The 57671-nt window shown below is 46.6% G+C and carries 49 protein-coding genes and 2 pseudogenes (2 of these 51 cut by a window edge); 21 read left to right on the top strand and 30 right to left on the bottom strand.

Annotated elements, in window-relative coordinates; all coding sequences use genetic code 11:
• Window positions 1-1390, bottom strand: the 5' portion of a protein-coding gene (locus NF543_RS07795) for a ferredoxin-like domain-containing protein (protein ID WP_257667557.1). Its footprint begins 719 nt before the window's first position; 1390 of the gene's 2109 nt are visible here — the first part of the coding sequence; its start codon is at window positions 1388-1390; its stop codon lies off the left edge, out of view.
• Window positions 1391-1818: 428 nt separating this feature from the next.
• Between NF543_RS07795 and NF543_RS07790 the strand changes: the two genes are divergently transcribed.
• From NF543_RS07790 to NF543_RS07775, 4 genes are read left to right on the top strand one after another with little or no spacing between them, the layout of a single operon-like run.
• Entirely contained in the window at window positions 1819-2793 is a 975-nt protein-coding gene (locus NF543_RS07790) for a PstS family phosphate ABC transporter substrate-binding protein (protein WP_257667556.1), read from the top strand.
• Window positions 2794-2837: 44 nt separating this feature from the next.
• A complete protein-coding gene (gene pstC / locus NF543_RS07785; RefSeq protein WP_373274997.1) occupies window positions 2838-3689 on the top strand; it encodes a phosphate ABC transporter permease subunit PstC in 852 nt (283 codons plus the stop codon).
• Window positions 3689-4540: a PstA family ABC transporter permease gene (locus NF543_RS07780; RefSeq protein ID WP_257667554.1), complete on the top strand. Its 852-nt coding sequence runs from the start codon at window positions 3689-3691 to the stop codon at window positions 4538-4540. The genes pstC and NF543_RS07780 overlap by 1 nt, the downstream gene beginning before the upstream one ends.
• Window position 4541: 1 nt before the next feature.
• Window positions 4542-5303 (top strand): phosphate ABC transporter ATP-binding protein, encoded by a 762-nt coding sequence (locus NF543_RS07775; RefSeq protein ID WP_257667553.1) that lies wholly within the window; start codon window positions 4542-4544, stop codon window positions 5301-5303.
• 68 nt (window positions 5304-5371) lie between these two features.
• Here the strand turns inward: NF543_RS07775 and NF543_RS07770 are convergent, their stop codons facing one another.
• The 3 genes from NF543_RS07770 to recQ all read right to left on the bottom strand — a co-directional run bounded on the left by NF543_RS07770 (window position 5372) and on the right by recQ (window position 9939).
• Window positions 5372-6760, bottom strand: coding sequence for an alpha-L-fucosidase (locus NF543_RS07770; RefSeq protein ID WP_257667552.1), 1389 nt, complete (start codon window positions 6758-6760; stop codon window positions 5372-5374).
• Between the two features lie 123 nt (window positions 6761-6883).
• Window positions 6884-7705, bottom strand: coding sequence for a 3-deoxy-8-phosphooctulonate synthase (gene kdsA, locus NF543_RS07765; RefSeq protein ID WP_257667551.1), 822 nt, complete (start codon window positions 7703-7705; stop codon window positions 6884-6886).
• 41 nt (window positions 7706-7746) lie between these two features.
• The gene (recQ, locus tag NF543_RS07760; RefSeq protein ID WP_257667550.1) at window positions 7747-9939 is read right to left on the bottom strand and encodes a DNA helicase RecQ; all 2193 of its coding nucleotides are present in this window, start codon (window positions 9937-9939) and stop codon (window positions 7747-7749) included.
• Between the two features lie 97 nt (window positions 9940-10036).
• On the opposite strand from recQ, the gene NF543_RS07755 reads away from it, so the two are divergent.
• From NF543_RS07755 to NF543_RS07725, 7 genes are all read left to right on the top strand, one after another.
• Window positions 10037-11002 (top strand): KpsF/GutQ family sugar-phosphate isomerase, encoded by a 966-nt coding sequence (locus NF543_RS07755; protein WP_257667549.1) that lies wholly within the window; start codon window positions 10037-10039, stop codon window positions 11000-11002.
• A gap of 93 nt (window positions 11003-11095) precedes the next feature.
• Window positions 11096-12181: a mannose-1-phosphate guanylyltransferase gene (locus NF543_RS07750; RefSeq protein ID WP_257667548.1), complete on the top strand. Its 1086-nt coding sequence runs from the start codon at window positions 11096-11098 to the stop codon at window positions 12179-12181.
• Window positions 12182-12304: 123 nt separating this feature from the next.
• A complete protein-coding gene (locus NF543_RS07745; RefSeq protein ID WP_257667547.1) occupies window positions 12305-13066 on the top strand; it encodes an enoyl-CoA hydratase/isomerase family protein in 762 nt (253 codons plus the stop codon).
• 192 nt (window positions 13067-13258) lie between these two features.
• Complete coding sequence (locus NF543_RS07740) at window positions 13259-15160, top strand: OmpA family protein (protein ID WP_257667546.1); 1902 nt, start codon at window positions 13259-13261, stop codon at window positions 15158-15160.
• Window positions 15161-15256: 96 nt separating this feature from the next.
• A complete protein-coding gene (locus tag NF543_RS07735; RefSeq protein ID WP_257667545.1) occupies window positions 15257-16120 on the top strand; it encodes an SMP-30/gluconolactonase/LRE family protein in 864 nt (287 codons plus the stop codon).
• Between the two features lie 156 nt (window positions 16121-16276).
• Complete coding sequence (locus tag NF543_RS07730) at window positions 16277-16717, top strand: acyl-CoA thioesterase (protein WP_257667544.1); 441 nt, start codon at window positions 16277-16279, stop codon at window positions 16715-16717.
• Between the two features lie 23 nt (window positions 16718-16740).
• Window positions 16741-17268: a YceI family protein gene (locus tag NF543_RS07725; protein WP_257667543.1), complete on the top strand. Its 528-nt coding sequence runs from the start codon at window positions 16741-16743 to the stop codon at window positions 17266-17268.
• Between the two features lie 83 nt (window positions 17269-17351).
• On the opposite strand, the gene NF543_RS07720 is transcribed toward NF543_RS07725, so the two are convergent.
• Together NF543_RS07720 and folB are read right to left on the bottom strand one after the other, a co-directional pair.
• Window positions 17352-17789, bottom strand: a complete 438-nt coding sequence (locus tag NF543_RS07720) for an Hsp20/alpha crystallin family protein (protein ID WP_257667542.1) — start codon at window positions 17787-17789, stop codon at window positions 17352-17354.
• A gap of 138 nt (window positions 17790-17927) precedes the next feature.
• Window positions 17928-18293: a dihydroneopterin aldolase gene (folB, locus tag NF543_RS07715; RefSeq protein ID WP_257667541.1), complete on the bottom strand. Its 366-nt coding sequence runs from the start codon at window positions 18291-18293 to the stop codon at window positions 17928-17930.
• Between the two features lie 173 nt (window positions 18294-18466).
• Between folB and NF543_RS07710 the strand changes: the two genes are divergently transcribed.
• Window positions 18467-19639 carry an acyl-CoA dehydrogenase family protein gene (locus tag NF543_RS07710; RefSeq protein WP_257667540.1) on the top strand — a complete coding sequence of 391 codons (1173 nt, stop codon included), beginning with the start codon at window positions 18467-18469 and terminating at the stop codon, window positions 19637-19639.
• 19 nt (window positions 19640-19658) lie between these two features.
• Window positions 19659-20396 carry a 3-keto-disaccharide hydrolase gene (locus tag NF543_RS07705; RefSeq protein WP_257667539.1) on the top strand — a complete coding sequence of 246 codons (738 nt, stop codon included), beginning with the start codon at window positions 19659-19661 and terminating at the stop codon, window positions 20394-20396.
• Between the two features lie 75 nt (window positions 20397-20471).
• On the opposite strand, the gene asnB is transcribed toward NF543_RS07705, so the two are convergent.
• Window positions 20472-22163, bottom strand: a complete 1692-nt coding sequence (gene asnB / locus NF543_RS07700; RefSeq protein ID WP_257667538.1) for an asparagine synthase B — start codon at window positions 22161-22163, stop codon at window positions 20472-20474.
• 423 nt (window positions 22164-22586) lie between these two features.
• Between asnB and purN the strand changes: the two genes are divergently transcribed.
• The 3 genes from purN to NF543_RS07685 all read left to right on the top strand — a co-directional run bounded on the left by purN (window position 22587) and on the right by NF543_RS07685 (window position 25755).
• Window positions 22587-23159 carry a phosphoribosylglycinamide formyltransferase gene (gene purN, locus NF543_RS07695; RefSeq protein ID WP_257667537.1) on the top strand — a complete coding sequence of 191 codons (573 nt, stop codon included), beginning with the start codon at window positions 22587-22589 and terminating at the stop codon, window positions 23157-23159.
• 70 nt (window positions 23160-23229) lie between these two features.
• Entirely contained in the window at window positions 23230-24756 is a 1527-nt protein-coding gene (gene purH / locus NF543_RS07690) for a bifunctional phosphoribosylaminoimidazolecarboxamide formyltransferase/IMP cyclohydrolase (protein ID WP_257667536.1), read from the top strand.
• A 108-nt stretch (window positions 24757-24864) separates the two neighbouring features.
• Window positions 24865-25755, top strand: coding sequence for a DUF72 domain-containing protein (locus tag NF543_RS07685; RefSeq protein WP_257667535.1), 891 nt, complete (start codon window positions 24865-24867; stop codon window positions 25753-25755).
• Here NF543_RS07685 and NF543_RS07680 read toward each other — a convergent pair.
• The 3 genes from NF543_RS07680 to NF543_RS07670 all read right to left on the bottom strand — a co-directional run bounded on the left by NF543_RS07680 (window position 25752) and on the right by NF543_RS07670 (window position 32673).
• Window positions 25752-27047 carry an efflux RND transporter periplasmic adaptor subunit gene (locus NF543_RS07680; RefSeq protein ID WP_257667534.1) on the bottom strand — a complete coding sequence of 432 codons (1296 nt, stop codon included), beginning with the start codon at window positions 27045-27047 and terminating at the stop codon, window positions 25752-25754. The two genes, NF543_RS07685 and NF543_RS07680, sit on opposite strands and share 4 nt — an antisense overlap.
• A gap of 8 nt (window positions 27048-27055) precedes the next feature.
• Entirely contained in the window at window positions 27056-31438 is a 4383-nt protein-coding gene (locus tag NF543_RS07675; protein WP_257667533.1) for a CusA/CzcA family heavy metal efflux RND transporter, read from the bottom strand.
• A gap of 497 nt (window positions 31439-31935) precedes the next feature.
• Window positions 31936-32673 (bottom strand): RluA family pseudouridine synthase, encoded by a 738-nt coding sequence (locus NF543_RS07670; RefSeq protein ID WP_257667532.1) that lies wholly within the window; start codon window positions 32671-32673, stop codon window positions 31936-31938.
• A 161-nt stretch (window positions 32674-32834) separates the two neighbouring features.
• Between NF543_RS07670 and NF543_RS07665 the strand changes: the two genes are divergently transcribed.
• The gene (locus NF543_RS07665) at window positions 32835-33008 is read left to right on the top strand and encodes a hypothetical protein (protein WP_257667531.1); all 174 of its coding nucleotides are present in this window, start codon (window positions 32835-32837) and stop codon (window positions 33006-33008) included.
• A gap of 620 nt (window positions 33009-33628) precedes the next feature.
• Here NF543_RS07665 and NF543_RS07660 read toward each other — a convergent pair.
• The 17 genes and pseudogenes from NF543_RS07660 to NF543_RS07580 form a co-directional block, all read right to left on the bottom strand.
• Window positions 33629-34489 (bottom strand): HEPN domain-containing protein, encoded by an 861-nt coding sequence (locus tag NF543_RS07660; RefSeq protein ID WP_257667530.1) that lies wholly within the window; start codon window positions 34487-34489, stop codon window positions 33629-33631.
• Window positions 34490-34600: 111 nt separating this feature from the next.
• Window positions 34601-35227, bottom strand: a complete 627-nt coding sequence (locus NF543_RS07655) for a hypothetical protein (protein WP_257667529.1) — start codon at window positions 35225-35227, stop codon at window positions 34601-34603.
• 173 nt (window positions 35228-35400) lie between these two features.
• Window positions 35401-35823: a PM0498 family protein gene (locus NF543_RS07650; RefSeq protein ID WP_505560197.1), complete on the bottom strand. Its 423-nt coding sequence runs from the start codon at window positions 35821-35823 to the stop codon at window positions 35401-35403.
• Window positions 35824-35867: 44 nt separating this feature from the next.
• Window positions 35868-36305 carry a hypothetical protein gene (locus tag NF543_RS07645; protein ID WP_257667527.1) on the bottom strand — a complete coding sequence of 146 codons (438 nt, stop codon included), beginning with the start codon at window positions 36303-36305 and terminating at the stop codon, window positions 35868-35870.
• Window positions 36280-36579, bottom strand: a pseudogene (locus NF543_RS07640) (RHS repeat domain-containing protein); the annotation flags it as partial. The gene NF543_RS07645 and the pseudogene NF543_RS07640, both read right to left, overlap by 26 nt.
• A 26-nt stretch (window positions 36580-36605) precedes the next feature.
• A complete protein-coding gene (locus NF543_RS07635) occupies window positions 36606-37070 on the bottom strand; it encodes a hypothetical protein (RefSeq protein ID WP_257667526.1) in 465 nt (154 codons plus the stop codon).
• 32 nt (window positions 37071-37102) lie between these two features.
• Complete coding sequence (locus tag NF543_RS07630) at window positions 37103-37285, bottom strand: hypothetical protein (RefSeq protein ID WP_257957453.1); 183 nt, start codon at window positions 37283-37285, stop codon at window positions 37103-37105.
• Complete coding sequence (locus NF543_RS07625) at window positions 37285-37899, bottom strand: hypothetical protein (protein WP_257667524.1); 615 nt, start codon at window positions 37897-37899, stop codon at window positions 37285-37287. The genes NF543_RS07630 and NF543_RS07625 overlap by 1 nt, the downstream gene beginning before the upstream one ends.
• A gap of 27 nt (window positions 37900-37926) precedes the next feature.
• Window positions 37927-38346, bottom strand: coding sequence for a DUF6896 domain-containing protein (locus tag NF543_RS07620; protein WP_257667523.1), 420 nt, complete (start codon window positions 38344-38346; stop codon window positions 37927-37929).
• 153 nt (window positions 38347-38499) lie between these two features.
• Window positions 38500-38841: a hypothetical protein gene (locus NF543_RS07615; protein ID WP_257667522.1), complete on the bottom strand. Its 342-nt coding sequence runs from the start codon at window positions 38839-38841 to the stop codon at window positions 38500-38502.
• 678 nt (window positions 38842-39519) lie between these two features.
• Window positions 39520-39664 (bottom strand): annotated as a pseudogene (locus tag NF543_RS25495) (RHS repeat-associated core domain-containing protein); the annotation flags it as partial.
• Between the two features lie 15 nt (window positions 39665-39679).
• Complete coding sequence (locus NF543_RS07605; protein WP_257667521.1) at window positions 39680-40276, bottom strand: hypothetical protein; 597 nt, start codon at window positions 40274-40276, stop codon at window positions 39680-39682.
• Window positions 40266-43682, bottom strand: a complete 3417-nt coding sequence (locus NF543_RS07600; RefSeq protein ID WP_257667520.1) for a DUF6443 domain-containing protein — start codon at window positions 43680-43682, stop codon at window positions 40266-40268. Before NF543_RS07600 ends, NF543_RS07605 begins: the two co-directional genes overlap by 11 nt.
• 9 nt (window positions 43683-43691) lie before the next feature.
• Window positions 43692-47126, bottom strand: a complete 3435-nt coding sequence (locus tag NF543_RS07595; protein WP_257667519.1) for an RHS repeat domain-containing protein — start codon at window positions 47124-47126, stop codon at window positions 43692-43694.
• A gap of 47 nt (window positions 47127-47173) precedes the next feature.
• Window positions 47174-47554 (bottom strand): hypothetical protein, encoded by a 381-nt coding sequence (locus NF543_RS07590; protein ID WP_257667518.1) that lies wholly within the window; start codon window positions 47552-47554, stop codon window positions 47174-47176.
• 149 nt (window positions 47555-47703) lie between these two features.
• Window positions 47704-48228 carry a helix-turn-helix domain-containing protein gene (locus NF543_RS07585; RefSeq protein ID WP_257667517.1) on the bottom strand — a complete coding sequence of 175 codons (525 nt, stop codon included), beginning with the start codon at window positions 48226-48228 and terminating at the stop codon, window positions 47704-47706.
• A 249-nt stretch (window positions 48229-48477) separates the two neighbouring features.
• Window positions 48478-48660 carry a 3-hydroxyacyl-CoA dehydrogenase family protein gene (locus tag NF543_RS07580; RefSeq protein WP_257667516.1) on the bottom strand — a complete coding sequence of 61 codons (183 nt, stop codon included), beginning with the start codon at window positions 48658-48660 and terminating at the stop codon, window positions 48478-48480.
• Window positions 48661-48812: 152 nt separating this feature from the next.
• Between NF543_RS07580 and NF543_RS07575 the strand changes: the two genes are divergently transcribed.
• A complete protein-coding gene (locus NF543_RS07575; protein WP_257667515.1) occupies window positions 48813-49049 on the top strand; it encodes a hypothetical protein in 237 nt (78 codons plus the stop codon).
• Window positions 49050-49511: 462 nt separating this feature from the next.
• Here the strand turns inward: NF543_RS07575 and NF543_RS07570 are convergent, their stop codons facing one another.
• Both NF543_RS07570 and NF543_RS07565 read right to left on the bottom strand, forming a co-directional pair.
• Window positions 49512-50357 (bottom strand): 3-hydroxybutyryl-CoA dehydrogenase, encoded by an 846-nt coding sequence (locus NF543_RS07570; protein ID WP_257667514.1) that lies wholly within the window; start codon window positions 50355-50357, stop codon window positions 49512-49514.
• 191 nt (window positions 50358-50548) lie between these two features.
• Entirely contained in the window at window positions 50549-51049 is a 501-nt protein-coding gene (locus NF543_RS07565; protein ID WP_257667513.1) for a DUF4890 domain-containing protein, read from the bottom strand.
• Window positions 51050-51589: 540 nt separating this feature from the next.
• On the opposite strand from NF543_RS07565, the gene NF543_RS07560 reads away from it, so the two are divergent.
• The 3 genes from NF543_RS07560 (at window position 51590) to NF543_RS07550 (ending at window position 56987) form a co-directional block, all read left to right on the top strand.
• On the top strand, window positions 51590-54598 hold the full coding sequence (locus tag NF543_RS07560) for a TonB-dependent receptor (protein ID WP_257667512.1): 3009 nt from the start codon (window positions 51590-51592) through the stop codon (window positions 54596-54598).
• 128 nt (window positions 54599-54726) lie between these two features.
• Window positions 54727-55662, top strand: a complete 936-nt coding sequence (locus NF543_RS07555; RefSeq protein ID WP_257667511.1) for an ABC transporter ATP-binding protein — start codon at window positions 54727-54729, stop codon at window positions 55660-55662.
• Window positions 55659-56987 (top strand): ABC transporter permease, encoded by a 1329-nt coding sequence (locus tag NF543_RS07550; RefSeq protein WP_257667510.1) that lies wholly within the window; start codon window positions 55659-55661, stop codon window positions 56985-56987. Before NF543_RS07555 ends, NF543_RS07550 begins: the two co-directional genes overlap by 4 nt.
• A 15-nt stretch (window positions 56988-57002) precedes the next feature.
• Here NF543_RS07550 and NF543_RS07545 read toward each other — a convergent pair whose 3' ends face one another.
• Window positions 57003-57671 carry the 3' portion of a UbiD family decarboxylase gene (locus NF543_RS07545; RefSeq protein ID WP_257667509.1) on the bottom strand. It continues 1170 nt past the right edge of the window, so the window shows 669 of its 1839 coding nt (coding positions 1171-1839); the start codon falls outside the window, past its right edge — the gene reads right to left on this strand; the stop codon is at window positions 57003-57005.

Genomic DNA, 57671 nt, shown 5'->3' with positions numbered 1-57671 from the left:
ATCCGATGTGTGCCAATCCATGTTGGCCACAGGAATTCATGCAACCGCTGATTTTTATTTTAAGTTCACGGTTATAGATAAGGTCTGCATATTCTTCATAGATCAACGTCTCGAGCACACGGGCCATTTCCGTACTGTTGGAGATACCCAGATTACAGGTGTCTGTACCTGGACAGGTGGTCACGTCTGCCACACTGTCAAAACCCGGTTGAGCTAAATCCAATCCATCGAGGACATTAAATATATGCGGCAAGGCACTTTTGCGTACAAACTTGAATAATAACCCTTGGTTTTGTGTGATGCGTATCTCATCTGCAATGTGTCCGCGTACTCCTTCCACAAGTTTCCTCGCTTTGGCGGTGGATAGGTCGCCCGTTGGTACCTTTATGTATATCGAATAGAAGTCTTCCTGTTTCTGTGGATAAACATTTGTTTTTTCCCATATTTCATAAGCCATCGGCTTACTGGCGGATAAGGTCTCAACATCGGTTCCTGCTGATGGTGCTGGTTGCGGTACAGCATCCCGGTCTACCACAAAAGATTTGACCTTATTGGCCGTGCGTTCTTCATCGATGAGCCGCAGGACTTCCTCCAACCCCATTTTTTGGATGAGGAATTTGAAACGTGCCTTATTCCGGTTGTTGCGTTCGCCATAGCGGTCGAACACCCGGAGAACGCTCTCGGAATAAGGAATGAGCTGGTCTTCGGGTAGAAATTCGTGTACGACATGTGCAATCATGGGTTGAGCACCCAACCCGCCACCCAACATGACTTTGAAGCCACGTTCCTCCACACCGTTTATTACACGGATTTTGGGGATAAAACCCAAATCATGCGCATAACTAAACGCAGTGTCGCGCACACTGGATGAAAAAGCAAATTTGAACTTGCGTCCCATTTCCTGGCAAATCGGGTTGCGAAGGAAATAGGAGAATAATGCATGTGCATAAGGCGACACATCGAAAGGTTCCTCAGGGTCGATGCCTGCATTGGGAGATGCCGTTATATTACGTACGGTATTACCACAAGCTTCGCGCAAGGTAATATCGTCCTGCGCCAGCTTGGCCCACAATTCAGGGGTTCGATCAAGACTCACATAGTGGATTTGGATATCCTGCCGTGTGGTGAGATGCAAGTTACTACTCGCGTACTCATCGGATATGTCGGCTATGGTGAGCAATTGTTTGAACGTGACCTTGCCAAATGGTAGTTTGATTCGAACCATTTGCACCCCAGGTTGCCGTTGGCCATATACCCCCCTAGCTAATCGTAGGCTACGGAATTTTTCTTCAGCAATCTTGCCTTCCTGATATTGCCTGATTTTGCGCTCAAGGTCTATGATTTCCTTTTCTACGACCGGGTTTTCCAGTTCAGTCCTAAAACTTTGCATAGCTGTTTCTAGCTTTATTGGGTAATAAAAAAACCTCCCTAAATCATTAGTGGAGGCCGTTATGTTTCGTTATGCATAAGACATTATATAACAGCCTACCTTCACTTCAGGACCGCCATACAACAAAGCATTGTAATTTTGTTTGTCTGTTTCATGGTACAAATATATGTAAAGTATATAGAAATGGTAGTATAAAATTAATAATTTATAATAAAATATACATAAATATTTGTTTTACAGCTAATTAATTCAAAACGGAAACATGTTTACAAATGCTATTTTCTTCCCAAATTAACTATTAAATGGGACAAATTGCATAGCTTATGGGCTTTTTATCAGCAGCAAATTAAATATAACACATAAAGTCTACCTATTTTATATATATTTGCGACATCAAAGAATGAAAAGGATTTATGGGGATAGGGAAAATGAACCACATCAGCTCGAAATCACTCGTATTCATATCAACGCTATGCGCTATATTATCGGGGTGCGCACCAAAGAACTCATCCGGCTGGGATGAAGAAGGGAAATTGCAGGGTATGATTAGTGTGTCAGGGGCATTCGCCCTCTATCCGCTCGTGGTATTATGGAGTGAGGAATTCAAAACCATCCATCCCAATGTCCGTTTCAATATTTCCGCAGGTGGTGCTGGCAAAGGTATTGCCGATGCGTTGAGCGGGATGGTCGATGTTGGATTAGTCTCTCGTGATATACATGAGCAGGAGTATGAACGTGGAGCCTATGTCATCAACGTGGCCAAAGACGCGGTGGTGGGTACGGTCAACAGCCAAAATCCGAATATGGATTATATACTGAAACGTGGAATAAAACAAGAAGAGCTCAAGCGGATTTTTGTGGGAGGCAACTTATCGAAATGGAACCAAATCGACTTATCATTTTCATCCGACGATTTGCATGTATATGTCCGGTCGGATGCAGCTGGAGCAGCAGAGACGTGGGCCTCTTTCTTAGGGCAATCACAAGAAGGTCTCAAAGGTATCGGGATTTTCGGTGACCCCGGTATCGCGCAGGCCATACAGAAAAATCCAATGGCCATTGGGTTCAACAACATCAACTATGTATATGATCTCAAAACGCGGAAACAGGCTGCCGGTATCCGCGTGATTCCCCTAGATTTGAACAATGATGGAGTCATTGGGCCCGATGAGGACTTTTATGATGATATTGACAGCTTAACCCATGCGGTAGCTACAGGGAGGTATCCTTCACCACCTGCAAGGAACCTTTCATTTCTGTTCAAGGGCAAACCGCAAGATGTGGTGCTTGTTGAATTTATCAAATTCGTATTGACTAAAGAAGCGCAGTCTATCCTCCTGAAAAATGGATACACGCCACTTAATGAAGACTGGCTGAGAGAAGAACTCGCTAAACTAAATTGATTTTGAGTCTCCGGATAATAAAAGACAAATTTATAGCCAACGCGATGCTTATCCTTTCGATCGCATCGGTTTCGTTCGTATTTCTGATTGGTATTGGATTATATTGGCGTGCTGCTCCCTTATTTAATGAAAACACGTTGTACTCCTTGTTCCGTTCGAGCGAATGGGCGCCCTCTAGCGGCAAATTTGGGTTTTATCCCTTCATCATGGGCACATTGTGGGTTACCCTAATCGCCATCGTGGTGGCGCTTCCGTTGTGCTTGCTTACGGGGGTCTACCTTACTGAATACGCCAAATCAAGCGTCCGCAGGGTTATGTTGCCATTGGTGAATATCTTGGCCGGTATTCCCCCTGTGATTTATGGCGTATGGGGTATTTTCTTTGTGGTACCTATTGTACGGGAGTACGTGGCACCGCGCTTCACAGAATATTCTAGTGGGTATACCGTGCTTACAGGAGGTGTAGTACTCGCAGTGATGATATTCCCCATCCTCGTCAGCATTGTATCAGAGGTACTAAAGACCATTCCCAAAGAGCTGAAAGATGCTTCCCTGTCTTTGGGGGCAACCAAATGGGAAACCATCAAAAAGGTGGTCCTCAAACGGGCATTGCCTGGTATCATCGCCGCTACGGTACTGGCGGTATCTAGGGCATTTGGAGAAACCATTGCGGTATTGATGGTTTGTGGCAATGTGCCGGTGGCACCCACATCTGTTTTTGATGGGGGATATCCCCTACCCGCGCTTATTGCCAATAATTTTGGAGAAATGATGTCCATCCCTTTATATGATTCAGCATTGATGTTTGCCGCTTTGCTGTTGTTTGTCATCATTTTCCTATTTAACCTGGTTTCGCGTATTATCCTCAATCGCATTGAACATAAATACAGTTCCTGATGGGTATTAAAAAGAGAAAAACCGAAGAAACAATTTTCAAGGCACTGATGGTATTGGCCTGCATCATGGTTGGTTCAAGCCTTTTCCTAATTGTGGGCACCATTGTGGTTAAGGGGCTGCCATACCTTACTTGGGATATGGTTTCCAAAATACCTCAAGGTGGTTTTTATATCGGTGAAGAGGGCGGTGTACTCAACGCCATTATCGGATCGCTATACCTTGCTGGCGGGGCTACGGTGCTGGGGTTGTGCATCAGTATCCCGATCTCGATATACCTCAATATTTACCTGAAACGTGGAAGCTTCCTCAGCAAATCGGCCAAACTGGCTTTTGATGTACTGTTCGGTATACCGTCCATTGTATATGGTGCCTTCGCATTCAGCATCATGATTTGGATGGGGGTACGTGCGTCCCTGTTGGGAGGAGTCATTGCTGTCACGCTATTGATTATCCCGATATTGGTGCGTACGTTGGATGAAGTAATAGCCACGGTTCCCAAAGAGCTAAAACATGCGGCACTATCGTTGGGAGCCACCCGTTGGGAGGCAGCAAAAGTAATCCTTAGGCAAATAAGGCCGGGAATTTACACCGCAGTTCTATTGGCATTTGGGCGCGGTATTGGCGACGTAGCTTCAGTCCTATTCACTGCTGGATTTAGCGACAATATTCCGATATATATCGATGAGCCCGCGGCTACGTTACCCTTGGCCATATTTTTCCAGTTAAGCAGCCCCATACCCGAGGTTCAAGGCAGGGCGTATGCGTCGGCACTTATCCTTACCATTATTATTTTGGTTATTGTAGTAGTATCACATTTTATCGCGGCCAAACAAACTAAACACAACATTTAACATGACCCAACACCCACTTATCAGTGTCAAGAACCTGAATGTACATATCGACGGGCATCATATTCTCAAGGGGGTGAACATCAACATCCCCGACAAGAGTGTAACATCCATCATCGGGCCATCCGGATGCGGCAAAACCACATTGCTTAAAACATTTAACCGCCTGCTCGACGACACGGCTAATGTAAAGGTGTCAGGTAGCGTGTTGGTAAGTGATGAGGACATCTATGCTCCAGATGCCGAAGTGACCCATATTCGTAAAAAAATGGGGCTGCTATCGCAGCGTCCTTATCCCCTACCCATGTCTATCTATGACAATGTGGCCTATGGGCCAAGGATTCACGGCGTGCGGAAAAAAAGCGAACTTGATGCCATTGTGGAAAAGCAACTGAAAGACACAAGCCTTTGGAGTGAGGTGAAAGATCGCCTACATGGCCCAGCCGCCAAACTTTCCATAGGGCAGCAGCAACGCCTATGTTTGGCAAGGGGATTGGCAGTGGAGCCTGAAATCATTTTGGGCGATGAATCCACTTCTGCGCTCGATCCGATATCCACCCATAAAATAGAAGACCTTTTTGTGCGGCTCAAAGAGAAATATACCATCGTATTGGTCACGCATATCCTCCGGCAGGCCCGCCGGATATCAGACTATATCATATTCGTATATATGGGTGAAATCATCGAGTTCGGCCCTACGGAAGAGGTATTGCTCAATCCCCGAGAAGAACTGACCAAACAATACGTGAAAGGGTTTATCAGTTAGCGGCCTATTATCGGCTATCAGCTTTGTCCACAACGATTATGGTTAGCGCGATTAGCCGGTAGCTAACCTCATTCCAAAATCAGTTCAATCACGGGTATCTCCACATTTGGTTTCACTACTGGAATGTCTACAATCAGGTCATTTTCGCCAGCGGTAACCGTGGTATGCCCACCTGCTTCGGCAGATGATCGGGAGGTATATTTAACTTCGGAACCGTCATGAAGGAATTGGGCATATTTCACTTTCCCTTTAAAGTTTGGCAGGTAAAGTGTTTTAAACGGCCATTGCAGCAGATGCACATACAGCCTTTTTGTGTCCGGATTGTATGTGAGCAAACAGTTGTCTGGTTTGACGAATTCTTCTGGAGCCGCCGTACAGCCATATATGGATCGGTTGTTGTATTTCATCCATTGGCCAATGGCATCCAACCGGTCTGTAGCGCGATCGTCGAAATTGCCTCTACCGGTTGGCCCTACATTGAGCAGCAGATTACCTCCTTTACTCACCACTTCAATTAACATGGCTATCAGCTGATTGGCGCTCTTCCATGTGTTTTCATCGCGATGGTAACCCCATGACCCTGAAAATGTTTGGCAGGTCTCCCAAGGTACTTGTACACCGTCGCGTTCGGGCCAAGCCTTTGGCATGAATTGCTCGGGCGTAATGTAATCCCAACCCCATGTCTTATCGTTCAAGTCGAGGCGGTCATTTACAAGGATTCCGGGTTGTAGTTTCCGTGTTAATTCCAACAGCCCTTCACTATCCCAATCTTCATGCCCTTTACCATCTTCACCGGGATATGAAAAGTCAAAAAATAGCAAGTCGATTTTTCCATAATCCGTTAGCAGCTCGGTGAGCTGGTTCTTGAGAAATTGCCGGAACCTCCCCATGTCTTTATTGCCGTTTTCATCCCTTGCCGCCTTATCGTTGCGGAGCGGGTGTACACGGTCGATGATGAAATCCGGGTGATACCAGTCAATCAGCGAAAAATAGAAGCCTATCTTCAGCCCCTCATTCCGGAATGCCTCAACAAATGGCTTGAGTAAATCCCTGCTCGCCGGAGTATTAGGCGCCTTATAGTCACTATGCTTTGTATCCCACAGGCTGAAACCCTCATGGTGACGTGCGGTAATCACCACGTATTTCATACCCGCTTTCTTAGCTTGGGCAGCCCATTCCTTGGGATCATATAAATCCGGATTGAATTGGTCAAAATACCTTCCCCTGTACGCTTCGGTAGACAATTGTTCACGGTTCTGTACCCACTCATGGCGTGCCGGCACCGCATATAAGCCCCAATGGATGAACATGCCGAAACGGTCGTGCGACCACCAAGCCATGCGTTCTTCCTTTTGTGTGTGACTTTCATTGGCCCACTTTGGCGAGTCTACGGTCTGTGCCAGGGCACAACAAGCAAAAACCAACAGCGTAAAGAATAATAATGGTGTCCTTTTCATCGAGAGGCAAATTAAATGATTTACAATGGTACAGGTATTACAATAGCTCGTATACCTACACGACAAAGGTGCCTCTTTTCTATCGAAGTAGATTAATTCAAATTGATATTGTATTCAGCTCAATTAACATGATGCAACTGCCGCTCTTATCCTTATTAATTTCTCCAGCAACGCTTCCAGTAAATCCAAGTGCAGCATATTCGCTGCATCCGACTTGGCGTTGGCCAGATCTGGGTGTGTCTCGATGAACAAGCCATCTGCCCCCACCGCGATGGCCGCTCTTGCAATAGTTTCGATGAGAGCCGGTTTACCTCCTGTCACACCGGAGGTCTGATTGGGTTGTTGCAACGAATGCGTGCAATCCATCACCACAGGCACCCCAAAATCCCTCATCTCTGGAATCCCCCTAAAATCCACAATAAGATCTTGGTAACCGAACGTGTTTCCCCGATCAGTGAGCATAACTTTTTTATTGCCAGAATCCATCACTTTATCCACCGCAAATCGCATGGAACCGGCCGAAAGAAATTGGCCTTTTTTTATATTGACGGTTTTACCTGTCTTCGCCGCCGCTACCAGCAATTCGGTCTGCCGACAAAGGAATGCCGGAATTTGCAATACATCCACATATTCAGCAGCCATAGCTGCTTCAGGACTTTCATGGATATCAGTTACCGTAGGCACACCAAAGGTCTCACCCACTTTACGTAATATCTTCAATGCCTTTTCATCGCCAATCCCAGTAAACGAATCCACTCGGGAACGGTTGGCTTTGCGGTATGAGCCCTTGAAGATATAAGGGATGCCCAATCGGTCGGTGATAGTGACTATACGTTCCGCGATACGAAGACAGATGTCTTCCCCTTCGATGGCACATGGACCCGCCATCAGGAAAAAATTAACGGAATCGGCATGTTTGATGCCCGGTATTACAGTTTGTATCATTTTTTAGAATCGCTCAAATCGCATGTCCCAAATCTAAATAATTAGTTCCCCAATTCAGACATGAATTTAATACGCATTAATTGAATTTCCTCATAGGTGTAATCATCGGTGCCTAATTCACGGAGTGCGTCGTCGATGGAATCGATCTCCGCACTGCGGAAATAGTCGAACACTTCATCCTGTCTGTCCTCATCGATGATTTCATCCACAAAGTAACCCAAATTGAGCTTGGTTCCAGAATTGACGATGGATTCCACTTCACGCAACAAGTCTTCATAGCTGATACCTTTGGCGGAAGCGATATCCCCGAGACCTATTTTACGGTCGATGTTTTGAATAATGGATACCTTCAATGCCGACTTATTAGCCGTCCCTTTAATAACAAGGTCTTGAGGGCGATCTATCTCATTCTCTTCTACGTACTGCTTGATGAGTGCCACAAATTGCGCCCCAAATTTCATCGCTTTTCCTGCGCCCACCCCATGTATTTGCTTCAACTCATCAATCGTGATGGGGTAATGCGTACACATCTCGTCTAGCGAAGGATCTTGGAAAATCACGAACGGGGGAAGACCTTTCTGTTTCGCTATTTTCTTTCGCAAATCCTTCAGCATCTTCAACAGTTGGGCATCTACGGTTCCTCCGCCTTGTTGCATGGACTCATCGGTTCCATCATCTGTGGCAGCCTCCATGGGTTTGTTCAAGATGAATTTGATTCCATAAGGATTTTCGATGAACCTTTTGCCGGATTCGGTAAGCATCAGCAGTCCGTAATGGTCAATATCCTTAGCCAGGAAATTGTTCAATACAGCCTGCCTTATTAACGATTTCCAATAAATGATACCCAGTTCCTTCCCGCTACCAAACATAGGGTGCGCATCATGCTTATAGGATGAAATGGGTTGGTTGTTTTGTCCGATGAAAACATTGATGATATGGTGGTCGTCAAATTTCTCCCCTTGTTGTTGTATGAATTTGAGGACATTTAATAGCGAGGTTTCCGCATCGAATTGGGTTTGTTGCGCACTGCAATTATCACACATGCTATCGCAGCCGGTTTCGTCGAAGTTCTCTCCAAAATAATGGAGTATCTGTTTACGGCGGCATACCGAGGATTCTGAATAATCAATGACCTCTTTGAGGATCTGCGTACCAATCTCACGTTCGGAGACTGGTTTGTCCTTCATGAATTTGGTCAATTTCTCGATGTCCTTCTCCGAATAGAACGCCAAGCAATGTCCTTCGCCCCCATCACGTCCGGCACGGCCAGTTTCCTGGTAGTATCCTTCCATGCTTTTAGGGATATCATGATGGATCACATAGCGCACATCAGGTTTGTCTATGCCCATACCGAAGGCTATGGTGGCCACAATGACCTCCACATCCTCCATGAGGAACTTATCCTGTGTGTCCGCTCTTGTTCTTGCATCCAACCCAGCATGGTAAGGTAATGCCTTGATGCCGTTTATGCTCAATACCTCGGCGATTTCCTCCACTTTCTTTCGGCTCAGGCAATAGATAATGCCCGATTTCCCCGTGTTGTTTTTGATAAACCGGACGATTTCCTTGACCACGTTTCGCTTAGGCCGTACCTCATAATAGAGATTTGGCCTGTTGAATGACGATTTGAACAAGGCAGCATCGTTCATCTGCAGATTTTTGCGGATGTCAGACTGCACTTTAGGCGTGGCCGTGGCCGTAAGGGCAATCACCGGAATGTTGTCGCCTATGGAATTGATAACCGACCGGATCTTGCGGTACTCCGGCCTGAAGTCATGTCCCCATTCCGAGATACAATGTGCTTCATCCACCGCCACGAAGGATACGGTAATCAATTTCAAAAACTCAACATTCTCGGCCTTTGCCAATGACTCAGGAGCCACATAAAGCAATTTCGATTTCCCAGCCGTTACATCCTGCTTTACACGAGTAATCTCACCTTTATTTAATGACGAATTGAGGAAATGAGCGATGCTGTCATCACCCCCAAAGGCTCTAAGCTGATCCACTTGATTCTTCATCAAAGCTATCAGTGGCGAAATGACGATGGCTGTGCCCTCACTCATTAATGCCGGTAATTGATAGCAAATGGATTTCCCCCCACCAGTGGGCATAATCACGAACGTATCTCTTTTTTGTAGCGTGTTGGTGATTATCGCCTCTTGATCACCCTTAAATGTGTCAAATCCAAAAAATTCCTGTAAATTGTCAAATAGTGTTTTCTCTATTTCCATTGCGCGTTTCGCAAAAATAAGATAGACTGATAACTAAATAATGCTCAAAATAACATATTTTTGCGCATATCAGTATCTAAAATTACAAAATATATTTGTGAAAAGCAATTCTGAAATCAAAAATATTGCAACAAACGTTCTGGTTGAAGAGGCCCGTGCTTTAAACAAATTAACGGAACGCATTGACAGTGATTTCATTGCTGTGATAAATACCATTCTCGGGCTAAAAGGTAGGGTTGTGTTAACTGGTGTTGGAAAAAGTGCCATCATTGCTCAAAAAATTGTCGCCACATTAAATTCCACGGGAACACCGGCTATTTTCATGCATGCCGCAGATGCTATTCATGGGGATTTAGGAATCATCCAGACAAATGACCTCGTGATCGTCATGTCCAAAAGTGGTAATACACCCGAAATCAAAGTATTGGTGCCTTTGTTAAGACAGACGCAAAGCCAGCTCGTGGCCTTGGTGGGCAACACGAATTCCTATTTGGCACAGCATGCCGATTTCATTTTGGACACGACTGTCGAGAAAGAAGCCTGCCCGCATAACCTCGCGCCCACAACGAGCACCACTGCCCAGCTGGCTATGGGTGATGCGCTCGCGATTTGCCTACTCGAATGCCGTGAATTCAGTGATAGGGATTTTGCGCGCTTTCATCCCGGCGGAGCATTGGGAAAACGCCTATATCTTAAGGTGGCCGATCTATCTATGCAAAACGGAAAGCCATCTGTTCAACCAGACACGCCGGTGAGGGGGGTTATTGTTACCATCACCCAACATCGTCTGGGCGCAGTAGCTGTTGTCGAAAACGGTATGCTTATGGGGATAATTACCGATGGTGACATCAGACGCATGCTGGAAAAGCATCTCCATATCGACCAGCTTACTGCAAAGGACATCATGGGCAGTTCACCAAAGACGATTGACAGCAACGAATTGGCCGTTAATGCACTCAACATCATGCGTGAAAATAACATAACGCAACTTTTGGTGTTACATAACCAATCATATGATGGAATAATCCACCTGCACGATTTGCTGAAAGAAGGGATTATTTGATTCGAAGATGAGCGGATTAAAAACTTAGATAATAATTTGATAATTAAGCTGGCGGTCGAAAGCTGATGGCCAAAAGCAAAAAAAAAACAACAAATGAATAAAAATTATTATGCCGTAATCATGGCAGGAGGTATTGGAAGCAGGTTTTGGCCAGTAAGCCGCACGAAGTTGCCCAAGCAGTTTATCGACATGTTGGGTACGGGAAAAACACTCATCCAAACAACTTATGAACGTTTTCTAAAGATAGTTCCCGAAGCAAACATTTTTGTCGCCACAAACGAGTCATATGCCGACCTTGTACGGGAGCAGTTGCCGAAATTGTCGCAACAACAGCTGATATTGGAACCCATTATGCGAAATACCGCACCTTGTATTGCCTATGCAAGTCATAAAATACAGCAACTGAATCCCGATGCCACCATGGTTATTGCTCCGGCAGACCACCTCATTTTGGAAACAGATACATTTGTGGGCGATGTGACCAAAGGGCTCAAATGCGCAGCAAGCTACGATTGGTTGATTACATTAGGCATCAAACCCGCGCGTCCGGATACAGGCTACGGTTATATTCAATATGGTAAAACAGCAACGGTTCCAGGTTTCAAAAAAGTGAAAACCTTTACGGAGAAACCCAATCTCGAATTAGCCAAAACTTTTTTGCAGAGCGGTGACTTCCTTTGGAATGCAGGGATATTCATCTGGTCTGCTAAATCCATTATCAAGGCGTTTGACAAGTACCAAACGGAAATGGGTGATGTATTTAGAGAAGGGACAGAAGTGTACAACTCCGATCGGGAGGCCAAGTTCATTTCCGGAGCTTTTGTGCGTTGTGTCAATATTTCCATCGATTTTGCCATTATGGAAAAGGCCGATAATGTGTACGTGCTCCCATCAGACTTCGGGTGGTCCGATTTAGGCACATGGTCTTCCGTATATGAGTTGGCGGAAAAGGACTACTTGGGCAATGCGTCCTCGTCTTCAGACAACGTAATCGTCTATGATTCCTCCAACTGCATGGTTCACACTCCCGAAAATAAGTTGGTCATCGTAAAAGGACTTCATAATTTCATCGTCGTTCAGTCGGATGATACTTTGATGATTTGTCCGAAGGATCAGGAACAAGGTGTCAAGCAAATTGTGGCCGATGTAAAGGAAAAGTTCGGGAACAAATATGTTTAGTTGGAACACGGATAACGCTGATTAGGCAGATGGCCACGGATTGATACGTTTAAATTGATTGTTTAGAGATTCGCGAAGATCAGTTAAATCCGCGTCATCAGCGTTCCATTTTCTTTATTATATATGGAATCAGGATTCGTAAAAACCGAGATAAACACCAATGGGTTAGCCGTCATTACCTTCGGCCATCCCGCCCATAATGCGTTACCGTCTAATTTGCTTGCCAATCTAAGCGACCAAATCCAATCTGCAGGCGATAACAGCGCCACCAAGCTCATCCTGTTGCAGAGCGAAGGCGATACCACATTCTGTGCTGGGGCTAGTTTTGATGAATTGCTGGCCATACAGGATGAAGATGCCGGCAAAGCGTTTTTCTCAGGGTTTGCTGATGTCATCAATGCGATGCGTAAGTCGCCAAAACTTATCGTAGGCAGAGTACAAGGTAAGGCTGTGGGGGGTGGTGTCGGGCTTATTGCCGCATGCGATTATTGTTTTGCAACGGAAAAGGCGGCAGTCAAGCTTAGCGAGGTTAGCATCAATATCGGTCCTTTTGTCATTGCCCCGGCCGTTGAACGTAAGATCGGCATCTCAGCGTTGACCGAGCTTTCGCTCAATCCCGCACGCTTTTTCGATGTGCAATGGGCACAACGGCACGACCTGTTCCATTCAGTAAGGCCGACAATCTTCGAATTGGATGAAGCCATCGAGCAATTTTGCGAACAGTTAATAAACAAAAACCAAGAAGCGCTTACGGCACTCAAGAAAACCTTATGGCATGGCACCAAGCATTGGGATGAATTGCTTTACAAGCAGGCAGCTATCAGTGGCCGGTTGGTGCTCAGTCCGGAAACCAAGCAGTTGTTGAAGACGTTTAAACGAAGCTAATCCACCTTAATAGCTGCTTGTATCTGCGCCGTATCCGAGGTTTATGTTGGGATTATCTGGGGAAATCCCATATAAAAGCCATATACCACACGGATAAGACTCAGATGATGGCGGGAGAAAGCAGGGAATTAGCAAGAAGAAGTGTATAGAACGCAGAAAAAAACCTATATTAGCATGGAAATACCCTGTTCCATGCGAAAACCATTATATGCCCTACTATTATGCGTATTGTGCTATGTGTCTGGGTATGCTCAAATGCATTCCAATAACAGAAAAGCACAACAGGCTTTTGAAACAGCAACAAACCAGCTGAAAAACCGCCAATATGACCCTGCCATCGCTTCACTGGAATCTGCCATTGCATTGGATGCTAGTTTCGCTGCCCCCCATCAACAACTTGGGGATATTCACCGAAGGCAGAAAAGCTATGAAAAAGCCGTAGAACATTATGCTCGTGTTGTTCAATTAGATTCGACATTGACATCACTTACGTGGTTTGGTTTGGGTGAAAGCCTTCTTTACCTTGGAAAGTATACCGAGGCCCTGCCCATGCTGCGAAAATATAGGCTTACACCTGGCTTGGATGCAGCAGGCCAACGACTTACAGACAAATATATTGCTGATTGTGAATTTAGCATTTCTGCCCTGAAAAAACCGTTGCCCTTCCATCCGCACAATCCCGGTGTGGCCATCAATAGCGAATACGATGAGTATTTCCCCAAGCTCACGGCAGATTACAAGACCATCATTTTCACCCGCAAGACGGACAACCGGGAAAATTTCTATGAAAGCACCCAAGATAGTAGCGGTACATGGCAAACCTCCCTCCCTTTGCAGGGCGACATCAATTCGGCACGCTATAACGAAGGAGCCCATTGCATTTCGCCCGATGGCAAATACTTATTCTTCACTGGATGTAATCGCCCGGGTGGGCTGGGTAGCTGCGATATCTATGTGTCAAGGCGAGAAGGCGACCGGTGGGGCGAGCCGCATAACCTGGGGTCTCCCGTCAATAGTCGAGGATGGGAAGCACAGCCTGCATTGAGTGCCGACGGACGGACGCTCTATTTCGTGAGCAATCGCCATGGCGGGCAAGGCGGCTATGATATTTGGAAATCTATCCTCCAGGACAATGGGCAATGGGGCGTCCCGCAAAATCTTGGTCCAGCCATCAACACGCCCTATGATGAAAGTTCACCCTATATCCACGCCGATAATCGCACGCTTTACTTTGCATCGAACGGTTGGCCGGGATTTGGCGACAAAGATATCTTCAAAAGTCAGCTAGATAGTGCTGGACATTGGCAGCATCCTGTCAACCTCGGCTATCCCATCAATGACCACCACGAACAAAGCGCGTTGTCTGTGAGTATGAATGGTAAACAAGCATATTTCTCAACCAGGAGGCCTGATGCCTTTGGAGGATTGGATATTTATTCCTTCGAGCTGCCGCAGTCCGTGCAACCCAATCCCGTGGCTTATCTCAAGGGCATTATCGTGGATGCTGAGAACGAAAAACCCATCCATGCTGAAGTGACTGTGACGGATATCCTCACCAACGAGACAGTGTACAATGAAAGGGCTGATTATGAAGACGGAACTTTCCTTGCCCCCCTACCCTTTGGCAAAACCTATGCATTGCATATCAAGCAGCCGGGTTATCTCTTTTTTTCCGAAAATTATCCCCTTGACGATAGCACCAAAATTAACGATGCTTATGAAATACGTATTACACTTTCGAGGATAAAGACGGGAAGCGCCGAAACACTCAACAACGTCTTTTTTGAGGTGAACCGTTATGAACTGCTACCCCGGTCGAAAAGCGATTTGGATAACCTTATTGGTTTCTTGAACCTGAATAAAGATGTACGGGTCGAAATCGGTGGGCATACAGATGATACAGGAAGCAAAGCCTACAATCAAACCCTTTCCGAAAATCGGGCAAAAGCAGTGCATGATTACCTGATTGACGCCGGGATACCGGCAGGAAGATTAAGTTACAAGGGGTATGGCCAGTCTCAACCAGTCGCTGGCAATGATACAGAAGAAGGACGACAGCTCAATCGCCGCACGGACTTCAAAATCATTGAATAAGGATAATTATCCATTTTATATTTATATGTAAAACACTTATATTGCGGTAGATTATAATCGATTTACTTGTATATCCAGCTCGTTATGAATAGGCATATGATAACATTCGCCGTTTGGTTCTTCCTTTTTAGTAAAGCCTGTTTTTCGCAAGTGTCACCTGGTGCGGAACTCCAACTAGTGGCCGATGGATTCAGTTTCACCGAAGGCCCCGCCGTAGATAAGGAAGGCAATGTGTTCTTCACAGACCAGCCCAACAACCGGATATGGAAATATGATGTGGATGGCAACCTGTCGGTATTTATGGAAAATGCAGGGCGCTCGAACGGACTGTATTTCGATAGCGAAGGCTTATTGATCGCCTGCGCCGATGAAAAATATCAGTTATGGCGCATCGATATGGACGGTAATGTCGAGAAACTGGCGGTCAACTACCTCGATTCTCTTTTCAATGGACCGAATGATACATGGGTATCGCCTTCAGGTTTGATTTACTTCACTGACCCCTATTACCAACGTGACTATTGGACACGAACATCGCCGGGGATGCAGTCGCAAGCCCTTTATCTATATCAGGACGGAACTGTAACGAGGTTGGACGACCAGTTTAAAAGACCCAACGGTATCGTCGGCACACCAGACGGCAAGTTTCTGTATGTTGCGGATATTGGAGATAGCAAAATTTACAAGTATCGTATCCAAAGCGATGGTTCGTTGACCGACAAGCAATTTTTTGCGCCTCAGGGTTCCGATGGTATGACCATTGATGAAGAAGGAAACCTGTACCTTACAGGTAAAGGTATTGATGTATATAACCCGCAGGGCGAGAAAATCACGCACATCCCCGTGCCGTCAAACTGGACGGCCAACATCTGTTTCGCTGGCCCAAACAGGGATCAGCTCTTCATTACAGCAACTGACAAGGTCTTTACCTTGAAAATGGCAGTTAAAGGGACAAAGTAGCCCCTTTTATGCATGCCGTCCAGCATGTTTTCCCTCTGCAATTTCTTCGACGATTTTGTTATTGAAGGCAGGGAGGTCATCAGGCGTACAACTGGTTATTAGTCCCTGCCTGTTGTTAGGCCTTTTCCCAAACCAAAAAAAGTGCTAAGTTTGAGCATGGAAAATGTTTTCTATGAAGGACAGGTGATATGGGCGCAGATTGATGCCAACAGGCATCTGCGGCATTCGGCCTATGCCGATTTCTGTGCACAAGCCAGGAGCAACATGCTTAAGAAAATGGGGTTGTCACTCGATAAGATTGCCGCGGTTGGTATTGGTCCTATACTCTTTCGGGAAGAATTGGTCTATTTAAGGGAGATACAACTTGATGAGTATGTGAAAGTGACTGTAGCGATGACCAAATATAACCTATTGAATTCCAGGTTTTCATTTCGCCATGAAATCTATCGAATGGATGGCACCAAATGCGCGGTGGTAACTGTAGACGGCGCTTGGATGGATGTAACAAAACGAAAACTTACTCCCTTGCCACTCGAATGGCAAACCATTGTGGAGCGCTTGCCTAAAAGTGAAGATTACCAAGAAATAACAACTTGACACATGCACTAACACTGTACACCATGAAGAAAATCACATTGGCTATTATGGCCACGCTATTGACGACGGCAATGAGCGCGCAGACCGCCAGCATTGTCTCAGGCAATACATCGTTCAGCATCGGCAGCATTGTCGGCACATTACAAGGCACTTTTGAAGCGCCTAAAGGTAAATTTGTCTTTGATCCTGCTAACCTCTCGGCGACACGAATAGACATTGCCATACCTGCAAACTCGGTGTTTACCGACCATAAAAGAAGAGATAGCGACGCCAAAGGGGAGAAATACCTCGATGTAGAACGGTTTTCCACCATCCGTTTCGTATCCACAAAAGTAGAAGCAAAGGACACCGGTTTTTTGGCTACCGGAAATCTTACCATCAAGGATATCACAAAAACAGTGACCTTACCCTTCGATGCAAAGAAAAACCAAGATGGCACATATTCCTTGTCAAGTACATTCGAGGTTAATCGGTTGGATTATGGTGTTGGAGGTAAAACATTCATGCTCCGTAATGTGGCTACAGTACATATGGATGCCTTGGCGAGATAATGGTATATAAAAAAGCCCGCAGTACCATCGTGGTGCTGCAGGCCAGGTGTTACTTATCCAATTATCTTACGCACAATACCCGTTTACTTTACCTCTACCAACCGGGAAGCAACCTTAGCTTCTTCTTTCTTCCCGATTTCTACTTTCAATATACCCTCATGGTATTGAGCGTTGATTTTGTTGTGGTCGATGCTTTCGGGCAAGGTGAAGGAGCGGGTAAATGAAGCGTAACTATATTCACGTTTGCTATACTTCTTACTTTCGTCCTTGGTTTCCGATTTCCGTTCAGCAGAGATTGTCAACACATCCCCGTCTACATTAATCTTAAAATCACCCTTTTCCAATCCTGGAGCGGCCAATTCAATATGATAGGCCTCGTTTGTCTCGGCCACGTTTACGGCAGGCACGCGTGAGATGAACCTGTCGGCCAAAAAAGAATCGTTGAAAATTGGGTTGAAAAGGTCATTTACCCAATTGTCTACCCCTCTGTTTTTGTTTCCTGAAAATTTTACCAATGTCATATTATAATCCTCCTATGATTTTAATTAATCTTTGGTAAGTGCTTTTCAAAATATATACCAACGAGGCGAAAAATAGATTTAATGACTTTTTGACATTAATCCCCTAAAAACTAAAGACAAAATGTCTTGTTTTTGCATTTATCGCTTCCATACCAGTGTAATGGAAGCGTTAGCCTTGTCGCCACCAAATGGAGGCTGGGTTTTGCAAATCTTTACTTCTATGGTATCGACAAATGGAAACCCTTTTCGGATACGGTTTAGCATGGTTTCGGCGACGGTTTCCAAAAGTTTTCTGGGAATTTTCATCTCCATCATAGCGATGTGATGTAATGTTTCATAATTCACGGTGTCGTTCAGGTCGTCCCTCCCCCTTCCATCCCGATCAAATTCCACCTTCATGTCCACCACAAATTCATTACCAAGCACCTGTTCCTCCGGATAATAGCCATGAAAAGCATAAAAACGCAAATCGGTAAGGGCCACTTGTTGTCTAATGTGCTCCATATCAGCAAACCTACTGATATTTTTTGATTCGTGACCATAACTTAACGCAGCGCAGTTGTGCAATCATATGCTCCTCTACTCTTTTCCTTGCCAAATATTATTGGTATACTTGTGCACAAAGATACACGAATATAAGTGCGCGTTTTTGCCGTATAAAACACCAATAAACAGATATGAGCCAATACCAAGCGCCAGACTACTACCTGTTGGATGAACTCATCAGTGAAGAACACCGGCTCATCCGTGATAGTGTGCGTCAATGGGTAAACAAAGAACTATTGCCCATCATCGAAGATTATGCACAGCGAGCGGAATTCCCCAGCCAGCTATTGCCTGAGATGGCCCAACTTGGCTTGTTTGGCCCTACCATACCTGAGGAACATGGTGGTGCCGGACTGGATTATCTTGCCTATGGTATCATGATGCAGGAACTTGAACGTGGCGATTCCGGCATTCGCTCCACCGCATCTGTGCAAGGGTCGTTGGTCATGTATCCGATATATGCTTTTGGCAGTGATGAGCAAAAGCAAAAGTATTTGCCAAAATTGGCAAGTGGTGAACTTATGGGATGCTTTGGGCTTACGGAGCCCAATCACGGCTCCAACCCTACCGGTATGCTTGCTCATTTCAAAGATGCTGGCGACCATGTGGTGCTTAACGGAGCCAAGATGTGGATATCTAATGCGCCATTTGCCGATATCGCAATTGTATGGGCAAAAAATTCCGAGGGCAACGTACAGGGGTTGATTGTGGAACGCGGCATGGAAGGATTCTCCACACCGGAAACACATAACAAATGGAGCCTGCGGGCCTCTGCCACCGGCGAGTTGGTGTTCGATAATGTAAAAGTGCCGAAAGCCAACATCCTGCCAGGAGTAGCAGGTATGCGCGGCCCGCTCAGCTGCCTCAACCAAGCTCGCTATGGCATTGCCTGGGGTGCACTCGGTGCCGCTATGGATTGTTACGACACTGCGGTGCGCTATGCCAAGGAACGCGAACAATTTGGAAAACCAATAGGTGGATTCCAGTTGCAGCAGAAAAAGTTGGCTGAAATGCTGACTGAGATTACCAAAGGTCAGTTATTGGTATGGCGTTTGGCTACGCTCAAGAATGAGGACCGCGCTTCGCCTGCCCAGATATCAATGGCCAAACGCAACAGCGTAGCCACCGCGCTCCATGTGGCACGAGAAGCCCGGCAAGTGCTCGGAGCAATGGGCATCACTGGAGAATACCCCATCATGCGGCACATGATGAATCTCGAATCCGTGGTGACCTATGAAGGCACGCATGATATTCACCTGCTGATTACCGGCATGGACATCACGGGCATCAACGCATTCAATTGATAATTAATAGTTATATAACATGCATAAATCATCCATTTCTGCTGGAGTGCTTGTCTTGTTGACACTTCCAGCCCTAGCGCAAAACAAAATGAAACCCGAAGAAACCGAAGTATGGGAACCGGAACCACGCGCGGTAACCACTTCCCCCGACAAAGCCCCGTCAGATGCCATCGCATTGTTTGATGGCACTTCGCTTGATCAATGGGTGAGCAAGAAAGATGGCTCCTCCCCTGCCGAGTGGACAGTGGCCGAAGGAGCCTTTACCGTGGTAAAAGGGAAAGGCGATATCCAAACCAAGCAAGAATTTACGGATTACCAGCTTCATGTGGAGTGGAAGAGCCCCACGGAAATCGTGGGCAAAGGCCAAGGTCGTGGGAATAGCGGTATATTTATGCAAGGATTATATGAAGTGCAGGTACTAGACAGCTATGGCAACCGTACCTATTCCAATGGCCAGGCGGCAAGCCTCTACAAACAACGTATTCCCCTGGTCAATGCAACTAAGCCTCCCGGTGAATGGCAAACCTACGACATCATCTGGACAGCCCCGCGTTTCAACGCAGATGGTATACTGATCAGCAAGGCGCGTGTCACCGTTATCCACAATGGTGTATTGGTGCAAAACAATGTGGAGCTTGATGGTCCAACCGAATATATCGGTATACCCAAATATAAAGCACACGGGGCTGGCCCAATTATCCTGCAAGACCATGGAAATCCCGTAAGTTTCAGGAATATATGGATTAGGCCTTTGTAATGATCAATGATTAATTAAAAAGGCCGGAAAACGTTACGTTTTCCGGCCTTTTTATTACAAACTGACAATTGACAATCAACCATTAACAATTGCCATCGCTTTCTCGTAGCTTTCGTTGTGCACGGTAGACACAGCGCGTCCGGATGGGTCGTTCACATTTTGGAAAGACGCATCCCATGCCAGCGCCTCAGGGGTGCTGCAGGCCACAGATTTGACCGATGGCACGGTCAACGAAGCAGCATCCGAAGGGAAATGTTCGGCAAAGATAGATCGATAGAGGTATTCCTCTTTGTTTTGGGGTGGATTGATGGGGAAACGCGTTGCCGCTGTGGCCAATGCCTCGTCACTGACCTTCTGCTTGGCTTGTTCCTTCAATGTATCAATCCAGCTATAACCCACACCATCAGAAAACTGTTCTTTTTGCCGCCAAGCAATACTTTCCGGCAGATAATCCTCAAAAGCTTTCCGCACAATCCATTTCTCCATCCGGCCTCCCGTAATCATTTTATCGGACGGGTTCAGTCGCATGGCGATGTCTATAAATTCCTTATCCAGAAAGGGTACGCGTCCCTCCACACCCCACGCAGCCAACGATTTGTTAGCCCGCAAGCAATCGTAGAGGTGCAATTTGCTCAATTTACGGACGGTCTCCTCATGGAATTCTTTTGCGTTGGGTGCCTTATGGAAATACAGGTATCCACCAAACAGCTCATCTGAGCCCTCACCAGAAAGCACCATCTTGATCCCCATCGATTTGATTACGCGGGCAAGCAGGTACATCGGCGTAGATGCCCGGATGGTGGTTACGTCATAGGTTTCCAAATGATAGATTACATCGCGGATGGCATCTAGCCCCTCTTGGATCGTAAAATTAATTTCATGATGTATGGTGCCGATATGGTCGGCTGCCTTCTTGGCGGCTATCAAATCAGGTGAACCTTTCAGTCCCACGGCAAAAGAGTGCAGGCGTGGATACCAAGCCTTTTCCTGATCGTTGGATTCAACGCGACGAGAGGCGAATTTCTTGGTGACCGCAGCAATAACGGATGAATCCAATCCACCGGATAACAACACACCATAGGGCACATCAGACATGAGCTGGCGATGCACGGCATCTTCCAGTCCCTTACGGAGCACAGCCATATCCGAAACTTGGGCTTCCACATTTTCATAGTGTTCCCAATCCCGTGAATACCATTTTTGGGGTTTGGCACTTTCCTTACTATACATATAATGCCCGGGAGGAAAGGTCTCGATACGGCTGCAATATCCTTCGAGCGACTTCATTTCGGAAGCGACGAAAACGCTTCCCAAGTCATTCCATCCAATATAGAGCGGGACGATCCCCATGTGGTCACGGGCAATCAAATAAGTGTCGTGTTCAATATCATACAAGGCAAAAGCAAAGATACCATTGAGATCTTCGATAAAGGAAGCCCCTTTTTGCTCGTATAAAGCCAATATTACCTCACAATCGCTTTGCGTGGAAAATTGATAATCAGGTAACTGATTTCGCAACTGTTGGTGGTTATAAATCTCACCATTTACCGCAAGCACCACATTGCCGTTTGCACTATACAATGGCTGCTGGCCAGACTTAGGATCAACAATCGCTAAACGTTCATGCGCCAAGATAGCGCCACCAGCACTATATATCCCTGACCAATCTGGTCCGCGATGACGAATCTTCTTCGACATCTTTAACACTTGGGGACGCAATTCTTCTGACTTTACCTTCAAGTCAAAAGCACCAATAATTCCACACATATATTAATACAATTAAATGTTAGTCATAGCTATAATCAACGCAAAGTAACGAATTAAATATTGATATTCGCAACAAAATCTTATTTTTCTAACGATTTTTTCAAAAAAACAACAAAAACAAAGAAATTATATCAACGAAACATTCAATATAATATCACATTTTTAATATAATTAGATGCTGGTGTTCATTGATTTTTCTGCATGCGCTAACGTTTTTCACTTTCTCGCAAAGTCGCGAAGCTTCGAAGTGGCTCCCTTTTCATCTTCGCGTGAAATGAATTTTTAAGGCGCAATCCGCTGGCTGGCGGACGTGAGCGAAAGCGGATTTTTGTCGCAGACCTATGCTGAACAATTGCATATATCACGCAATTTATCTAAGTTTGGATGCAATCTAAGAGAAACACAGGATAATTAGAAAAGTACGTGAAGAAACGAATCGCTATTTTTGCTTCAGGCTCTGGCTCAAACGCCCAAAAGATAATGGAATATTTCAAGTACCATGACCATGCCGAAGTGGCGCTTGTATTGAGCAATAATCCGGATGCCTATGTGTTACAACGCGCGGACAATTTCGAAGTACCTACACATGTTTTTGATAAACACGAATTTTATCACACGGATACAATCGTTAACGTACTAGATAAACTCAATATAGACATAATTGTCCTGGCCGGTTTTATTTTGTTGGTACCCAAAAACCTGCTACAAAAATATCCCAACAAAATCATCAACATCCATCCAGCCCTTCTACCTGCATATGGAGGTAAAGGCATGTATGGTGATCGTGTGCACCAAGCCATTTTGGATGCCAAGGAGGAAGAATCGGGCATCACCATCCATTTTGTCAATGAGCACTTTGATGAAGGAGAAGTCATTTATCAAGCCCGCTTCCGGATTGAGCCCGGAGATAGTATAGAAATAGTTAAATTCAAGGGGCAACAACTCGAGCATCTCCACTATCCAAAGGTCGTAGAAAATCTACTGAAAAAGATGTAATGCGATATGACTTAGCGGTTGGTTGCTCACCCATAAAATATTACCTTTGCGGTTCATAAATAAATAGCGAATGAGCCATCCCGTTAAGATAAAAAATGCATTGGTTTCTGTCTACTACAAAGACGACCTTGCCCCACTAATCCATTTATTAAATAAATATGGGGTCACCTTCTATTCCACAGGTGGCACAGAAACATTTATCCGCGAACTTGGCCATGCTGTGGTTCCGGTGGAAGATCTTACTGGATACCCGTCCATATTGGGTGGCAGGGTCAAAACATTACATCCAAAGGTTTTTGGTGGCATTCTATCCCGCCGTCCATTAGAAGCAGATAAGGTACAGTTACAGGAGTATGAAATACCCGAAATCGATTTGGTCATTGTAGACCTTTATCCTTTCGAAGAAACCGTGTCTTCGGGAGCATTAGAGCAAGACATCATCGAGAAAATCGATATCGGGGGCATAGCGCTTATTCGCGCCGCAGCCAAGAATCACAATGATGTGGTCATCATTTCATCCAAAGAAGACTATAAACTCCTTGCCGACACCCTCGCCGAAAATGAAGGTTATACGTTTTTGCAGCACCGCAAGGAATTTGCCAAACGAGCGTTCAACGTATCTTCCCACTATGATTCGGCCATATTTAATTATTTCAACCGGGAAGAGCCTTTACAGGTATTCAAACGAAGTGAGCAACATGCACAGGTACTCCGGTATGGCGAAAACCCTCATCAGGCAGGTATCTTTTATGGTAATTTGAATGAATTGTTCGACAAATTGAATGGCAAGGAGCTATCCTACAATAATCTGGTAGATATCGATGCTGCCGTGGCACTCATCGATGAGTTTGACAGTCCTACATTTGCCATCCTAAAGCATACCAACGCATGTGGTGTGGCCTCTCGGCCGGATTTGCATTCGGCGTGGCAAGATGCGTTGGCCTGCGATCCAGTTTCCGCTTTTGGGGGTGTGCTCATTTGCAATGGACAAGTAGACGACGCAACTGCCGCTGAAATCAACAAGCTTTTCTTTGAAGTACTCATCGCACCGGACTACAGCGAAACTGCACTTCGTATACTCACCAGCAAGAAAAACAGGATATTACTGAAGAGAAAAGCTATTAAGTTGCCTGAAAAACAATTCAAGACGTTATTGAACGGCATCATTGAGCAAGACAAAGACTTGGTAATAGAAGGGTCGGACAATATGGAGGTTGTTACAACCATGGTGCCCACCGAAAAAGAGTTCGAGGATCTGTTTTTTGCAAATAAAATCGTCAAACACACGAAATCGAACGCCATTGTGTTGGTCAAAGACGGCCAACTATCGGCCAGCGGTGTCGGACAAACATCGCGAGTAGATGCCCTGCGCCAAGCTATTCAAAAGGCCAAGTCATTTGGTTTCGATCTACGTGGGGCCGTCTTGGCATCAGATGCCTTTTTCCCATTCCCAGATTGTGTGGAAATCGCAGCGGAAGCCGGCATCACAGCCATTACACAGCCCGGAGGATCCATCCGTGATAAGGAATCCGTTGAAATGGCCAATAATAAGAAGGTAGCGATGGGTGTTACCGGCGTAAGGCATTTTAAGCATTGATTATGGAACGCGGATGACACTGGTTTAACGGATTTACACAGATAAACCGATCTCTGCGGTCATCTGCTTAATCCGTGCTATCCGCGTTCAATTATAAACTAACTCGTTATGAAATTCGGAAGCGTAGACAATCCAGAAGCAATAGATTTCACTTTACCTCCTACTCACCCAGATACAACGGCTTTACTGGGCAAGCATAAAATGCGTAAGGATTTGGAAGTATTTGTGGGCTGTGCCAAATGGAACAAGCAAGACCTCAAGGGGTTCTATCCACGGGGCACTAAGGACGAATTGGTTTATTATGCTACCCAGTTTAACAGTATCGAATTGAATGGCACCTTTTATAATTCGCCAGACAAGCAGCAGGTGGAAACTTGGAAAAGCAAAACCCCCGCTGATTTCAAATTTTTCCCAAAGGTGCCTCAATCCATCAGCCACTACGGACGTTTGCTGAATGTGGATGAGAAAATGACTGCGTTCGCTGACGCGATTACGCTATTCGAAGAAAAATTGGGGGTGAGTTTCCTCCAACTACACGACAATTTCAAGCCCAAAGACTTTGATAGGTTGGCTACTTTCGTGAAGAAATTCGCCAAATCCATACCATTGGCCGTGGAGGTTCGGAATTCGGAATGGTTTTCGGACGAATCTGTTAGGGTATCGCTTTACCAACTATTGGAAGAACAGCAGGTGGCGAATGTGCTGGTGGATACTGCTGGTCGTCGCGACATGCTGCACATGCGGCTTACTACGCCCTCGGCTTTCGTGCGTTATGTGGGCGCCAACCACCCCACAGATTACAAGCGATTGGACGATTGGATCACCCGCATCTCGGAATGGCGGGACGCGGGATTGCAATCGCTTTACTTTTTCGTCCACCAAAACATCGAAGTGGAATCCCCGCTGTTATCCACGTATTTCGTGGATAAACTGAACAGGGATTTGGGCTTGCAAGTAAAGGGGCCTGTAGACTTGCAAGCGCCAAAGAATTCCCCTTAATGTGAATGCCCCGTCGAACCAGATAAGACCGCTTTGATGAAAAATGCACCCTTGGTTACTATTTTTGTGCCTTCCGGTATTACAACGGCTGGTGTAATGGCCGTGTAGCCCATTTCCGAAACCCCTTTCGCCACTTCTATTCGCTCGAAATTCATGGAACCACTGGCGGCGGCATGCTCTACCTCCCCTCCTTCTGCATGGTCATGGCCGTCTGCATGATGGTGATTTTCCGGAGATTTATCCGTAACGACGAAAATATAAGCGTTATCCCCTTCGTCCACGATGGCTCCGTTTGGGACGGCTGTTGACAATGTTTTGTCAAGGCTGATGGTTGCGGTGATGTTCATGCCGTCAATGAGATCGCTTTTATCACCATTTACATAGCAGTGCACGGGTATGGTTTTGCTATTGCCCTCAAATGTCGCGCCGATACCGAATATGCTGGCATCATACGTTTTGCTTGGGATATTGGTTAGCATGAAGTGGATGTTTTGCCCAATTTTCAGGAGGGGTAAATCCTTCTCAAAGACATTCAAATCCAAATGTAATTGATGGTTTTCAACAATTTCCGCCATTGGCGTAGACACATCCACATAGCTTCCCAGATTGGTAAAGATACGGCTGACGGTTCCGCTTATCGGACTGGTGATGGCCAGTTCGGTTTTAAGGTTATCGGGACTAACGGTGCTCGGATCGATACCCATCAGGCGGAGCTGTTGAAAGAGCGAAGCTTTGCGGGCACGTTGTGCCTTGAGTTCGGATTCCACATTTTGGAGGTTTTTCAACGCCCCTACATTGCCCTCATTCAGCTCTTGCTGGCGTTTCCGTTCCTGCTCAGCAAAGACTATCCTGCTGCTGATGGTCAGGTATTCTTCTTGAAGCTGGATAAACTGTGGATGCACAATGGTGGCGATAACCGACCCTTTTTTCACGGATGTACCTACATCCACACGGAGTGTTTTGATGACTCCCCCATAAAGTGCAGTGATGCTGGCCTTATTGGCATTGGGAACCTTTAACCTGCCATTGGCCTTGATGGTTGCTGTTAGCTCCTTTTGCTCAATCTCTCCCAATGATAGCTTGATGGATTGCATTTGATCTGCCGTAAGTGTCGCGATGGTCGAATTTTCCTCATGCCCGCTTTCGTCATTGGATGCCGTTTCGTTTTTACCGTGGCTATGGCCATCATTTTCCGAATGGCTGCTGCACGCGCTGAAGATAAAGAAGGAAATAAAAACAACCCCTACAACAATCCATTGATAATGGCTAACTATAATTTTGTTGGTTTTCATTGCGTTTGTTATTTATTGATTAAGAAGTTAATATCGATGACTGCCTGGTTAAGTTGTTGGACAGCGTTGAGGTAGGCCAGCTCAATATCCGTGGAGGTTTGCAGCGCGTATAGGTATTCCACATAGGTGATTTCGCCCGTGCGGTATCCCAGCTGGGCGGCTGCTATGATTTGTGCGGCATTGGGCAAGGCCTGGTTCAAAAAATAATTGTACCGCTGCATGTGCAGTTCGTATTGTTCCATTGCATTCTGCAATTCAGCGCGCAGCACCCGCTGTTGTTGTTGGCCCCTGGCTTCTGCTGCCTGCTTTTGATAGTCCAGCGCGCGGATACGTCCCTTCGTGGCGCCCAGCGTGAGGGGGATGGCGATACCCGCATTGACGAAGTTGAAGCGCTTGTCGCGCCCATAATAACGCTCTTGGTTGTCGACCATATAGGAGCCCACCAATGACTGGCTGGTGTAACCCACTGTTATATCGGGTAGGGCTTGTGCTTTTTCCACGTTCTTGCTTTGTTCGGCAACGAGCGCCTCCTGATACAATCCCCGGACAATGGGGTGTGTGGTTATCGCAGCGCTATCCACCAGCGTGCTTACTTTCAAGGGCTCGTACGTCGCTGTTGAAGTGACAGAAAAATCGGCATCGGTATTCAGCAATGCATGGAGGCTGTTGTAGGCATTCCGCAGTAGCGTCTCGTTTTCGTCCAATAGCAAATTGATCTCCCCTCTTTTCGTTTTTGCGGTGCTTACTTCCAATTGGCTGGTCTCGCCAGTTTTATGGCGGATGGAAGCCGCCTTGACGAAATCAACAAATAAGCTGTCCAGATGGGCTAACTTGAGTTGGTTATGCTGCAAATACTGGATCTGGTAAAAATAGGTCCTTACCTGGTTCTTCAATTCGTTTATGGTGATTTCGCGCCGTATTTGGCTGGCTTCCACCGCTGCCTGCAGCAACTTGCTCCGTGCGCCGAACAAGCCCGGAAAGGGAATGGTCTGCGACAATTGGAACGCATTGTCTTTTTCCAGGCCGTTGAAATGGCCATATTGTCCGCTGATTTCCGTTTTGGGCAATTCGAATGCCGTCCTTTTCCTGCTTTCCGAAGCTTTGATTTCCAGGTCTTCCGACATGACCCCCCTATTGTTGGATACGGCCATTGAGATGGCCTCTTCGATAGTCAGTTCCCCCATGCTATCCCTTTCCTGGGCAAGCGAAAATTGTGAAGGAAGCCCCATGAGTACCAAGGCCACAATCAAAGGCAGTGCCCCTTTCGCCGGGTTGATATTTCCCCGTTTGGTTTTGGTATGGAGCAACAGATATAGCGATGGCAGCACAAATAAGGTGAGGAATGTAGCGGTAACCAACCCACCTATCACTACGGTCGCCAGCGGCCGCTGCACTTCTGCCCCTGCCGAAGTGCTTAGTGCCATGGGCAGGAAACCCAAACTGGCCACCGTAGCCGTCAATAGTACTGGTCTCAACCGGATTTTCGTCCCTTCGATGACCCGCTTCACCGCATCGTCCCATCCGTCCTTTTTCAATTGGTTGAATGTTCCGATGAGCACAATGCCATTCAACACCGCCACCCCAAACAAGGCAATGAATCCGATGCCTGCCGAAATACTGAAAGGCATGTCGCGTAAAAGCAAGGCAAACACCCCGCCGATGGCACTCATGGGTATGGCCGTAAAAATAAGGGCGGCCTGCTTGAAGGAGTGAAACGTAAAATATAGCAACATAAAAATCAACAGCAAGGACACAGGTACAGCAACCATGAGGCGCGCTGAGGCCTCTTGCAGGTTTTCGAACATACCACCAAAGGTATAATAGTAGCCTGTTGGAAGTTTGTCCTGTTGTTCAAATTTTCTCTGTATTTCACGTACCACACTGGCCACATCCCGTCCGGTGAGGTTAAACCCAATGACAATCCGCCGTTTTCCATCTTCCCTGCTGATTTGTGCTGGGCCTACCTTATATGAAACGTCGGCAAGCTGCGAAAGCGGCACCTGGTTGCCCGAAGGAAGTGGTACCCACAGGTTGCTTACATCCTCAATGGAGGTTCTGTATGTGCTGTCCAATCGGACAACCAAATCAAACCGGCGTTCATTCTCAAAGACCTGTCCAGCGGTCTTCCCCGCGAACGCCATGCTCAAGATATCATTGAGTTCCCTGACGTTCAAACCGTAATTGGCTATTCGCGTACGATCATATTCGACATTGATTTGTGGTAGGCCCGCTATCCGTTCAATTTGTGGTTCGGTGACACCCCGGACCCCTCGAATCAGGTTTGCAAACCGATTGGCATACACTAATAACGAGTCAAGGTTTTCACCGAATATCTTTACGGCCACATCTTGCCGTACGCCTGTCATCAATTCGTTGAAACGCATCTGAATCGGCTGGTTGGCCTCAAAAAATACGCCCGGTATAATGGCCAGTTTTTCCAAGATTTCGTCCGATAGCTGTTTATAGCTCTTCTTCTCCGGCCATTCATCCCGGGGCTTCAGGATGATCATCATATCCGTTGCCTCTGGAGGCATTGGATCCGTGGGTACTTCTGCGGCACCTGTTTTACCCACCATCATTTTCACCTCGTCGAAACTTTTGATGATTCGCGAAGCCTGCATCGACGTTTCGATGCTTTGGCTCAGCGATGTTCCCTGTGGAAGGATGCAGTGGAAGGCAAAGTCGCCTTCTTCCAGGTTTGGGATGAATTCGCCCCCCATTCTTGAAAAAAGAAACAGCGAAAAGGCAAATACGGCGACGGTGCTGCATATAAGGATATATTTGATACGGATGGCCTTTTGCAGCAATGGCTGGTAAATACGTTGCAGATAGGCAATCATCCGGTCAGAAAATTTCGCCTTTCCATTTATCTTCTTGGGTAGAAAGAGGGCGCACATCATGGGAATATAGGTGAGCGATAGGATGAGCGCGCCAAATATGGCAAACCCGACTGTCATGGCCATCGGGCGAAACATTTTACCCTCGATACCCACCAGCGTCAAAATAGGGATATACACAATGAGGATGATGATCTCACCGAAAGCCGCACTGGTCCGGATCTTCGAGGCGGAAACGAATACCTCCTCATCCATCTCACTTTGTGTGAGTTTGCCTGTGGATTTCCGTAAGCCCAAATGGTGCAGCGTAGCCTCCACGACGATAACGGCACCATCCACAATCAACCCGAAGTCAATGGCCCCGAGACTCATCAAATTTGCGCTAACCCCGAACACGCGCATCATCCCCAAGGCAAATAGCATCGCTAAAGGGATTGCGGAGGCAACGATGAGACCCGCACGAAAATTTCCTAAGAAAATAACCAGTACAAAAATAACGATCAAGGCCCCCTCAATCAGGTTTGTTTGCACGGTTCCCATAGCCCGGCCAACCAGGTCGGTTCTGTCTAGGTAAGGTTCGATAATCACGTCTTCGGGCAACGATTGTTGGATCGTGGGGATTTTCTGCTTAACGCGTTGTACCACCTCATTACTGTTCTCGTCTTTGAGCATCATCACCACGCCCCCTACGACCTCCACTTCACCATTATAGGTAAGCGCCCCATATCTGACGGCATTCCCAAAACGAACCTTGGCTATATCTTTGATGTAAACTGGCACACTGCCGGGGTTGCTCTTAACCATAATATCCCCAATGTCTTCCAGTGAATTGACCAATCCAATACCCCTGATGAAATATGCATTAGGCTTCTTGTCGATATAAGCGCCCCCTGTATTCTGGTTATTCTCTTCCAATGCCGAAAAGATGTCAGGAATACTTACATCCATGGCTTTCAGCTCATCCGGATTGACCGCCACTTCATATTGCTTGAGTTGCCCCCCAAGACTGTTGATTTCTGCGACACCCGGCGTTCCTCTTAGCTGACGAGCCACGATCCAGTCTTGCATCGTACGCAGGTCCATGGCCGAATACTTGTCTTCGCTACCGGGTTTGGGATGCACGATATATTGGTACACCTCTCCCAATCCCGTGCTTACCGGGGCGAGCTCAGGTATCCCGATGCCTTCAGGGATTTGCTCCACAGCTTCTTGGAGCCGTTCATTGATGAGCTGGCGGGCAAAATAGATGTCGACGTCCTCTTGGAATACCGCTGTGATGACAGACAATCCAAAGCGGGAAATGCTTCGTGTTTCTTCCAAATTGGGCACATTAGCAATGCTTTGTTCAATGGGAAATGTAACCAACTGTTCAACTTCCTGCCCCGCAAGTGTCGGACAGCGCGTAATGATCTGTACTTGGTTATTCGTAATGTCGGGTACGGCGTCTATGGGCAGCTTGGTTGCACTCCATGCCCCCCATATGATGAGTATGAGTGTCATCAAGCCAATGATAAACTTGTTCTTGATGCTGAACTTAATGATGTAATTTAACATTTTGTTTAACGGATTAATTCGTTGGCAATCAATTCTTGCTCTCAGGTAAGCGAAAACGACGGGACGTCCCTATCGGAATCGACCTACACTACGGAAAAACATGGAAAAATTGAAAAATTAAGCCGTCAACTTGGGGGGTTGCCAAATATCGTCACAATAAGAGTTGGGAATGTGATTGGTGCTATCAACGCCCATTTTTACCGAATTTATGGGGAAATAAACCGGACTTACTGCATGATGTAGATTGAAATTCGATGTCAATGTAGTCCCACAACAGGGACAAACACAAAATGGCCCACACAAATCGTGGAAATGATTGTGTGAATCTTCCGCTGGCGCGATATAGGTTATGTGAACAACCCCATATACAACCAATGTATCATTGCAGGGGAAGAATGACACTGCAGTGATGTATAGAAAGCATGTGATTCTTAGAAGCTTCACGCAGCAAAGATACATTTTTTTAACAAAATCGTTGAAAAACTTGGATTCTTGGATCAGTTGTCAAACTTCTCCAATTGCCGTAGCAGTGTCGCAAAATCCTTAGGATAAGGTGCTTCGAAATGATAATCCTTGCCATTAATCGTAAAACGAAGTTCACGTGCATGGAGCGCAAATCGCCTGATGATGGGTTGCTCTTCCTGCCCTTTACCCAAGGTGAAACCCCTCTTTTTGATTTGTGAGAGGTAAATGGGCTTACCCTTGTAAAGCGTATCGCCCACGATGGCTGCACGTTGTGTGGCCAAGTGTATGCGGATTTGATGCATCCGACCGGTTACAGGTCGGCATTCCACCAAGGTATATTGCTTGAAATAGTGTAGCGACTTGAAATAGGTTTCAGCGCGTTTGCCATTGGCCCGGTCAATGGTGACGTTCTTGTTACCAAGGTTAAGGATCGAGAAATCCACTAAGAGATCCTCGAAGACATGGGTTCCCTCAATAATGGCATGGTATATTTTGGATACCCTTCGGCGTTCAAATTCGATGGATACCAGTCGGTAAGTCTCCGGATTTTTGGCGATAAGGAGCAGACCTGAGGTTTCCTTATCAAGCCGGTGGCATACCTGTGCATCGGCATGGTATTTTTTTGCTAAACGGAGTACACTGGCCTCTCCGCCTTCTCGTTCGTCCAAGGATGCCAAGAACGGGGGTTTATTGATTACGATGAGATTGTCATCCTCATGGATGATCAAATCGTCAAACTTCGGTGGTTTCAACGTACGATCTTCAAGCATATCGTGGGCAAAAGTACGGAGATTTAGGCTAAAATTGAGGGAATGCCTTGTCTATTTCCGATAAAACCAAATTTAACACGGCACCATACAAATCATCCCGCCCCTGGATTGCATCAGACAGGTAAATGATTTCGTAACTTTATGGTAAGTAAGATTACATCATGGAACGGATTACCATTGAATTACGTAATAAAAGTAAGCGAGAAATGTTGCTGAAAATTCTTAACGCTGAACCTTTTGCTGGGGCTGCGGCGTTTGGAAATGGGCCGGAACCGTTTGTATACGGCGTCAAACCGTACGGAAAATATGCCAAACCGTACGGGAAATGGGGCTAACCATACGGTAGTAAGGCAGCATAAAACGGTTTCGGGTTAAAGGCGTACGGCAATGGGGTATTACCAAACACCGCGGGTGTAAAACCGTATGGCGGAGCGCTATAACCATCCTATTCCAAGCCATAGGCGTATGGAAATATACGGTAACCGTACGCCGGGAAGGTATTACCGTATGCCGGGACTCTGGAATAAAACGGTTCCGGGTCATTGACATACGGAAATGCTCCAAAACCGTATGCCGGAGGCATATAACCAAACGCCGCAGCGCCTTCACCGTACGGTTACAACCTAAAACCATACGGAAACGCTCCATTTCCGTACGGAAATAACCCACGGGTATCCACCGGGCACCTTAACCATACGGTTCCAGACCAAAACCATACGGAAATGCGCCATTTCCGTACGGAAATAACCCACGGGTATCCACCGGGCACCTTAACCATACGGTTCCAGACCAACACCATACGGAAATGCGCCATTTCCGTACGGAAATAACCCGCCGGCATACGCCGAAGCACCAGAACCGTATCACTTCAAGCCTTTTCCAAACGGTAGCTGGGCATTTCCAAACGGTTCTAGGCGACCCAAAACAGACTAAAACTCGTCAGATTAGGCATTACTTAACATATCTTCCCGATCTTCTCCCTGCATATCCGACCCACCACATCCTGCATCCGTGTCACTGTGCCGATGAGTATCCGCAATTCCTCTGCGGTAATACCGTAATCCGGCTTATACCGGGCCTCGACATACCCACGCTTGAGCAGGTCAAAGAGGTGGCGCTCCTGGTCATCCAGCGCGGGTGTGTGGAAGACAGCGTATAGCTCCACCGAAATGTGCTTGGCATAATTGCGTAGCTTTTGTAGGTTATGGGTCTTGGGTTTGTAGCCCGTGAATACCAACAACGCGGTGCTGTAAAAACATTCGGTTGCTTGATGCAGGGAAAACGCGGACAACCTAAAATCAATTTCCTCCAAGTAAAACTTGGCTCCCTTTAAAAAGCCTCGGCCTCTTGGAAACCAAAGCTCAAAATAGCCCTGTGCTTTGTCTCTTTTTTCCTGTAGGGTAAGTTTAGCAGGTTCGGTGAATCGGTAGTTGCCCGTGTCGTAAAGCAGGATGCCTCTATGTATGATTTCCGTAAAGAAATACTGCCCAAGACGCAATCCCTCATTGATGTAGTCGACATCATGTACAATGGGACTCACTACATTCTTAACGTGGCCGGTGCGGTTCTCAATATGGCTGATGATGGCATGTTCCTTCTCCTGTCCCTCGCTTTTCTTGATAACCACCAGGAAGTCGTAGTCACTGATGTAGCTGTAACGCACACCGTCTTCCACGTACTCGTCTTCCACCCACTTGTCCGACGCATGGCTGCCGAACAGGATGACCTTCTCAGGCTTCGCCACCTCCTTGATGATTTCAAGAATTCTGGCGATTTCATGTTGTTTGGATTCGGGTAAATGGGATAAGGGGTTCATCCGGTAAAAATAGAAACTTTTAACCACTACATGCTAAAAACCGGACTGATATTATCAATGTGATAGCGTTAACCACTCCAAGGAATATATTGGTTGGTCCGACAAGAAAATCTAATCAACGCGGTTTCTCCTACAGTCCCTATATTTTACCCTAAATTTGAATCTGAAATCCGCAATATGCTGATATTTTCTTTCTTTTTGACCACTACTGGTTTCCACAAATCCATCTGCAATGCTTGCCGAAAGCGGCGATCCGTCACCGGACCAATCCACATTAATACCCTCTTCCGCCAGCACCTGCGTCAAAAACTCATCAGCCTTTGCCAAATCCGCATCTTCATGTTTACCATCAAAGAACGGCAAATAGAAATATCCAGATGTCAGTACATACCCGTAACAATTGCTTTCCATCGAAATTCCCACGCTTGCAGCGTTCACCGTCCTACCTTCTCCATCGATAACCTTTTCACTAACCCGTTTCCACGCTTCCACAGGTGTGCCCGCATTGGTATAAATGGTGTATTTCTCGTATTTTGTAGTGACATGGTATGTTCCCATGCGCTGGTTAATTTCATGCGTTTCTATCGTCCCATCAGAATTTAACATAGGCTTGGCAACAATCCGTCCATCCTTGTCCACGATGAACTTGCCGCCCTTATCTATCAGCCTGATCAGGTTGTTCAGCGCATATTGGTAGGGTGAAACCTGGTTGTAAACTTCGGCATACTTGTCCTGCACACCCCACCTACCAATAAACGAATGACCCTTGCTCGGGTCTTACGTGCGTAAAGGCTTTGTATGGTGGCCTGGCCTGTGCCTTTGACAATCCAAGAGACGATGACACTGCGCTTAACACTTGCGCCGGACTTGGAAATAGCGGCATACGCAACACGTATACGTCATGTTGGGGATTAATTTTGAAGAATCAATACAGCTTCCCTAAAATCATTTAGTTTAGGTTTATTTACATACTCTTCTCCAATGCGGACCACATGAAACTTTATATTGAATCCAAAATCAGTCTGGCTCAATATTATTTCCAAAGTTTCTTCTGTATTAAACTCTCTCCATTTGCTGCTCAATTCTCGTACGAAAAGAAGGGACTGAACAAATAAATCATCATCAATATAATCATCTATATGTAAAGAATTTATAAAGCATTCATATCCTGTATTATCAATAAAATCCTTTCCGCCTATATGTTTTTGTGCCTTTAATAAGACTTCAAGAAAATAACCCCCATTTTCCACTATAAAACCTTCTTCTAAGAGAGCAATTAAAATTTTACTAAGTTTCTTCCCATAGGCTAAGCTACCTATCAACAATTCGAGCATTTTTAAGTTACAAACTATCATTTTGAATGAAAAATCATTGGTTGCTAATCAAATCCTAAGTACCGCAGCCCCTTCTCGATTCCTTTTTTGAAATCAGAATCATTTAGCAACTTGTTTACTCTATCTGGTGCATCCTTAAATAATCCGGTAGAGGGATCATAAATATACTTATTCCCATCATTATCCTGATAGTGAACTTGGCGCGGCCTACTTGCCGGATTAGGGTTTTCTACATCTATTCGTGCTTTGCCTTTGCCTTTCCAAATCGTTTTACTGACTAATTGAGTTCCTTTTTTAACCAAATTCCCCCCAGCCATGCCAAGAACCGCATTAACTGTTCCCCTCTCCATCGCCTCCCCTAGGGTCAACTGCCCATTTGAATATTCAAGTGCATCGTATATCAACTCCGTACCGGGAATCCAAGTCACGGCCTCCTTCTGCGCATCATACAGCTTTTTAATATCCGCGCCAACCTTTTGCACTCGCCCGGCTATCTTCCTGTTCTGACAAAATTTCGGGATCCTCTGAGGGCTTATTCCCTGTGCCCGGCAGATTGAGGCCGAACATCGCCAAAATCCTACGCCACTTCTCCCACGGATCGTCGCCATCGTTGAAATCCCACGCCATCATCCCATCCGGGTCGATGAACCTTACCGGATTGTTGAACGCATATGTATAAGGTGACCAAGTCCGCATCTTTTCAGCAAGCGGATCCACCGTTCCCCACCTCCCGATCACCGGGTCATACAGCCTCGCGCCGTAGTCGTACTGCTAACCCAGATTCATTTTTTCTCCTTTATATATCGAGCCGTAACTTTGGATTTATTTTTCGTATTTTCGCTCCGTTCAAGTGATAAAACATCTGTGAGAAATACGACATCGTCAAACCTGCCTTTTATACTGTCATGCCATCTGATATTATCCGGGTTCTCGATTTCTTTGGCGAATAGCTTTTCCGTCTTATTTCTTTTAAAATCGAAGTAGCCGTTCCCTCGTCTTATTTCAACGGAACTGTCCGAATTGAAAATCAGGTGTGCAAGCAAACCATTATTGAACCCGCTGTAAGTGATTTTAACATACGAATTCGGATACTTCCCTTTGGAATAATCCCCATAATAAAGGTACGTGGTGGCACCGATATCCTTCCGTGTAACGCTCGTTCCTTTGTACGTATACACAATCAGATTATCCGTACATCCGACACAAAGCGTAAGCGCCGCTACAATTAAACCAATTATACTTTTCATCGACTACCTCCTTATATACCGCTTTCCCGCTTCTATTCCATGTCTTGACAAACGTTCTCTCCGTAGTTGGCACGGTAGTTCAGTATGCCAAAACCCGTTATTGGTTGTACTGCTCCCATATAATAGTCCAACCCACCCATTATCGCTGCAACACCCTTACGGTTATTCGATTGATTGTACAGGCCAAATCCATAATCCAGAATTAAATTAGGCATCATCGACCGTTCAGCCACTGCACCTGCGGCAAAATTACCGGCATCCCTAGCTGACGCATATCGCCCATATAGTTTGGATCCATAATAGTACCCACCTGGGGAATTCCGCTTGATATCCCAATCGCCATACCCTCCCGCCTTCGTGGAATACTCGTATGCAGACGGATTCTTTGAAAGGATTCCCTGACTTCATAAAACGCCCAGTCCGAATCAAAGTCTATTCTCGCTTGGTCCCCTACCTTAACCGAACCATCCGCAGCAACTCCATTTTTTTGGAAATGTTCAAAGTCAGCAAAACCAAAAGGTGTCCAAGTTTCACCCATACGCTTACCACACCCGGAAGTGGTCCCGGTTGATTTTCGCCTTTTATCAATATCATCTTTTGACGTTGCATCATCGTGCTTGTAAACACCCAAATCTCCATCGTCATATATAGCCAATACATTGCCCCACTGATCGGTGTGAGTCGAGGGCGGCATAGCCCACATCCCATCCGGGTCAATGAACCGCATCGGGTTATTGAACGCGTAGTTATACGGGCTGTGCCTCCGCATCTGCTCCGCAAGTGGGTCAATAACTCCCCACCTTCCGATCGCAGGATGAACCTTGTTCATTCTTGTCTAAAATTAGATATCGGTTTACTACTCTACCAATAAGATCTTATCATTAACTTGAAAAACAGGATATACCACGCCAAACTCTTTTAAATAGAATAACTTTTTAAGCTCTACCAACCTATTCAACTCTTTATGAATCAATTCCGTATCGTATGAAAAATTATTCCATTTGGGATTTGTCCTAATATATTCGCCGAACTTCCAAGTACTGAATTTTATCGGATTGCCATTTTCCGGTAAATAGTCAAATTCACAGACAACACCATCCTTTTCAAGCTTACAACCTCCTCCATGATAAAAATATCTATAACCCCCAATTGTTGCCTTGTCATTTTGTCCGCGGAGATCATTGTGATCCATACCTCCATTTTTAAGGAGTTTTTCAAAACCTTCGATAAACTCAAGATAATCGATTACCACAAACGGGATCCAATCAGAAACCATATCCTTTTAACTATCGACAACCATAAAAAATGGCGTCAATGGGTGCACTAATACATCTGGGTCGAGACCGACAGGCCCGCATTCGACCGGAAGACCGCGGAAACGCTCAACGGCATTGACGGGCTCGATGCAGCCGAATTTATAGTACCCGTTCTATTTTTCCGGCGGCGCACCGTCATCATCTTTGGTTGGCCTTTCATCATACCTGTTTTCAAACTCTAAAAAAACCTTTAGCGCTTTTCCTGACAAGTAATCCTTCACCTTGCTTATGTGTGATTTATCACTATAAATAGGATGGAAAATCTGCATAACAATAACATCCTCGGTTTCATTTCCCCCCAATTCTATTGCACGATTTATATAATGAAATGATTTACTAGCAATCACTTCATTATCTATATTATCCAACAGAAATCGACCAAACTCTCCCAAGATAGGATAAACCCCATCCTCATCGTCAAATACGGACGTAAATTGAGGAATTTGTTTCTTCAACTCTGTTATCAATCTGTTGTAATACTCATCTTTAATAACCTGAAAGTGCATTTTGAATATCTTGTAAAAGTTGTTTAGTAATTTGTTTATCCGAAGGAGACAAGTTTGCCCGATTGCTCCAAACTTTTTGAAGTGCCGTTCTATAGTTCAAAAGTTTCGTATGGTGAGATTTACCCCCAACTGTCCCACCAGTTAATTGCTCAACCCTAAAAGCATCCATTGAACTACCGCTTCCTATTTGCGCCGTCGGCCTAAAGAGATCCTTGACTAGATTTTTAAGTTTTGGGTTCTCAACTGAATTCAGTAAGTTTTGCCCCGTCGTTCCTAAGAGTTTTATACCGTTTTTAGAAAGATTACCTCCAGTTATCCCAAGCAATGCATTAACCCCCCCTCTCTCTATTGCTTCTTCAAGGGTCAGCTTTCCATTTGAGTACTCTAATACATCATATATCACCTCTGTCCCAGGAATCCAAGTTAGCACGTCCTTCTGTGCTTCATAACCCGCCTCAATCGTTTTTCCCACTTGCCCAGCCGCTTTACGCATATTTGAGTGCTCTTCTTGGACTGCCGGATCGTTCGACTGCTCAACACCACTATTGGTCAATTTGAAGCCGAACGATTCCAGTATCTCCCTCCATTTCTTCCATGGATCGTCGTCGTCATTGTTGAAATCCCATGCTCTCATCCCATCCGGATCGATGAAACGTACTGGGTTATCAAAGGTATAAGCGTACGGCGAATACCTTCTCATGCTTTCCGCCAGTGGATCCACAGTTCCCCACCTGCCTATCACCGGATCATAGAACCTCGCGCCATAGTCGTATGACTTAAAAATAGGTTATTCTACCAATATGCGAATTTTTGCGTAAAAAACACTAGTTGTATCAAGATCTCCTGTCATATCGCGATAATTTTCCGGAATACCGAATGAAGACAGCTCTTGACAAAATCTTACGACTTCCTCACGATTATAGTAATTGTAAAAGCCTGAGTATTTCCTAAGTAAATAAACCAAGCTATCCTGTCTCACGTATGATTTACCGTCTATCGTCATGTTTCCAAACTGTCCTACACATACTCGGCTAGTGCTACTATCCGCAAAATGGAAATTACTTTGTAAACACATACCATATGTCGAAGCCACACCATTTGAAACCTCTGACTCAGCAAGGAGTCTCTCAATTGCCTCAAATTCATTCCGACTTATATAAGTACTTCCTTTATCGAGTACTTCACGTCCATCAAAATCATCTTCACAAGGGCCATCTGAGTCTACATACCCTTTTGCATAGTACAAGTCTACGTACTCTACTGGTTCGTCATATCGGTTAATTGAACCTGAACACGACACAAATAAAAGGGAAATAAATGCAATTATGTTGTCTAATTGCAATAAACACCCGATACTGTGTTTTGAAATCATATTACCACTCATAAAACGGTCGATTTGATGTATTAGGCATGAATATTGGAAATCTGTCGTTAAATATCGACCAAGGAAAGGGTTTTGACTCTTGAGTTGAAGTGGGATCATTGACCCTGATACTTTTCCCTGCATCGTGAGATTTTCTAACCTGCCCTGGTTTCATCTCCTTGTTCTTGATTGCTGTTTCACGTTCGGCACCAGTGATAACACGCCGTTCTTCGACATTTCCATATTGAGAATCAGGTGTTCCTTGTCGCTTCCTATGAGATGCCACATCTTTAGAAAAAGAAACAGCATGAGCCATCTCATGCTCTAAAGCAGTGGCAGGAGAAAGCGTAAAATCTTCAAATTGGTGCGCCTTAAATGGGTTCCATTGAACTTTGCCTGCTTGATGCCTATCATCGGGGCTTAATCTTAATTCCACTTCAATCTCTGAATTAGTCGCTGCTTCCAACAGGTTCTTTCCTCCGCCATTACCCACATTATACTCATAAGCCCGTATCACGTTGTTCACAAAATAATGCTGCGGTGCGCTGGAAGCATTGGTTCCCGTGAATCTGAACGATTCCTGTTTCCATTTACCGCTCGAGTTTTGTACATGAAAAAATATGATGATGTCCCTGCCATCCGGATCAATGAACTTTATCGGGTTATTAGCAGCATAATTATAGGGAGTTAAAAATGAATACTTTTCAGCCTTTTCATCAATTACTCCCCACCTGCCAATCACCGGATCGTAGAACCTCGCGCCGTAGTCGTACTGCTTGATCCCATCCTGCAATTCCTTCCCGTTGTAAAGATAGTTATTCTTCGGCGAACCCGGGCGTATAAATTGCTGATATTGCAGGCCGAATGGATAATAATCCGCCGTAAAGTTAGGTGTGATCACGTTCGTGCCCTGCGCAAAACCCACCCGGTTGTTGCCTAGGTGGTCACGGATGAAATAGTGGTAGGTGTAGGTGCTGCCGTTGCGCGTGATACGCCCCTCCTCGTGGTGGATGAGTTCCATCGTGGCACCTCCCACGTATTCGATCCCGTCGATGTAGTCGCGCGTTTCAGCGATGGCCGCGTTGGTGCTCCGCAGTTTCCTGCCCGTGCCATCGTACACATAAGTCACATTGCCCGCGACCGCCGTGATGCTCTGTGGTAAGTTTAGGTAGTTGTATGTGGTGGCCGAGATGTTATTGCCCATGCTGCCGCTGTTCACCCGGGTCTTCATGTTCCCATTGACATCATAGGCGTAGCTGGTCGTGCCGGGAAGCTGGTAGGTCGCCGAAGTGCTTGTATTGGCGTCTACCACGCTGGTGAGCTTGCTGCCTGTGTAGTTATAGGTCAATTGGTCAACCACCGTACTGCTCGTTGCCGTACGTATTAAGGTTTTGATATTGCCATTTTTGTCGTATGATAGTGTCTCCCGTCCCTTATTACTTGCCATCGACCCCTGTGTCAGCCTACCCATGTTGTCATACGTGTAGTTGTATGTGTCGGTCACCAAAACCGGTGTGGCCGCTGTATTGTACCGCGTGAAGGCTTGGGAAGTGATGTTACCGTTGTACTGCGGGGCAGTGCCGGCATTGTAAGCCAGTTCCTGCTTGAACAGGTTCTGGTCCGTCTCCGTCTTGGTCAGCCACCCGCGCTCGTTGTAGCTGTAGGTGACCTCTTGCCCGAAAGCCGTCCCGTTTGTGCTGTGCAGCCGCTTCGTCCGGAGTTGCCCGGCCTCGTTATACGCACTACGGGAGATGGTCGTCGGGCTGGCCCCGTTCACCGACTTCTTGGTGTCCAGCACGCGCCCGCGGTGGTCGTAAGTGTATTCCGTCACCACCGTCACCGCAGCCGTGACGGCACTCGTGGTATGGTGCTTGCGCGTGCTTTTCGTAAGCTGCCCGCTGAAGTCATACTCGTTGGTGATGTCGTCGAACTTGTTCGCATTCGACGATCCCCCCAGATAGTGATGCTTCCATTGCCGTGCCAGACGCCCCTCATCGTCGTAATAGTTCACCGTCCACAGGTACGTGGAGGCCGTACCCAGCACCTTCACCTTGCTGGCTACCAGCAGACCCCGCGTGAGCTTGCTGTAGCTTCCCGAGGCATTGTGTGGTAAACCGGGGACACCCGCATAATCATCATAGTAGTTTGCTTCCAACACCTCAATGTGCTCGGTCGCCCCCGGCAGGCTCAGGTTCGTATATCCATGGAAATTGCCAGTGGTCGCGGACCGTTCCTCCCATTGGTATGCATGGCCTTCCAGATACCCCTCTATCGTCTCCCGGTTGACAGTGCGTTCCTTCTCGATACCCCGTATCACCACCCGTCCGAGCCTGTCATACTTGTAAAACGTATGGTATTTTCCTGGGCCGAAACCCGAATAGGTCTCCTGTTGCTGGCGGCTGTCCTGATGGAAGACCAGCCAACCCGACTTGTTGTGGTTGTACGTCTCCCAGGTACCCCCGCCTGGCAACCAACGATAAGCCAGTCTCCCATAACCATCATATCTGTATTGATATGCTAAATTGTTGAGTTCTGTAGCCGTCGGTACACCCGTATTCCGGTCCGGGTTCGACTCCGGCGTCAGCACGAAGCTCAGCTGGCCAAGGTTGTTGTATACATAATATGTGCTCAGCACCTCGTTGCTGCCGTTGAACGTACGCCGTAAGACTACACGCCCATGTTTGTCCGTGTATTCCTCTGTGGTGTGCAGTCGACTGGCGAACGTACCGTTCCCGCCCGCCCAGTTTTCGTCCTTAATCACCGTTACCGCTAGCTGGTTGGTGGCATACACCCCCTCGTTTACTAAGGTCGGCACACCCGAGGCTGAAAGCGTCACGCCGTAGTGTGTAGCCCGTCGCATCGTGGCCACCGCAGTGTACGCCTCCGTGTTGTTGGAAAGGTAATCCGTCACAACCATGTGCTCCTCCGCAGACGACGGTTGCCAGGCTTCGCCCGGGAAACCCTGCTTTTTCACCCGGTCGAGCGGCGAGGCCTCATACTCCATTGTAGTGTGAGCATAGAACGTCGCGGATTGGCCGACCGGGGGCGTGTTGTAATAGTAATTTTGCTGCGACGATACGGCATTTGTACGGAACGCATTGCCCGTGCCTGCCGCGTACGGCAGGTATTCCTTATCGCGGCGCCCCATAGCATCATAGGCGATGGGAGTCACCAGATCTGCCGCTGCCGGCGTGGCTTTCGATGCCACGCCCTGCAAGGCACGTCCGAGCCCGTCGTAGTAATCGATGTCCACGCGCACCTTCGTGTGGTCTGCCATCGCCGCACTCAAGGCCGTTGGTGTCGTGAACGGCTCTATCGGCACTGCTATGCGGATGTAGTTCTTGTTGGTCGATTGCCCAAAAACAGCATGGATTGAGAGGCAAATTGCAACCAGGGCCAAATGTATATGTGTTGTCCGCTTTCTCATGATGATGTGTTATTTGAGGTGATAGGTATAGTCCTGCAGGATGCGGCCTTGGCGGTCTTTCACCCGCAGTAGCCGGTTGAACTCATCGTATTCGTAGTAGATGGTGTACCCTTTGCTGTCTGTAGCGGTGGTCACTGCACCAAGCTGATTATAGGTATAGCTCACCATTTCTGCACCCAAGGGATACAACCGGAGGTCATCGACGTAACCCGCTGGGATGATCTCCAGATTGCCCGACACATTCCGTAGCCTGATTTCCCGCTGCTGCCATGAGCCCTTGGTCTGCAGCACGGTGTTGCTCACCACAACGGCCCCGCTATTGCGGATGCTCACTGTACCGCCCTTCTCCCAGAAGGAGAGCACGTAGGTGTTAGCCGCCACTAGTTGTTTGTCATACGTGGTGATATAGCCCGAGGTATTCGTATTGTTGGTGCAATAGGCGCCCACCGGCGCATCCTGATTGCTGTAGCGCGTAAGCACCTGACCGCCACCACCACGCCAGTCGCTGTCATTGGCCATGGTCTCGAAGCTTGAATATGCCGACTCCAGATAGCGTCCGCCTGTTACCCGCGCAATCGGGTGTTTCATGAACTGGCCGAAGATAGTGGTGGTCACATCGCCGGATGCTCCTATCGCACCCACCGGCTTGGTCTTATTGTACGTGCGCATGGCCTGAAATTCATACTCCATCTGTTTCCTCAGGCTGGGATCCAAGGTGGTGGTCTCACCTCCCGAAACCCGGGTTATCGAAAACGGTGTATATGCTGATAGATTTAAGGGGGTCACATTTTTCAGCCCGAATGCCGTGTGCGGTACTGAGCGCCATTGGTAACCCGGATAGTAATATTGGCGAGTAGGTGTATGAGTGAGCACGGTAGCCCCGGTTATCCGCTCGGTGCCCCCTTCCACCACCGTCGTCACCGTTTCAACCGGCGTGGCGATGTTGTGACTGTACACCAGGTAGGAATAGGGATACAGCTGCGCGTTGTTGTATGTACTGCTGTAGTTGGTCAGCACATCGAAGGCGTAACGGTACTTGGTGCGCACTGTTTGGCCACGGCTGTCCACCGTCTGCTCCTGCTTGAGCAACTTATAATCGGCATCGTAGGTGTAGCTCTTGGTGGTCACCACCGGATTGTCACCATTCTCATCGTATTCAGTTGTGGTTTCGGAAAAGGGGGAAAAAGTACTAATGTCATGGACATAGGCCGTGCCTTCGCGAACACTGACAGCTGTCCCCGGGCATACATTGAAAGAACGCGCCTGCATCGACCGAACCGTTTTTTGGGGCAACACGTAAAGGTAGTGCCACCTCTGCCTTGTAAGCAGTATATCGGTAGCACTGTATTTAAATTCCTCTAGAAGATTGCCCCGCGTATATGCACGCGAATGGTAGGGTGAATACGCTGTCCGCGACTGCTCTAGATTCGGGGTGCTATAGTCGCTATAGATCGACACATCGAAGTTACTGTATTTGGTGATTGTATAACTTCCGTCACTCCGTTTTTCCACCACTTCACTGTAACCGATATGGCTGCCCCTGCTGTTCTCGCAGGCCGGCAGTACAGACTGTGAGGAAAACCTGGATTGGGAATACGTATTTGATCCATTGAACGATTTCACCCTGTAATCATCGAAATAGTACCGGCTTTGTCCCCCTAATATGCCGCTTGACTGCAGCGTGGAGACATTCGATCCGCTGTTATATCCATTTACATAAAAATATTCCTTTTCAACTTTGCTGGAAGGGAACTCGGGGTCATGGCTGCTGATCTTTCGGATGCGTAGCCCACCGGCAAGCGTATTGGAAGACATCGTGGTCGGGGCATTCCAACGCTCCTCAGGAACAGCCATACGATAGTAATGAGGCTCAAAGGTAAAGTTTGTAACACCACCCGTTGGATAGGTGATCCTGCTCAATGTGCCTGCCTGTAAATAAGTGGCGTTCGGCTGCCGGTAGCCGTGGTACGTCAGATGATACGTGCTCGTATTGCTGATATCGGCATAGGTGCCGTTGTAGAACCCCCAATGGTCGGTCATATTCGCCAGATAGCCCGGTAGGGAAACCGATGTGTTGTACATGAATGAGTATGGCTTCAGCAGACCTCCGCCGGACCCCTGTTCCCTTATCGACTGGAGCGTAAGGCGCTGGCTACCGCTAGCACTGTAGGCGAAATTGTACGCCTTCTTCAGCTCTCCATCCACTTCGATACGTATCTGGTCCAGCTTCTTCCACTGCAGTTTATTGAGGTTGGTGGGATACGTATTGTCATAGGAATAGTCCTCCAGGAAAGGCAGGAAACTATCGTAGGAGCCGTGCGATTGCCATTGGGAATACATCCAGTCATATACGGTTTGGGCATACCGCAGTTCGGTACTGGTGGAGCGGATGAATCGCACTATCTCGTGTTTGGCCGCGATACTGGTGAGGTAGACCGGCGAAACCAGCTGGCCCCTATAGGAAGCATAGATCGATCTGTAATCCCAGCTGCTGCATCCGGGCACAGGGTTGAATATCCCCCCGCTTCCCTGTGAACTGGTCCCCAGGTTATTGTTCACCGCGATGGTCATCTGGTTGATGAACGCGTCGCGTTCATAGACGAACGCAACCTCATCACCCAACGGATAAATGATTTTGGTAAGATACCATGTATTGGCGGCCCAATGATCGGTATTCTGCTCAAAAAAATCAATGCTGTATTCGATGGCGTTAGTTGTTCCTCCGAAAATGTATTGAATACCATTCTCGTCGGTTATCGTAAAGCCGGAGAACGGCTTTAAATACCCCAAGTATTCCGGTGGCGATCCCATAGGAGCTGTAAATGGTACGGACAAAAATGTGCCATCGAATGCCACACGGACCGGTCTGTCAGACTTCACTTTCCATTGCCCATCGTGTCCCATATAGAATTTCCCGGAAATCCCATTCACATTAAATGAGAATTCATCTGGTTCGGTGTCCTTCGACGATTCAGGGCCCTGCGCTATGCTCTGCATATAGGTCGTTGTATTCCAATTAGCCGTATTAAGAATTCCATGATTAAAGTAATAACCATAATTGGCAATACCATATGTGCTTAGATTCGACTCATCAGGCATATCCCGGATAAGTCGAGAAATAGCACCGCCTGCTGCCAGATTCCATCCCATCCCCACCCAGCCGGGGTGCATATCTGGCCGGAAACCCGAAGCATGGTAATCCATCGAAATCGGTACATTGACGTCTCCGGATGAAATCGTATGCAGCGGAATGCCGATCTGTGGCACACCAGTGAAATGGGAAACCGGATATTCCCCGAACAATCCCAACGTGGCTGCATTTGGGCTGGGCAGCGACCGTGGGGCGACGGGCATCTGGCCCTTAACGGAAAAAAACACGGCACTGAACAGGCATGGTAGGATCAAGCGCATGCCGCTGGCCAAATGGCGTAATGGAACACTCATGTCGATGTATATTACTGAGGTAAGTCCTTTTTGTTCAAAAATATTGTCTAACGTATGCCGTCTGGCGCCAAAACATTTGGTGAAAGGGCGTGGTCCCTACTACGAAGGGCAGCCCTGATCTTGGTCAACTGCTCATCCGTAAGCACCTCCTGCAGTGCTTTGTCCCGCTCGGCTGCGAATCCGGCAAGCTTCACCGAGAGTACCTGCATCGCTTCGCGTTTGGCATCCGACGCCTTGGCTTTTTCAAGATCAATAATCGCCATCACGTCCGAAGCTTGTTGGGGAGATATCCCCAGGTCTTCTGCAATGAAGGCAACCCGCTTGACTGCCGTGGAATCCTGTACTTGCCCATGTGCTCCCAGCGAGGCAAAGCAGCAGCACAGGGAAAATGATACACAAAAGATGATCTTGGTTTTTGTATGGTTCATGGCCTTTGGTTTTTTGTTTAGTGTCCAAAAATTAACTTGCAACCAAGATAAGGCGGGGATTCAGGAATCCCGCTAACATTTGGTTGTAATTTCAACAACTACAGGTTGTAAATATCACAACCTGTAGTTGTAATGCGATATGAGATAAATTAGGGTAAAAGGAAGAGGACTCCGGCCGCCGATGCTACGGCAATCAAGACCATGGCCACGAGGGCTTCGATGACCATGCTGCCTTTCAACCTACCGTTTAACCGGAAAACCTGGTTTTCCCTGTCCCCCGCTTCCAGTCGCTGCCTTAGGCGCATGGTTTCGTCCTCTAGTTCGGCGATTCTGGCTTGAAGGGCCGCAAGTTCCCCGCTGAGCTCCCTGTTCCTGTGCTGCAGCATTTCACTAAAGAACTGTTCCTTTTCCAGTTGGGCCTGAACTGAAGCCAACTTGGTTTTCGATGTATGGATATTTTCATTGAAGTCGGGCTTTTCCTCGAAAAAGACATCCACGGAAACCTGGTAAAAGTGGGCCAAGTGGCCGAGCTGTACAGCGGAAATCCGCGTTTTGACCTCTTCCATCTTCCAGTAGGCCTGCTGGCTGATGGAAAGTACTTCCGCAATTTCATCCTGTGAATGCCTCCTTAGGTTCCTGATTTTAGCGAGGTTGGTAGCGATTCTTCTTTTCATGGTATGGCATAGGGATACGGTTTATGATACCGCTAAAAATAACAAATTTATGATATTCATGCAATAACTTTTTGAAAAGTATGGGTTTCCGCTGACCAGGCTTGATTGACCTTAGCTAGGTACAATGCTAAGCTACAGTTTATCCACCCATAAGTCACCCTTTAGCCACGTATAGTCCACCTTTTAGTCACCTTTTATAAGTGGAGTATTTATGGGTTTTCTCTAAAGAATAGGTAGCGAATGCCTGGTTTATCCGTGGATTTCCGCTAGCCTTGCAGTGGATAGGCAGCCGTATTTCATGACGGTGTCGATGGCTTTTATATCGGCCACACCCTCATACAACGTATAAATTGCTTCGTTAATCATGGGCATCAAAATGCGGTTGGCCACAAAGCCCGGGTAATCATTGGCTTCTACAGGTATCTTGTACAATCTGTCTGAAGGCGAAGATTCATAGAAATTCCCAATAGTTTTCGTATTTTTGTGTGTAGCCTTAGCATACCTGACCACCTGAGGCCTGGGCAAAGGATGGGGGTGTGAGGAGGATTAAGGGGAAATAGTAATGCCAATTAATTGTTAAGAACATGATTCGAACGATCATAAAACCAACAAAGAATAGTTTGACCATTCGTCTGCCCGATAATCTGGTTGGAAAAACGGTGGAGGTATTGGCTTTTGAACTGGAAACGCCAAAAGTCGATGAAACGATTACAGCCGACAAGGAAAAACGGATCAAGACACTGGAAAAAGGGTTGAGCAAATACCGGATGGATTTGTCAGGGTTTAAGTTTGACCGCGACGAAGCAAACGATTATGACTGATCGCTATGCGCTTGATTCCAATATTTTAATCTATCTGCATGAAAAGGATGCAGAAGCTCACAAACGTATTGTCGCCTAGCGGCTGGTGGTGGATAACCCTATTATATCTCCGCAAGTTGTCAGTGAATACCTGAACGTTTGCCGAAAGCGGCTTTCAATGGACAAATTGGAAGCGATGGATGGACTAAACCAATGGTTTCCGTACGCGCAATTAACCGATTTTCCCCAAGAGATTATCAACATGCACAGAAGCTGATCAAAAGGTACCAGTTCCAGTTGTTCGATGGCGTCGTTGTGGCCTATGCGCTGTCTGCTGATTGCAATACGCTATATTCAGAAGACATGCAGCATAATTTGTTGGTTGAAAGGAAACTAAGAATTATTAATCCATTTATATAATCAATTCGACCAGCTGAAAAGCGAGCCAGTTCCATTTCATTCCCAAACGACCCAATTATACGCTCAATAACGGTAAAATCCCTGCCCCGATTTTTTACCCAGTTTACCGGCTGCCACCATATTCACCAACAACGGGCACGGTGCGTATTTCGGGTTGCCAAATCCTTCATGCAGTACCCTAAGGATAGACAGACAAATGTCCAAACCAATAAAATCGGCCAATTGTAATGGACCCATTGGATGAGCCATTCCCAATTTCATCACGGTGTCGATGGCTTCTACATCAGCCACACCCTCATACAACGTATATATTGCTTCGTTGATCATGGGCATGAGGATGCGGTTGGCCACAAAGCCCGGGTAATCATTCACCGCTACGGGCACTTTATTAAGTTTTTCCGAAAGCGTTATGATGGTGTTTGTTACATCCTCACTGGTGGCGTAACCCTTTATTACTTCCACGAGTTTCATCACGGGTACCGGATTCATGAAATGCATACCGATGACTTGGTCTGCTCGTCGGGTGGCGGCGGCGATTTTGGTGATAGAAATAGACGATGTGTTGCTAGCAAGGATGGTATGGCTGGGACATAACTCATCCAACTCCTTGAATAAGCCAAGCTTGACGCCTTCATTTTCCGTAGCTGCTTCCACCACGAGGTCCGCCTGCCGTACACCGGCACGTAAATCCGTGTACGTGGTTATACGTCCAAGTGTGTGTTGCTTATCTTCTTCGGAGAGGATTTCTTTGCTGATTTGGCGGTCGAGGTTATTGCCGATGGCAGTTAGGGCGTTTTCCAACGCAATGGGGTTGATGTCTACTAAGGCTACATCAAAGCCGAATTGCGCAAACGTGTGGGCTATTCCATTCCCCATGGTGCCCGACCCAATAACGCTTATATGTTGCATGAGATCATTTACAAATTGGTAAAAGACAAACATAAAGAAACCTGCACGAGTTTCCGTTATCAAAAGAAAAAATAACTCGCACAAGCTTCGTCTCCATTTATAAGCAACTTGTGCCAACAAAAAACGCCCATCCACCAACTTGGTGGAATGGACGCTCATCATCAAACTTAACCAAACTCAAGTAAATTAAACTACTCTTTGCTTTCAGACATTTTAGGTGTATCCGTGCTGTCTGCCTTTTTATGGAATTCCATTTTACCTCGATGCCCCCTTTTGAATCGATCGCCATTAGAGCCGTCTTTCCGGGATTCCCGCATTGCCTTCATCTTTTCGTAGCGTTCAGCTTGCTGTTGTTTCAGCACTTCTTGCTGCTCTACGGTAAGTATCTCATTTAAGCGGTCTTGTTCAGCTTTTCGTTCCGCCTCCACTTTAGCCGCACGTTCTTTCCGCATTTCAGCCATTTTTACCGACCGTTCTTCATGGGTGGCTTTCATTTGCTCGGCCTTTTCTAAATTCAGGGCATATATCTCCTTTTGTTGGTCTTCACTGAGGCCAAGCTGTTCCGTCAATTTATCGGTTCTCATTTTGGCCAGCTCCTCAGCGCTTTTCATCTGCCTTGTTCCGCGTTCCTGCGCAACGGCGGTAAACGCCATTCCCGAAACTAAAAGTGCAACCAATGCAATATTTTTCATGATATTCTCCTTTTGTTTTTGATCCAATAAGATTATCTATATCTCTTAGAGCCCGTTTAAAATTTATCTAATAATTTTTTTATGCCTCTTTTTGGCTGCACCTTCGTTAAATTTCTCGCGATAGCTTCCGGCTATCCCTGCGAAATTTGCCTCGGTTCGCTCAAAAATAACCTGTAAAAAATTTCACAATACAAATTTAAACAGGCTCTTATACATAGAGCGGATTTTTCATGAAAAGTTTAACGGAATGTTTTGTTAAAAAATGTTAAACAGGCTTATTTGCCTCATGAAGATGTTTTTCTAGCTATCTAGGGCAACCGTATTTAAACAAAATACGGTCTGTCGTCATTGCGAGCAAGCGCGTTAGCATAAGAAGTGGAGCGACCACGAAGCAGCTCCTACACTCATTTCAGCCCGCTTGCTCGCAATGACGCTAGTTTGCCATGTACAACGACTAACATTTTTTCCAATATCATTGAATATTTCGTATTATTGTATATAAACCATATAAAGTATATAAACCACATAAACTGCTAGGTTATGAAACGATCACTTACGCTCAAGAGAATCGGATGGTGTATGTTGCTATCCGTATTTAGTTTATCCATCCATCCTGTATTTGCACAGACCACCATCTCGGGAACCGTTACAAACGCCACGTCTAATGCTCCACTCATCGGGGTAAGCATCCACGTAAAAGGCAAGGTAGCGGGTACCACCACCAACAATGAGGGTCGGTTTACGTTGAATATAAATGATGCGCCACCGTTGACCTTGCTGGTTTCTTCCATTGGCTTTGCCACTCAGGAAATAATCGTCGATCAATCTACGGCAACATTGACCATTGCCTTGGAGGAGCAATCCATTATGGCATCGGAAGTGGTTGTTTCGGCGTCGCGGGTGGAGGAAAGTGTTATCAAATCACCGGTTTCCATCGAGAAGTTGAATATATTGGGTATCCGATCAAGTCCGCAACCTACGTTTTATGATGCACTCCAAAACCTCAAGGGTGTAGAAATGAGCACCCAATCACTCACCTTCCGTTCCGTAAGTACCCGTGGGTTCGGCGCAAATGGCAACACCCGCTTGGTACAGCTCGTGGATGGCATGGACAACCAAGCCCCGGGGTTGAACTTCCCAGTGGGCAATGTGGTGGGTATGTCTGAATTGGATGTAGCGAGTGTGGAACTTTTGCCAGGCGCGGCATCGGCACTGTATGGGCCCAATGCCATCAATGGACTCCTGTTGATGAACAGTAAATCGCCTTTTGATTACCAAGGGGTGAGTGCCTACGTCAAGACGGGGATGATGAGCGCTTCCAATCGTACACAGCAAAACACGGCTTTTTATGATGTGGCCGTCCGCTTTGCCAAAGCCTTTAACAATAAATTTGCTTTCAAAGCGAATGTGGCGTATCTGACTGCCGATGATTGGCAGGCCACGGACTACCGCGACCAGAGCTTTACCAATAACACCAATCTTGAAAACAATGTGGGCAATGTGAATGAAAATCCCACTTACGACGGAGTCAACTGGTATGGTGATGTGGGTGCAAATATGTACGATGTTCTCTATGGTAATGGGATGCCTGGAGATGGTTCGAATGGTACTTCAGCGGCTTTGGGTGCAATATTTACGCGACCAATAAATCAAGAGGGCACCACACTTCCGCAATTTATAGCAGGGGCTGACCCTGCGGCTCAACTTACAGCTGCCCGCACTATTTTTCAGAATATGGTGCCCCAATATTACCAGCCGGCACCAGGCTATTCCGAACAACAATTGACGGATTATCCTGCAAAAAGCTTGAAGCTGAACGCATCGCTGCATTATCGAGTCAATGATAATGTGGAAGCGATTTTACAAGCCAATTGGGGTAAGGGGTCGGCCGTATATACTGCCGCAGATCGCTACAACATACAGAATTTCACCATGGGGCAATACAAGGCGGAAGTACGTGGAGACAATTTTTTCGTGCGGGGGTATACTACGCGTGAAAACTCGGGAGATGCGCATGCACTTGGCGTGCTGGGAAGCTTAATGAGCCAGCGTTATCTCCAAACGGCCATTGGAGCCGGCGCGACTGATTTTGTGGGTAATGCCTACCAGCAATATGCAGGTGCATTACTGCAAACGTATCAAACCGCCCGGGAAGGGGGTGCCACACATGAACAAGCTTTACAACAAGGGCAGGTAGTGGCTAATACCCATGCAGCCAACAACCGCGTGCAGTGGATGAACGGTGCCATGGCCCCTGCTTTGGATGACGCCAATGGTATGTTCCTTCCGGGCGGCTCCGAGTTTGATGCGACCATGGCAGATATCAAGACCCGTGCGATACCTATGGGCGCGAATTTCCTTGACCGCTCCAACCTATACCATGCTGAAGCGATGTATAATTTCAAACGCCAGATCGATCCGGCCATCGTAGAAATCATCGCCGGGGCAAATTACCGCGTTTATGACCTTAACTCGGAAGGGACGCTCTTCGCTTTGGACGATAATGAAGAGGAATTTAATATTCGGGAGTATGGCGCCTATATACAGGCAGGCCGTAGTTTCAACGATGTTTTCAAGCTTACGGCTTCCCTACGCTATGATAAAAACGAAAATTTCAAAGGGCAATTTAGTCCCCGTATATCCGGCGTATTTACCGTGGCCGAAGACCATAATTTCAGGGCGTCGTTCCAACGTGGTTTCCGCATACCTACTACACAAAATCAATACATCGACCTGAATACGCCTCAGGCGAGATTAGTGGGAGGTTTACCTCTATTTCGCGAGCGGTATAACATGATTGATAACCCCGTATACGCGCTATCGGATGTCCAAAGCGGCAATATCACGCGTTATCAATTCAAGGAGTGGGAGCCCGAACGTGTTGAAACTTACGAAATCGGCTATAAAAGTGTTATCGACAACCGGTTTTTTGTAGACCTTTTTTACTATTACAACCGCTTCCTTACTTTTGAAGGCACGGCGGTGCTGGTGCAGCTGCGCGACCCCTCAGGAACCATTGCAGACCTAGCCGACCCCACACGACGTAATGTGTACAGCATGCCCGTGAATGCACCCCAGATACTCAAGAACTCTGGCTGGGGTATTGGATTAGACTACTCAATCGGAAATGGATACACCGCAACGGGCAATGTAACGCAGAATGTATTGCTCAATGAGGATGAGCTGCGCGAAAGTGATCCTTCGTTCGTTACGTTCTTCAATTCGCCCAAATACCGATTCAACCTAGGTTTCTCCAACCGCGATGTCAATCGCACAGGATGGGGTTTCGGTCTTACCTTCCGCCATCAAACCGAAATGCTGTGGAATAGTACGATGGGTACCCCGGCGGTCAATATTGAACGGCACAGCATCATTCCCGCCTTCTCTACATTTGATGCACAGGTAAGCAAGAAAATTCCTCATATCAAATCCATCATCAAGCTAGGTGGTACGAATATCGGCAATAAGCTTTACACCACGGGATGGGGTAATCCTTCCGTAGGGGGCATGTATTATGTTTCCATCATGTTTGATGAGTTGTTGAATTGATGTTTTTGAACCTCATAGGTTTATGCTTGTGATTGCATGAGTCTATGAGGTTTTTGTTTAGCAACCAGCTGTAACATTGTGGCCAATGCGGTGTCTTAATGGTGAATAAAAAACCACCAAACACACATATGCTTGAAATCAAGAATATTGTAAAACAATACGCAAAGCACCGGGCACTTGATGATGTTTCCACTCGCGTAGAAAAGGGAAGTATTTTTGGTTTACTTGGTCCCAATGGAGCTGGAAAAACATCCCTTATCCGTATCATCAACCAAATCACGGCTCCCGATAGCGGAGAGGTACATTTCGACGGCAAGCTCCTCAACCCCGACCATATCGGGCGCATCGGATATTTACCCGAAGAACGGGGCCTTTACAAGAAAATGGAAATCGGCGAACAGATGCTGTACCTGGCCCAATTGAAGGGACTTTCGAAGAAAGAGGCGACCGACCGCATAAAACATTGGTTTGAGAAAATGGAAATGCAGACCTGGTGGAATAAAAAGGTCGAAGACTTGAGCAAGGGGATGCAGCAAAAAGTGCAATTTGTGGCCACCGTAGTACACCAGCCTGATTTGATTATCCTCGATGAGCCTTTCTCCGGTTTTGACCCGGTCAATGTCAACATCATCAAAGAGGAAATACTCGCCCTCAACCGTAATGGCGCTACCATCATATTCTCTACCCACCGGATGGAGTCGGTGGAAGAGCTCTGCGACAGCATTGTATTAATCAATAAATCCAAAAAAATATTGGATGGTAAAGTAAAAGATATCAAAAACACATACCGTTCGAACACCTATCGAGTGGAACACCTCCCCCACCAGGAGCAAATATCTGCGGTGGATGGCTTATTTACCATCGAAGACCGAGGAGACAGCCTAGAAAACACCACCCTTACCATCAGAATAGCTGAAGGTAAAACGATAAACGATGTGCTGGCCTATCTGATTCCGATTGTCCAAATCCATGAACTCAAGGAAATCATACCAAGCATACACGATATTTTTGTACAACAAGTGACCACTCAAGCCCCCGAAACGCTAATTGAAACACACGAATGAACAAAATATTACTGATTATCAAACGCGAATACCTCAGCCGGGTAAAGAAGAAATCCTTCCTGCTGGTGACATTTTTGGTACCCCTCTTCCTCATCGGAATATATGCCGCTGCCATTCTGTTGACGAAGAAAAGCTTTGAAAACAACCAAGCAACCGTGCACGTGATTGATCAAAGCGGTCTATTCCAGGGACAGTTGGCCAACAGTAAGAACATTACCTTTGTTGACGTATCCGAGGACATTGAACAGGAAAAAGCAACGATCCTCGAGGGCAAGTCCAAGACTTATTTGCTCATCATACCGAAGGATGTAAAGGAATCTACCAACGTGGAACTATTTTCGTCGGAAGTGGCCGGCTTTGGCACACAGGGAGAAATCAAGGGCCAATTGGAAAGTGTGCTTCGCATCAGAGCTTTTGAGGAGGCAGGTATCGATAGGGCCACCGTTGAAAATATCAACCCCAAGCTCAATATCCAACCGAAGGAAATCACGGTGGATGGTGAAAAAGACAGTAGCGCCGGTGCAGCCATGGGAATTGCCATGACGCTCTCCGTCCTAATTTATATTTGTCTATTCATTTATGGTGCCCAAGTAATGCGGGGTATCATCGAAGAAAAAAACAACCGCATTGTGGAGGTTATCATTTCCTCAGTCAAGCCTTTCCAACTCATGATGGGTAAAATCATCGGTATCGGATTGGTGGGGCTCACGCAGTTTATTTTGTGGATTGTACTTTCTACAGCCTTAATGAGCGTGGCCAGTATAGGCTTCATGGATGGACAACATATAGAAGCTTCGGCAAACACCCAATTATCGACGCCTGGAGACCAAGAAATGGCCGAAGCAGCCAATAGCAAAAGCAGCGCCTTTGGCAATTTCAAGCAAGCATTGGATACCGTAGATTTCCGGACCATCTTCATCACGTTCATCCTGTATTTCTTGGGAGGTTACCTGTTGTATAGTGCCCTATTTGCAGCCGTTGGCTCTGCCGTGGATAGCGAAACGGAAACACAGCAATTCATGCTTCCGATAACCATGCCATTGCTGTTCACCTATATCCTTTCCTTTGGGGTACTCATCAATGACCCCAATGGATCCTTGGCAGTTTGGTTAAGCATGATTCCGTTCACCTCCCCCATTGCGATGCTGGTGCGTATACCTTTCGGGGTACCTGGATGGCAGCTGGCCCTATCACTGATACTATTGGTCGGTGGTTTTATATTCACTACTTGGGTAGCCAGTCGGATTTACCGCGTGGGTATCTTGATGTATGGAAAAAAAGCCAGTTACAAGGAATTACTCAAGTGGTTCCGGTATAGGGGATAGCATTTATTTTAGTGTTTATATAACCCCATGCAACGGTCCACCTTTGGTTCCCAGTGCGTCCACGCGTTTTTCCACCTCAGGCACCTTTTCCAACTCGGGGGCATGGTGGGCCTTCTTCCGTGCATCGATGATAACCGGGCCCCGGCATCCCCAATGTTTGTGTTTCGTAAAGCTATTTACGCCATGGATATCATGTGATGGATTACTCCGCGTGAAGGTGACCCACACGAAGTTGTTCACATTTGCGGCAGTAAATGCAGCATCATCGCATAATACCAATAGCTGGATGCCCGAAAAATCGGTATCCCGCATTTCATGGCACCAAGTGTTGATGGTGTTGCTTTCGGTCTCGTCATCCGTGAATGCCGATGCTTCTACCGCCAAGATGCCCGGCAAGGCCAGTTTACATTGGTGAAAAGGTCTAGGCAGGTCAAAACCTCCAGGCAACTCGGTAATCAATTCCCGTTTTTTACGGCCAACCGCTGCAAAAACTACCTTGGAGCCAGCATTGAGTCCATCCCCTGAATAATCCAGGGTATCAATGGTCGTTTGCGTGTGAAAGTGCAGGTCACGTTCAAAATCGATCCGTTCGAGCATATGTGTCAAGAATGCCCTCACATCATGAATATCCAAACGAGGGTTGTCTTGGAAAGCCGAAATAAAGAGGTACTTGGCTAGGCTCAA

The sequence above is a fragment of the Parapedobacter tibetensis genome (genome assembly GCF_024704835.1).
In the GTDB taxonomy this organism is placed as follows: domain Bacteria; phylum Bacteroidota; class Bacteroidia; order Sphingobacteriales; family Sphingobacteriaceae; genus Parapedobacter; species Parapedobacter tibetensis.
The sequence above is the reverse complement of the archived record's forward strand: the minus strand, read 5'-3'. Positions and strand labels throughout refer to the sequence as shown.

What these genes read in the sequence shown, in the direction of transcription:
- NF543_RS07790 (WP_257667556.1), top strand. Translation starts at nt 1,819, where the DNA reads ATGAACCACATCAGCTCGAAATCACTCGTATTCATATCAACGCTATGC.
- pstC (WP_373274997.1), top strand. Translation starts at nt 2,838, where the DNA reads ATGCTTATCCTTTCGATCGCATCGGTTTCGTTCGTATTTCTGATTGGT.
- NF543_RS07780 (WP_257667554.1), top strand. Translation starts at nt 3,689, where the DNA reads ATGGGTATTAAAAAGAGAAAAACCGAAGAAACAATTTTCAAGGCACTG.
- NF543_RS07775 (WP_257667553.1), top strand. Translation starts at nt 4,542, where the DNA reads ATGACCCAACACCCACTTATCAGTGTCAAGAACCTGAATGTACATATC.
- NF543_RS07770 (WP_257667552.1), bottom strand. Translation starts at nt 6,760, where the DNA reads ATGAAAAGGACACCATTATTATTCTTTACGCTGTTGGTTTTTGCTTGT.
- kdsA (WP_257667551.1), bottom strand. Translation starts at nt 7,705, where the DNA reads ATGATACAAACTGTAATACCGGGCATCAAACATGCCGATTCCGTTAAT.
- recQ (WP_257667550.1), bottom strand. Translation starts at nt 9,939, where the DNA reads ATGGAAATAGAGAAAACACTATTTGACAATTTACAGGAATTTTTTGGA.
- NF543_RS07750 (WP_257667548.1), top strand. Translation starts at nt 11,096, where the DNA reads ATGAATAAAAATTATTATGCCGTAATCATGGCAGGAGGTATTGGAAGC.
- NF543_RS07745 (WP_257667547.1), top strand. Translation starts at nt 12,305, where the DNA reads ATGGAATCAGGATTCGTAAAAACCGAGATAAACACCAATGGGTTAGCC.
- NF543_RS07740 (WP_257667546.1), top strand. Translation starts at nt 13,259, where the DNA reads ATGCGAAAACCATTATATGCCCTACTATTATGCGTATTGTGCTATGTG.
- NF543_RS07735 (WP_257667545.1), top strand. Translation starts at nt 15,257, where the DNA reads ATGATAACATTCGCCGTTTGGTTCTTCCTTTTTAGTAAAGCCTGTTTT.
- NF543_RS07730 (WP_257667544.1), top strand. Translation starts at nt 16,277, where the DNA reads ATGGAAAATGTTTTCTATGAAGGACAGGTGATATGGGCGCAGATTGAT.
- NF543_RS07725 (WP_257667543.1), top strand. Translation starts at nt 16,741, where the DNA reads ATGAAGAAAATCACATTGGCTATTATGGCCACGCTATTGACGACGGCA.
- NF543_RS07720 (WP_257667542.1), bottom strand. Translation starts at nt 17,789, where the DNA reads ATGACATTGGTAAAATTTTCAGGAAACAAAAACAGAGGGGTAGACAAT.
- folB (WP_257667541.1), bottom strand. Translation starts at nt 18,293, where the DNA reads ATGGAGCACATTAGACAACAAGTGGCCCTTACCGATTTGCGTTTTTAT.
- NF543_RS07710 (WP_257667540.1), top strand. Translation starts at nt 18,467, where the DNA reads ATGAGCCAATACCAAGCGCCAGACTACTACCTGTTGGATGAACTCATC.
- NF543_RS07705 (WP_257667539.1), top strand. Translation starts at nt 19,659, where the DNA reads ATGCATAAATCATCCATTTCTGCTGGAGTGCTTGTCTTGTTGACACTT.
- asnB (WP_257667538.1), bottom strand. Translation starts at nt 22,163, where the DNA reads ATGTGTGGAATTATTGGTGCTTTTGACTTGAAGGTAAAGTCAGAAGAA.
- purH (WP_257667536.1), top strand. Translation starts at nt 23,230, where the DNA reads ATGAGCCATCCCGTTAAGATAAAAAATGCATTGGTTTCTGTCTACTAC.
- NF543_RS07685 (WP_257667535.1), top strand. Translation starts at nt 24,865, where the DNA reads ATGAAATTCGGAAGCGTAGACAATCCAGAAGCAATAGATTTCACTTTA.
- NF543_RS07680 (WP_257667534.1), bottom strand. Translation starts at nt 27,047, where the DNA reads ATGAAAACCAACAAAATTATAGTTAGCCATTATCAATGGATTGTTGTA.
- NF543_RS07675 (WP_257667533.1), bottom strand. Translation starts at nt 31,438, where the DNA reads ATGTTAAATTACATCATTAAGTTCAGCATCAAGAACAAGTTTATCATT.
- NF543_RS07670 (WP_257667532.1), bottom strand. Translation starts at nt 32,673, where the DNA reads ATGCTTGAAGATCGTACGTTGAAACCACCGAAGTTTGACGATTTGATC.
- NF543_RS07665 (WP_257667531.1), top strand. Translation starts at nt 32,835, where the DNA reads ATGGAACGGATTACCATTGAATTACGTAATAAAAGTAAGCGAGAAATG.
- NF543_RS07660 (WP_257667530.1), bottom strand. Translation starts at nt 34,489, where the DNA reads ATGAACCCCTTATCCCATTTACCCGAATCCAAACAACATGAAATCGCC.
- NF543_RS07650 (WP_505560197.1), bottom strand. Translation starts at nt 35,823, where the DNA reads ATGCTCGAATTGTTGATAGGTAGCTTAGCCTATGGGAAGAAACTTAGT.
- NF543_RS07635 (WP_257667526.1), bottom strand. Translation starts at nt 37,070, where the DNA reads ATGAAAAGTATAATTGGTTTAATTGTAGCGGCGCTTACGCTTTGTGTC.
- NF543_RS07630 (WP_257957453.1), bottom strand. Translation starts at nt 37,285, where the DNA reads ATGCCTAATTTAATTCTGGATTATGGATTTGGCCTGTACAATCAATCG.
- NF543_RS07625 (WP_257667524.1), bottom strand. Translation starts at nt 37,899, where the DNA reads ATGAACAAGGTTCATCCTGCGATCGGAAGGTGGGGAGTTATTGACCCA.
- NF543_RS07620 (WP_257667523.1), bottom strand. Translation starts at nt 38,346, where the DNA reads ATGGTTTCTGATTGGATCCCGTTTGTGGTAATCGATTATCTTGAGTTT.
- NF543_RS07605 (WP_257667521.1), bottom strand. Translation starts at nt 40,276, where the DNA reads ATGAGTGGTAATATGATTTCAAAACACAGTATCGGGTGTTTATTGCAA.
- NF543_RS07600 (WP_257667520.1), bottom strand. Translation starts at nt 43,682, where the DNA reads ATGAGAAAGCGGACAACACATATACATTTGGCCCTGGTTGCAATTTGC.
- NF543_RS07595 (WP_257667519.1), bottom strand. Translation starts at nt 47,126, where the DNA reads ATGAGTGTTCCATTACGCCATTTGGCCAGCGGCATGCGCTTGATCCTA.
- NF543_RS07590 (WP_257667518.1), bottom strand. Translation starts at nt 47,554, where the DNA reads ATGAACCATACAAAAACCAAGATCATCTTTTGTGTATCATTTTCCCTG.
- NF543_RS07585 (WP_257667517.1), bottom strand. Translation starts at nt 48,228, where the DNA reads ATGAAAAGAAGAATCGCTACCAACCTCGCTAAAATCAGGAACCTAAGG.
- NF543_RS07575 (WP_257667515.1), top strand. Translation starts at nt 48,813, where the DNA reads ATGATTCGAACGATCATAAAACCAACAAAGAATAGTTTGACCATTCGT.
- NF543_RS07570 (WP_257667514.1), bottom strand. Translation starts at nt 50,357, where the DNA reads ATGCAACATATAAGCGTTATTGGGTCGGGCACCATGGGGAATGGAATA.
- NF543_RS07565 (WP_257667513.1), bottom strand. Translation starts at nt 51,049, where the DNA reads ATGAAAAATATTGCATTGGTTGCACTTTTAGTTTCGGGAATGGCGTTT.
- NF543_RS07560 (WP_257667512.1), top strand. Translation starts at nt 51,590, where the DNA reads ATGAAACGATCACTTACGCTCAAGAGAATCGGATGGTGTATGTTGCTA.
- NF543_RS07555 (WP_257667511.1), top strand. Translation starts at nt 54,727, where the DNA reads ATGCTTGAAATCAAGAATATTGTAAAACAATACGCAAAGCACCGGGCA.
- NF543_RS07550 (WP_257667510.1), top strand. Translation starts at nt 55,659, where the DNA reads ATGAACAAAATATTACTGATTATCAAACGCGAATACCTCAGCCGGGTA.